A 56,644-nucleotide genomic window follows, 5' to 3' on the forward strand; every position below is an offset into this window, starting at 1 on the left:
GACGCGCGCATGTCCGGCGCCCTGTTCCGCCAGGCCTACCCCGCCTGGGAAGCCTTCTCCCGCTTCATCGACCCTCGATTCTCATCCGGCTTCTGGCGCCGGGTGATGGAGTAACCATGCAGAAGATCCTGATCATCGGCGCGACGTCGGCCATCGCCGAATCGGTTGCGCGCCTGTACGCCACACGCGCTGCGGCGCTTTACCTGGTTGGTCGCAGCCCCGCGAAACTGGACGCCATTGCCGCCGACCTGCGCGTGCGCGGTGCCAAGCATGTGGATACCGGTGTTCTGGACGTGAACGATGTCTCGGCCCATGGCGCACTGCTGGACACCGCATGGGCCGCCCTGGGCGGCATCGATACCGTCCTGATCGCCCACGGCACCCTGCCCGACCAGGCGGCCTGCGATGCCTCCGTGGACCTGTCGCTGCGCGAGTTCGCCACCAACGGCACCTCCACCATCGCCCTCGCGGCGGCGCTGGCCCAGCGCCTGCAGTCCGGTGCGAGCCTGGCGGTCATTTCCTCGGTGGCCGGTGATCGTGGCCGCGCCAGCAACTATCTGTACGGCAGCGCCAAGGCTGCGGTCACAGCCTATCTCAGCGGCCTGGGCCAGCGGCTCCGCCCGGCCGGCGTCAACGTCCTGGTGATCAAGCCGGGTTTCGTCGATACGCCAATGACCGCCGCCTTCAAGAAGGGCGCCCTGTGGGCGACGCCGGACAAGGTGGCCGCCGGCATCCTCAAGGCGATCGGCAAGCGCAAGGCAGTGGCCTACCTGCCCGGCTTCTGGTGGGCAATCATGATGATCATCAAGAACATTCCCGAATTCGTCTTCCGCAGGATCAAGCTCTGACATGACCGACAAGCACGCCAAGATCGTCATCACCGGTGCTGCCGGCCTGGTCGGGCAGAACCTGATCGTCGAGCTCAAGCAGCAGGGTTACACCCAGCTGGTGGCCATCGACAAGCATGCCCATAACCTGGATATCCTGCAGGGCCTGCATCCGGATGTCCGCGTGGTGAAAGCCGACCTGGCTGAACCTGGCGCGTGGGCGACCGAGTTCAACGGCGCCGCCTGCGTGGTGCAGCTGCACGCGCAGATCACCGGCAAGACCACCGACCTGTTCGTCCGCAACAACATCACGGCCACCGGCCATGTGTTGAAGGCCACCCGGGACGCCGCCGTGCCCTACATGGTGCACATCAGCTCGTCGGTGGTGAATTCGGTCGCCAAGGACGATTACACCAATACCAAGCGCGAGCAGGAGGAGATGGTGGTCGCCAGCGGCCAGCGCCACTGCGTGCTGCGCCCGACGCTGATGTTCGGCTGGTTCGACCCCAAGCACCTGGGCTGGTTGTCGCGCTTCATGGCTCGCACGCCGGTATTCCCGATCCCGGGCGATGGCCGATTCATGCGCCAGCCTCTGTATGAACGCGACTTCTGCCGCTGCATAGCCAAGTGCATCGAAACCGAACCGGACGGCGAGGTCTTCGACATCGTCGGCGATACCCGTGTGGATTACGTGGACATCATCCGCACCATCAAGCGGGTAAAGAAGCTGCATACGGTGATCGTGCACATCCCGATCGGCTTCTTCGGCTTCCTGCTGAAGGTCTACAGCCTGTTCAGCAGCAAACCGCCTTTTACTGCGGACCAGCTCAAGGCCCTCAGTGCCGGCGATGACTTCAAGGGCATCGACACGGAAGCGGTTTTCGGCGTGAAGCAGACGCCGTTTGAAGAAGCCATCCGCGAGAGCTACACCGACCCGCGCTACAGCCACATCGTGCTGCAGCGCTGATCCACAAGAACAGAAGAAGACTCCTCATATGCGCAATTTCGCCATCATCGGCAGTGGCCCCATGGGTCTCATGGCAGCCCTGGAGCTGCTCAAGCAGGGCCACAAGGTCGACATCTACGAGCGCGACGATCGTATCGGCGGCATGTCGGCCGACTTCGATTTCGACGGCCTGCGTATCGAGCGCTACTACCACTTCATCTGCAAGACCGACTATCCCCTGTTCAAGCTGCTCGACGAGCTGAAGATGTCTGACCGCCTGCACTGGACAGACACCAAGATGGGCTATTACTACCAGGGCAAGCTGCACAAGTGGGGCACGCCGTTCGCACTGCTCGGCTTCCCGCACCTGGGGCTGGTGGACAAGGTGCGCTATGCCCTGCATGTGATGCATACCAAGGGCATCCAGGACTGGACCGCGCTGGACAAGGAGAATGCACGCGACTGGATTACCCGCTGGATCGGCCCCAAGGCCTACAAGGTGATGTGGGAAAAGGCGTTCGCGTTGAAGTTCTTCGAATACCAGAACGACCTCTCCGCGTCCTGGATCGGCACCCGCATCAAGCGCGTGGCCCTGTCCCGCCGCAATCTGTTCAATGAAAGCATGGGCTACCTGGAAGGCGGTTCGGCCGTGCTGCTGGACCGGCTGGCCAACGAAGTGACCCGTCTTGGCGGACGCATCCTGCTTTCCCAGCCGATCGAGGAAGTCACGTCCCTGGACGGCAAGGTTACCGGCATCCGTACGCCGGACGGCCACCACGCCTATGAAGCGGTGGTTTCCACCGCGCCCATCCAGTACGTGCCCCAGATGGTTCCAGGCCTGCCGAAGGCATTTGCAGACAAGGTTGCGGCCATCGAGAACATCCCGGTGGCGTGCGTGATCCTGAAGCTGTCGCAGCCGGTCAGCGAGAACTTCTGGATGAACATCAGCGATGACCGCATCACCATTCCCGGCCTGATTGAATACAGCAACCTCAACCCGGGCAAGGGACCTGGCGAACACATCGTGTACGCACCGTACTACATGCCCAAGACCCACCCGAAGTGGCAATGGAGCAACCAGCAGCTGATCGACGAGGTCATCAGCTACCTGCCCATGATCAATCCGGCATTCAAGCCGGAATGGATCAAGGCGACCCATTGCCACCGCTACGAGTACGCGCAGACCATCTGCCCGCCGGGCTTCCAGGACATGCTGCCGCCGATGAAGACGCCCGTCGAAGGCTTCTACATGGCCGACACCGCTTACTACTATCCGGAGGATCGCTCGATCAACGAGAGCATCGCGGTGGGTAGTTCGCTTGCGCGCCTCGCCAGCACCGGAGCAGCTGAAGCGTGAACCAGCCAGCAGTTTCGCGCCAGTTCCTGTTGTTCCTGATCGCCGGCGGCACCGCCGCGGCGATCAACTTCGGGTCGCGCATCCTCTTCAGCCAGTACATGCACTATGTGCCTGCGATCGTGCTGGCCTACTGCCTGGGAATGATCACCGCTTTCACGCTCAACAAGCTCTTCGTTTTTGAGAAGGCCGGCAACCGTCTGCACCACCAGATCCTGTGGTTTGTCCTGATCAACCTGGCGGCCGTCGTACAGACCATCCTGATCAGCCTGCTGTTTGCCCGGTACGTCTTCCCGTGGTCGGGCATCGATTTCCACAACGAGACACTCGCTCACGGCATCGGCGTTGCCGTACCCGTAGTGACGAGCTATGTCGGCCATAAATACCTGTCGTTCGCCAAGGCAAAAGACTCACCCGCTCGATGAAAACCCTCACTTCTGGCAACGCCCCCTCCCTGTCCATGCCGGGAGGGCGCCAACGCCGTAGCATTGCCAGCCTCCTGCTGACCGTCCTGTCGATCGCGGTGCTTCTGGCACTGCATGTGGAGCTGCTGACCACCACGATCAACAAAAGCTTGTGCTGCTTCGACGACTCCTCGTTCGCCGTGGTATCCAAGAACCTTGCCAGCGGCGATGGCTATCTGCTGACACTTGATTATGGCAATGTCGATCACAGTGGGCGCCTGTTCCATCCGGCGCTGGGCACGGGGCCCAGCGCGATCCTGGTCGGTGCGGCTGCCATCAAGGTCTTTGGAGCCAAGCCCTGGGCACCCGGCTTGATGCTGGTGCTGTTCAATGCACTTGTCCTGTCCTTCTGCATTGCCGTCATATCCCGACGGCTCGGCATTGCGCGCGCATCGAGCTACATCTGCCTTGTGGCGCTGGCCAGCATCGCAGTAACAACGCAGCATCATGAGCAGTGGTTCGCGTTCTTCGGCGAGGTCCAGTCACTGGCGCTGGTGTTGGCCAGCTTCGTGTTGATTGCCTACGGAAACCGTTCACGCCTGAACCTGTTGGGTGCGGGCTTGCTGCTGGGCATGTCATTCCTGACCAAGGAGCTGTCCGCACTGTTCACTCTGCCGGTAGCCTTGCTGGCATTGGCCATGTTCCTCCGCGGCCCCGCGCGCCCCTGGCGCGTCCGCCTGGCAGAGTCGCTTGCGCCGCTGTTGCTGGTTGCTGCAGGCACCCTGCTGCCGATCGTGCTGTTTGAAGCCTATCGATTCCACGCCATGGGGGGTCTTGACGGCTGGCTTCAGAACTGGACGCAGCACATCGACTTCGTGAAGTCCCAAGGCATGGATGAGCGGGGTTTGGGCTTGTCTGCTCTTGTGGCAGAACGCCTGGCACTGTTCTCTTCCCGTTTCAGCATCGGCTTCATCGCGCTTTCCGTGTTGGCCCTGCTTGGCATCACCGCAACGTTGCTGACGGCGCGCGATCGCCGGCCGAAAGAGCTTGCCCTGCTGGTCGGCAGTGCCTGGTTGATCATGTCCTGCTACTGGTTGCTGCTCTCGCTCGGGTGGGCGCGGTACGCCTTCAACGTGATTCCGCTGGCATTTGCGTGCGCCGCGCTTCCCGTGCTGTCCATCTCCGGCCGCGAATCACGCCACGCCATTCTTCCAGGCGGCGTATTGGCGCTCCTGCTGGCCCTGCTGGTTCAGCCCACCTACCTCTATGCGCGGGAAACCTGGCTTCCGGCGGTACATCCCGCAACGCCCAGTGGATTGACCGACGCGCAGCAGCAGAACCGGCTTGAGGCTTACCTGCGCGGTTACCACGGAACGCTGTACATCCCGTGGTGGGCCCATGGCGCAAGCATGGAGTATCGCCTTCCCGGCCACGCCCGGATGGCGGCCATTACCGCCTCTTCGGACAGTGAGGGATTGCTGCTGATCGATACGACCTTGCCGTTGCCAGAAGGCAGCGACTGGGCGGCCTTCTATCCTCGTTGCACGCTCAAGGTCGAATTCGGCGAACGCTATCGCGTAGAGCACTGCACCGCGAAGCCTTGATCCTCCCGCTACCCGCCACGTCCTTCCGGACGTGGTGGGCAGCGGGCCGCAGCGCATCCGTTCCGATGCCCTGCCGCCGCCAGCCAATCACCCCTCACCGGGGTAACCGTCCCACATCAACGTGGGACGATGATCCTGCAATCAGCGGCAGGCAGTTCCCGCCCGCCCTCGGCGTATTCACCCAGGATCTGCCGGTAGTAGCCCTCGCGCTCACCCGACCCAGCCAGCTGGTTGGGACAGTCCACCACGGCCCCCATGCGCCCACCACCGAGCAGGACGCTGTCGGGCTTGGCGATGGATGCATAGTGCTCCAGGGGCGCCCAGTCGGGCACCATCACCGCGCGACGGCTGGCCAGATAGGGCATCTCCGACGACCAGTCCATACCGAAGACGATGATCACATCGTCGGTGTTCGTGTTTTCCTTGACCACGCGGGCCACTTCGGAAAAGCGCGACGGCTGGAAGGCACCCTGCATCATGGGCAGGAAATGACCATGCATGTACCAGATGCTGAGAGCAGACAGACCAAGTGCCGCAGCACTGCCCAGCATGACACCCCTGTGACCGGCGACTGACACCCCAAGCCACCACAGCAGCAGACCGACGATGGAAGTCGCAAAGACCTGGTTCGCCGTCTGGTAGTAATCGTGGACGAAGTGGAGGTTGGTGAAGGACATGAACGGGATGACGTAGGCTGCCAGAAGCAGTCCCACCGCCACCCGCGTGCGCGGCACCACCAGGCCAAGCAGTACCACGAGCAGGAACAGGTAGGTGGAACCGAACAGGTCGGCGAAACGCTTGTCCACGAAGACCTTCTTCCATACCGCCGGGTCCAGGCGTTGGGCCAACGTCCCGTAGTTCCAGTTGCCGAGGGCGGCCGATGTGAGCGATGCACCCAGCGGTGTCTGGGACTTCATCGCATCGGCATGACCCAGCCATGCAACCAGCACAACCAGCGCCGCAACCGCCGAGGCAGCTCCCCAGCCAATCAGCCTCGCATGCGCGGAAATCCACGCGTAGCGCCAGCCCTGCTCCCGCAGTACCACCCACGCGAACGCCAGCGCAACGAACACCGCGAATCCATAGAAGGTGGTCACCTTGACCAGCGCAGCGAGGATGGCAGCGATGACGGCAAGCAACCCGTAGTGGTGTCCGCCACCACGCCAGACGCGGCAGATGGCCCACACGAACAGCAGTCCGAAGAATACCGCCGTGGACTCGATCATCACCGACCGAGCCCAGAACAACGCGAGCGGTGAAACAGCAAATGCGCCCGCAATGCAGGTCGCCATCGCCCGTTCGGCACGGACCTCAAGCACGATCCGGTAGACCATCCAGACCGAGGCAATCTGGAACAACACAGACACCAATCGACCACTGCGATCAGTACCCAGGCCAGTCACCGCCGAAATCAATGCCGAAAGCCCCTGGAACAATGGAAACTCGAAGGGGATCGACCACGGAGCACCAGCGACAGGCGTGATGTAGTCGAAGAACGAGCCGCCGCGCGCGAGCCATTCGGTGGACAGCGCTGTCTGCGCCTGACGGAATCCAAAGGCATCGACAATCGGCATCGACCAGCTGTACCAGGTCGCCCATACCAACAGAACGGTCGAACAAGCCAGAAGGATCTGGCCCGGCAGAGCGGTTCGCTTCATGAAACTCTCCTGAAATCATGCAATGCACAGCGGTGCATGCGGCCTCCCGCCGCAGCGCGACGGGAGGCGAATGGCAAGGTCAGAACTTCAGCCTGCGCCCATTGTCGCAATTGAACTGAATCCCATCCCCCAGCAGGACGTGATACACGCCCTGCGGCAATGCCGACAGGTCCATGAGCACTCGGAACCCACCCCGCTTCAATGCAGGAACACCCCTGTCTTCGGCAACGTCAGGCCGTGGAGTGTTGTAGGTGATCGGAACCGTCCATGTCCGCGTGCCGCCTTCCTGCTTGAGAACCACCATCGGCGACTGCGACAGATCGCCTGCTGCCGCGCCCCCCATCCAGCCCCCGAGCATCACGTTCCCCGGGTTGGCCGGAACGTAGTACGGCTCGGCACCGAAGGGGTGGTTGTCGAGTGACTCGAGGTTGCACAGGCTGAACGGCTGACTGGGCTGCGCAGCCTGCGCGGTGTCGAGTTCCGTTGCGTTCTGCAGGACGGGAATACTCGGCAGAATGCTCTCGGCTGCATTCGGATCAGGAACCTGGGGACCCTCCGGGACCTTGCACGAAGTAACCAGCAAGGCGACCGAAGCGACTCCCATGTACCGGAGGCAGAGCGATTGCATTCTGTTCATGTCGGCACCTGATCAGACGCGGCTCGGAAGCTGCTTGAGATCGTGCTGCCACGAGTATTCGAAGACGTACCCGCCGTGCGCATCGGAAATGTATCCGGACTTCGGCGCACCCGGCTTCAGGTGATGCGGAGGATAGGCCTGCAACGAGGTGTAATGCGTCACGTAGGACTTGCGGGTCAGCATGTCATCGGTGATGCGGGTACCTTCATGCGACAGATTGCCATGCCATACCAGCACGTCTCCCTTCTTCGGGCAGTACACGATCGGCTCGATCGCCTTTTCCTTCATCTGCGCGGCAAGGTAGACACTGAGTTCATCCGGCTGGCGGACGCTGTCCGGCTCGAACAATACCGACCCGTTGCCCCAGTCGAAGAAACCGGACTTGTCCACGCGGTGCGAGCCGGGGTAGTAGGCCAGGGGGCCTGAAGCCGGATCGATGTCCTCAAGCGGGATCCAGCTTGCAGCAAGGTGTGCAACCGGGTCCTGGCAACGGACATAGGGATAATCGATATGCACCGGCTGCTGGCTGCCCTTGTAGAAGGTCAGCGACTGCATCGCGCAGGCCGGCCCGCCGAAGACATGACGGAGGAAGACCGCGACGTGACGGGTCAGGCTCAATTCTGCCGCGACACGGGAAATGGTATGGATGCTGTTGAACTTCAGACCGGAAAAATCGAGCTCTTCCGCTGTGAGATCGCGAATGTGCTTCTGGACACCGCGAACCTCGACGTTCAGGTCGAAGTCGAGGAAATTCCTGCGCAGGTGCTCGATGTCATTCTCCAACGCATCGATCAGGCTGCGATTGACCACGTCCTTGAACAACACGACGCCGTTCTCATGCCAGTTCTTCAACGACTCGCGAAGGTCAAAGTCCAGCTGCTCGCTGACCTTGGCCACGTAAGCATCAATCGCAGGATTGTCCAGATCCAGCCAAGGACGGCCAGCCAGCCATTTGTTCGCGTCGTACAACATTACTGCTCCAGGGAAATTCGGGGTGACTCCTGCTCATGCCCCCAATCTGATGGTGCCGGGCAGGTCCTTGTTGCTTCCGGTCCGGCATCCTCCGCCGGGCCACTATCGTCTCACAACCGCAGCCTGACCGGCCGGTTGCTTCCACCAACGCTCCTCCAGCGCCCTGCCCAGGCGGATGCCCGGCAACTCGATGAACCGATAACCCAGCCAGGCCAGGGGCAACATAATGCTGAAAGTCAGCAGGGTGCAGGCCAGGAAGGAAAGGGTCACCGGATGCTGGCCGGCGTAGATCCACCGGTAAACCGGCATCAGCAGGACCACCACCGGAGGGTGCATCAGATAGAGGGAGTAGCTGATCTTGCCCAGGAATGCAGTGAACCGGTTCACCAGCAGCTGCCAGGGGGCCTGCGCCAGGCCCGCGAAGATCAACCCATAGGCCACGCCCTGCAGGTAATACGGCATTCCCAGCAGATTGGGCAGCCACCCACGAATCAGTGCAAGGAAAGTAAAAACGCCGGCAACGAGCATCATCGTGCCCTTCGACCGCCGCTCCGGATCGGCCGGATCCAGCCTGACATACCAGAAATAGAGCAGGCCACCTACCGCGAAGATCGGCAGATGCCGTAATACGCTCCACTGCTCGATCGACTCACGCCACCCCGCCGGCAACACCACAAGGTCCAGTGCCGCCAGAGTCAGGTACCAGAGCAGCAGCATGGCAAACACCATCGCGACTGCCGAATACAGATTCCGCACGCGGGCATATATCAGCGGAAACACGGCGTAGAAGATCATCTCCACGCCGATGGTCCAACCCGCCCAGACGATACCTTCCTGACGGAGCGGGAAGAAGTTGAACACGAACAGGACCGACGCCATCACTCCTTGCAGGGAATGGTGGTTGTCGAACATCCATGCATCGCGAAGAACGGTCACGGCGATCATGAAGTAGAACAGCGGGGCGATACGCAGGAAGCGATGTAGATAGAACGCCTTCAACGGAGCCCCGCCCGCCTGGCGCAGCGGCATGGTGTAGTAGAGCGAGAACGCGCTGACGATGAAGAACAGGGTGACGCCGGTCCCTCCCATCAACGTGAACGTCTCGGCCCAGCGCGGCAGCAGCAGCTGGGGCTGCGGGATAAGCGCCATGTGGTAGATGACGACATAGGCCGCAGCCAGTCCCCGCAGGCTGTCCAGAAACACCAGCCGCTGCTTTCCGCTCACGTCGGCAGAGTTGAATCCCTTCATTGTTACTCCCTGATCAGTCTGTCAGCGGACTGCTTTGATGACCACCGGCAGCATAAGAAAATCGTCGCCGTACCGGTAGTTGTTGGTGACCATTCCCGCATACGGCGCGTAGGAAAGGCCAAACTGGACGCTACGGAAACCAGCATCCAGAAGCAGTTCCGGGAGATCGGCACCAAAGCTGTTGAAGGTGTAGACGCCTTCCGGCCGCAACCCGTCACCGTGCATTTCGGTCGGCAGGAATTCGTGCAGGACACCGTCCGCGTCGAGCCGTCCGCGTACCAGGGTCTGCGGCAGCCAGGGGAACCAGGGGACATTGAACAGCAGGATGCCATCCTCTTTCAGTACGCGACCGCATTGACGCAGTGCTTTCGAAGCATCCGGCACGTGCTCGAGAACGTCGTTGTGCAGGATCCCGTCCAGCTCTCCATCGGCAAACGACAATGCCTGCATGTCCTGATGGATCGCATGTCGGGGCTGTTCCTCCTGCCCCTCCCTGCCCGGGAACTCGTAGATCATGCCGCTCAGCGCGGCCGGATCATGGAACTCCGAAAGACGGCAGTCCCGCCAGGTCGCCGCGCAGTAACGCCCCAGTGGGCTGAATGCCTCCAGCAGCGCCAGCTTCGCGTCATCGGCAAACAGGCGCCTGGCCGCGATGAACAACTGCCTGGAGCGTGCGTTCAATCCGCAGCGTTGGCAAACCAGTCCCTCGCGAAGATTGACATCGTCGCCGAACATCGCGCCGCCATTGACCGCCATGTCCACGACATGGCGGCAATGCACGCAGTAGCCTTCGAACACCGGCCTGGCCGCAATCGCCGCATCGATTTCGCGCATGTCGTCCAGTTGATCCTGGACCGCAGTGGTCAGCGATGCTACCGAGTCGTACCACATCCAGCTGGGATACATTCCGTCTCCTTGCGCTGCAGGGCCGGAGAGGTACGCTCAGGGAAGGGACGAGGAAGCACCCTCGATAGCCTGCCACGTGCGTCGGACGCCAGCCTCAAGATCGATTCGCGGATACCAGCCCAGCTGTTCGCGGGCCTGCGTAACATCCAACACGACAGCCTTGACGTCAAATGACCGCCCGGGCAGGTAGTCCACCTGCACAGGGATTCCGGTCACCCTGCGAATAGTATCGCAGAGGGCATTCAAGCTGCTGCCTGCGCCCGATCCGACATTGAAAACACTGTTCTTCCCCGAGTCAACGGCCATCATCGCCAGGTCGACCACGTCATCAATATAGACGTAGTCGCGGATGATCTCGCCGTCCCCCCATATCTGCACCCGCTGGCCAGCCAGCGCCTTGCCCAGGAAAACCGCGACGGCGCCCTGGATTCCTCCCAGTGCCTGCCCGGGACCATACGGGTTGGACGGCCGGATGATGACCGGATCAAGCCAGCCCTGCCGCTGGAACATGGCCAGGTACTGCTCGATGGCCACCTTGACGATGCCATAGGAAGAGATCGGCCGCAGCGCATGGCTCTCCGGCACGGGTACCCGCTCCGGGTTGCCATACACGGTGCCACCGGACGAGAAATAGCAGATGCGCCGGATGCCCTGCTCGCGCATCGATGCGAGCAGGGCGAGCGTGCCGAGCAGGTTGCCCTGGACGTCGGACTCCGGGTCGGCATCGGCGGTGCTGGGCACGGTACAGCTGGCAAGGTGGTAGACCGCGTCGACCCCTGAAAGCACACGCCGCAGCAACACCGGATCGTGGAAATCACCCATGTGATAGTCCACACCGGTCAAGTTCCTGTCCGCGCGTGGTGCGAAGCGGTCAAGGACCACGACGGTATCGCCGCGCCTGCTCAACGCCCGCACGAGGTGGGTGCCGATGAACCCGTTACCGCCGATGACCAGTGCCTTCATGCGATCACTCCGTCACTGCTGGACCGTCGTGCAGACCGAATTGCGCCCTGAGCTTGCCTTCATAACCCGCAGCCGCGGCGCGTGTCGCAGCGCTGAGCGGGAACAACCGCTCGGCATGGGCGTGCAGGCGGCGGATCTCGTCCAGATGCCCCTGCGCCTTGGAGCCCAGCGTTACGCTGTTCCCATGGCGACGGTGCTTGTTCAGCGCCTCGGCATTGAAACTCAGGCCACCTTCGCGCAACAGCAGCAGGTAGACCAGCCAATCTCCCGCGATGCGGAACTGGGTGACCTCCTCGATATGGGCCTGCATCACCCTCAACAACGGCTCGCGACGGAACAGCACGGCGCTGACATTGGGCAGGGTGTTCTTCACGGCAAGGCCAGCCTCGACTTCCTCTGCCCCCTGGGCAGAGTAACTGCTGCACCAGCGTTCACGCGAAAGGTCGTTCGTGTAGTCCAGGTAATCGGCAGCCATGACATCGCCGAACTCATCAATCTGCTCGGACTGCGAATAGGCAAGCACCGAGCGCGGATTGGCCTCCAGCAGATCAACCAGTGAGCCCAGGAAGCCCGGCTTTGACAGGTCATCGGCTTCAGCGATCCACACATACTCGCCCCGCGCCAGGCTGATCCCCTTCATCCACTGGCGGAACACCGAGCCGCTGTTGGCCGCAGAAGCTTCCAGCCGTGGCTCAGGGTCCAGTTTCGGCCACAGCCGCTCCAGTTCGCCCAGGCTGCCATCGGAAGATGCGTCGTCAAGGATGATCACCTCGTAAAGCGGGAACTCCTGTCCATAGATCGAGGCAAGACGCTGCTCAAGGTAATGAGCGTAGTTGTAGTTCGGCACGATGACCGACACGCGCGGAATGCGATGTCCCGCCATTTCGAGCAGATCGAGCAGATAGGCGCGGAATGAGAAGTCGGCATTGACCAGGCGGCGTCCTGCACGGCCCGTGGTCACCTGCAGCTCCTGATCGTCGATCAGTTGCGCCAGCGCGGCGCCATAGGCCGTGGCATCCAGGGCCGGCACCACCACTCCACTGTGATGCTCTGCAACCAGGTCCGCACCACCACCCGTGCCGGCAAAAGCCACCACCGGAAGCTCTACGGACAAGGCTTCCAGCACCACTGACGGGAAGGGATCCTCCCGCGAAGCCAGCGCATAGACGTCGGAACCGGCGTAGTAATCATCCGTATCGAAATCCAGGCCCACAAAGTGGAAGCGCTCGGTCATGCCATGCCGCGCCAGGGTCTTTGCCGCTGATTCACAGGCGGCTTCGTCACGATGGCCGACCCAGACGACGTGCACATCGGCACGCTGCGCAAACGCGCTGGTGAATGCCTCGGCCAGCAGATCGACACCCTTGCGCGCATCGGCATAGCCGACAGACAGCACGATCCTGGTGGCCGGTTCCAGGCCGAGCCGCTTGCGCAGGGCCAGGCGCGCTGCGCTGCGATCCTGGCGACCACGGTGACGATTGGCTGCGAAAAGCCCCTGCGGCAACTTGGTCACCTTGCCGCGCCCTGCGTCGTCCAGATACGGCTGCAATCCATCGCGGACAGCATCGGACGCAACGACGATACGGCGGGCAACACGCGAGATATCCGCCAATGCCGGCTGCAGTCCGTAGCTCTCGATCACTCCGGGCAGCTCGTGGATCATGGAAACCACGGTCAGGCCCGCCTGGTCCAGGGCCTCGACGATGCGACCACTGACCGCAGTGTTGGCCAGCACCGAGCGGATACCCAGCTGCCGCAGCTCGAGAGCCAGGGCGGCAGCGTCCCGATCACCCAGGAGGTGGACGGTGGCGCACTCTTCGAACTGGGAACGCAGCCTTCCGTCTTCAAGCAGGACCACATGCACGTCCAGGTCCAGCCCGGCAGCCATCTTCCTGGCCATGTTCAGCGCAAGATACTGTGCGCCATGAGGATGCGCGTCATGTGATACCAGCGCGATGCGCGCACGGCCTGTGCCGGCCGTTGCGTTGCGCGTGGCCTGCAGGAAGGCATAGCCGTAGTGGCGATCAGGCTCAAGGTGCGCACCTTCGGCCCATTCGTTCCACGCATTGATGAATACAACACTCTCGCCACGGACCGGATGGGCGAGAGCGAATTCACCGGCCGATTCAAGCCAGCGCTGGTACTCGTCTGGCGAGGAGTGGGCGAAGGTGTAGCCCCGGCCTGGCTTGCGCGCTTCATTGTCCCAACGCGGCGTAACCCCCTTGAATAGCGGGTAGTCCTCGGCGGGCCACTCACGGGAGCGCTTGGCCATCTCGCGGTAGTCGACCACGTAGCCTTCGTAGCGCGGATTGGCGATGTCCAGGGTGTGGTTGATGCTGGGCAGGTTGCGGGCAACCTTGTGCGGCGGGAACTCCAGTGCAGCATCAAAGCCGTAGGTCCGCGGGTCATCCACGTCGAACTGCACCATGGCGATGAACAGCTCACCCAGGCCGTGCTCGCGCGCATACGCGCGCCAGGTCTCGAGCGAACTGCGCGCGTCAGGGAGCAGCGAAGGCCGGTAGATGATCAGCAGCGGCCGTCCATCAATGCGGATGTAGCGGGCATCGGACAGGTAGGGCATGGCGTCGCGGATGAACGCCAGATCATTGTCAGCCGTGTAGTTCTGTCCAATCAGAACGTCATTCTCATGACCATCCCAACGTCGGGTCCAGTTTTCATTGGCCCAGCAGATGCAGAACGGCAGGTCGATTTCCGGGTGCTCCAGCAGCTGATCGACCGGCCGTTCCATCAAGCGATGGCCAGAGAACCAGTAATGGTGGAAGCAGAAACCATGCAGACCGTAAAGCTTGGCCAGTTCGGCCTGGCGCTTGAGCACATCGATCAGGCGCAGATCGTAGAAACCCAGCTCGCCCGGCAGATGGGGCTGGCGATGTCCGGCAAACTGGGGCACGGCCTTGCTGACGTTGGTCCACTCGGTGAACCCACGTCCCCACCAAGCGTCGTTCTCCGCAAACGGATGGAACTGCGGAAGATAGAACGCAATGGACTTGAAGCGCAGGGTTGCCGGCGGTTGCAGCGCCGGCGACAACTCGACGTACTCCGGGCCGCGGACGCCCGCCGCAGCATCCACTGCGCCAGCGTAAAGACGCGCTACGGCCGGCACCTTGACGCCCTCGGCGACCAGGGTTGCGGTTGCCGGCGGCGGCGATTTGGCGAAGGTTTCAGCGGACAACCGCTGCCCAGCGCCCAGTGCCCGCCAGCGGCGGTACGCGTTGGTATTGGCGAATGCGAAACTGAAATTGCGGAACAGGAAGTCCTTCAGTGCCAGTCGGGCATTCCAGCCGGGCACAGCCATGTAGATGCGCCTGGCGAACGCTCCGAGCTTGCCGCCGTTGTGATTCTGATGCATCTGTTACAGGTGCCTCCGTGCGCTACCGGTCAATCGGCGTAGCCAGCCAGTGTACCGCCAACTGCGAGACTCCTTCAGCAGTTGGACCTCATGTTCCCGCTGCTCGCCAATCAAGCGCTGCTCGGTGACAGCCAGCTGCAGCTGCTGGACCTGCTCGCGATCTTCATTGTGCTGCGCCACCAGGCGCGCCAGTTCATCGCGAAGCGCCCCTTCGCCGGCGAACTGGGTAAGCAGGGTCTGCTGCGATGTCGCCAGCAGGCCTTCCAGATGCCGCACCTGCTCGCCGACTTCCCGCAACGCCTCGTGCTGCCGCGACAGCTGGCGCAGAAACTCATCGTGCGACTGGTCGTCGGTCTTTGCCTGCAGCACAGCCACCTGGTGATCGGCGCTGCTGACCCGCTCGAGCAGGTGGACGCCGTAGAACGTCGCAGCATCCAGCCCATGAACCTTCATCTCATAGAAGCTGGATTCTGCTTCCGGCAGCTCTCCATCACTGGCCAAGATGAGGTCGTAGAGGGGGCGGCTCAGTCCCCGCTCGCTCTCGCTGCTGTCCGGACCCGTCCCAAGGATTGAATCAAAGGCAGCCTTGCCCTCCGCAATGAGCAGGGAGCCATGCACCACGCGCTGCGAGTAGATCTGGACGGCGCTGAAATGGCGGCCAGCCAGAGCGAGCAGCTCCTCACGGAAGAGCTCCTTTACATGGTACGGATTGGAGTATCCCGGCTCGATGGAGTAGTACTGCTTGTTCGGGCTCGACAGCACCAGCAGGCCGCCTGGACGCAGGACGCGACGAATCTCGGACAGCATTTCCTCATGCTGGTCGTGATGCTCGATGGTTTCGAAGCTGACAACTACATCGAACGAGTCATCCGGCAACGGCAACGAGGCAGCGGACGCTTCCACGAACTCCAGCGAACCACGTGCGTACTTGCCCTGCGCATGGGCAACGGCCTCAGCCGAGATGTCCACACCCACCACTGACGACGCAGCGTTGGACAGAATGCGGCTGCCATAGCCTTCGCCACAGGCGACATCGAGCACCCGCTTGCCTTGACAGAAGCGCGAGGCAAAGTGATACCGATGCAGGTGCTCGAAGGCGATCTGGCCAGCCACTTCGGGCATGAAGCGCTCGCCGGTGAACTCCAGATCGTTGGTTTGTACGTCAGTCTGCGATGTCATTGGGCATCTCGCTCATCGGTGGAGTGCAGGATGCCGCTCGGCACCCACACCAAGATCATTCGGCAACGGCATCTTCCGCTTCCACGGCAAGATGTACGCGCTGCATGGGGGCGCCGAACATGCCCAGGCAGATGCCCTTTGCGTGTACATGGAAGGCCAGGGCGTCGTGCAGCCAATGGTGCTGCACGTGGCGTTCCTGGTTGCCATCGGCGATTGCAGCACTAAGTGTGTAGTCACCTTCGCGCAGCACGGGCATGCGGAAATCAAACGCAGCGGTCAGGACCTCGCCCGGTGCAACCAGCGGAGGGGGTTCCGCCGAAGCAACGTACGTGTTGTCGGCGAACAAGGTCTGCCCCAGGCGATCATAGACCTCGAAGCCGATGATGGGCGATGCCAACGCCACCTGGGTCCGGCATCGGATCTGCAGCCGCACCGCTTCACCGCCGATCACCCATGCCAGCGGCCGATTGCTGGCGTCAACGAAACTGACCGATTCAATCTGCGCTCCTCCCAGTCCGAATCCGTTCTCACGATTGAATTCGAACAGCCGGACATCAACCCGCTGTGCGCTGGCGTTGATCAGGTCCTGGCGGAAATCACGCGGCGCCATGGCCATCGGACCCGGCTCATTGGCGGGTGCCGGCCTCACGCCTTCGGCGGTTTCCGCAGCGATCGCTGCCGGCGCTGGGCCAGCAGCCGCCATCTCCACCGCATACAGGTCTTCCAGGTACTTGGCCGTGACCTCTTTCGGGGAACCGTCGGCAACGACCTTGCCCTGCGAAAGCCAGATCACCCGGTCACACAGATTGATGACGGCAGCGGTGTCATGGGAGACAAACACCACCGTGCCATTCTTCATGAATTCGCGCAGGAACCGCATGCACTTCTGCACGAAGAAGGCATCACCGACGCTCAGGGCCTCGTCGATGACCAGGATGTCGGCCTCGACATGGGCAATCACAGCGAACGCCAGGCGAACGAACATGCCGCTGGAATAGGTTTTGACCGGCTGATCGATGAACTCGCCGATGTCGGCGAATTCGACGATCGAGTCGTACTTCTCGCGCAGCCGATCTTCAGACAGCCCCAGCAGCGAACCATTGAAAAACACGTTTTCGCGGCCGGTGAATTCAGGGTTGAAGCCCGCGCCCAACTCCAGCAGAGGGGCGACCCGGCCATCGACCAGGATCTGCCCGGCACTCGGTGACAGCGTGCCGCTGAGCAACTGCAGCAACGTGGACTTGCCCGAGCCATTACGGCCGATGATTCCGACGGTTTCACCCTTGCGGATGCTGAAGGAGACGTCATCGAGCGCACTGAACCGGCGCCCTGAAGACTCACGCCGACGCCCCAGCATGCTGGCTGCCTGATTGAACAGGGCTGCCTTCAGCCGCTGCTGCGGAGAAGCGTAGATCTCATAGTGCTTGGACACACCATCGACCTTCAATGCGATCGGGTCAGATGACATCGGCGAATCCATCCCGCGACTTCTGGAAGAAGAAATAGCCGACATAGGCGACGGCCAAGCCAATGAGGGAACCGATCAGCAGGTTCGAGATGGACGGAAGCTCGCCGAACATCAGGACCTTGCGCGCCGACTCAAGCACGCCGGTAAGCGGATTCATCTCGATCAGCGGCCTGTATTTCGGCGGAATTGAATCCAGCGCATAGAACACCGGCGACAGGAACAGCAGCAGCGTGGACAGCGTGCCCGTGATCTGGACGATGTCCCTGAAATAGACCCCCAGCGCCGACAGGAACCAGGACACACCCAGGCAGCCCAACAGCAAGGGAATCATCACGACCGGGAACAGCACCGCCGTCCAGGGCAGCGGAACACCCATGCAGATTTGGGCGATGGTCAGGACCAACCAGCTGATGCCTGCGTGGAAGACGGCAGAACCGACGGTCACCCAGGCGTAGATTTCCAGTGGGAAGACCATCTTCTTGACGTAGTTGGCGTTGCCGGTGATCAGACCCGGGGAGCGGTTGATGCACTCGGCCAGCAGGCCGTGCACGATGAGGCCGGAAAACAGGATCAGCGCGAAGCCGCCGCTCGTATCGAAGTCCTTCCACTTCGCCTTGAACACGACCGAGAAGACGAACGTGTACAGGACCAGCATGATCAACGGCGTGATGAATGACCACGCCAGGCCAGCGAATGAGCCACGATATCGGCCGACGATCTCCCGCTGGATGAGCCGGAAAATGAGGTGGCGATGGCGGATGGGCGTGGACACGAAGCCCACCAGAGGGTTCCGCCTTGAAGAAGCGTACGGTCGCAATCCTCCCGTTGTGCTCACCGGGTCGGTCATTGAAGCGCCCTCTCCAGATCCACCTGCAGATCCCCCAGTTCTTCCACACCCACGCTCAGCCGCACCAGCGCATCGCTGATGCCCAGCTGCTCGCGGCGCGCGACCGGGATCGACGCGTGCGTCATCACCGCCGGATGGTTCACCAGGCTTTCCACGCCGCCCAGCGACTCGGCCAGGGTGAACAGCTCGGTCTTCTCGCAGAAGCGCTTGGCCGCCTCGAACCCACCCTTGAGCACGATCGAGACGATGCCGCCGTAGCCGGCCATCTGCCGGCCGGCCAGTTCATGCTGCGGGTGCGAGGGCAGGCCCGGGTAGATCACCTTCTCCACCGCCGGGTGCTTGTCCAGCCATTGGGCCAGCGCCAGCGCGTTGGCGCAGTGCGCCTTCATGCGCAGCGGCAGGGTCTTCAGGCCACGCAGGGCCAGGAAGCTGTCGAACGGGCCCTGCACGCCACCCACCGAGTTCTGCAGGAAGGCCATCTGCTCGGCCAGTTCGGCGTCGTCGCCGACCACGACCATGCCACCGACCATGTCCGAGTGGCCATTGAGGTACTTGGTGGCCGAATGCAGGACCAGGTCCGCGCCCAGTTCCAGCGGACGCTGCAGCATCGGCGAGGCGAAGGTGTTGTCGACCACCACGATCAGGCCATGGCGCTTGGCAATGGCGGCGACCGCAGCGATGTCGACGATCTTCAGCATCGGGTTGGTCGGGGTCTCGATCCACACCATCTTCGTCTTCGACGTGATGGAGGCTTCGAATGCAGCCAGATCGGTCAGGTCGACGAAGCTGAAATCCAGCCCGGCGGTACGGCGGCGCACGCGCTCGAACAGGCGGAAGCTGCCGCCGTAGATGTCGTCCATCGCCACCACGTGGCTGCCGGCGTCCAACAGCTCGATCACGGTCGAGCTGGCTGCCATGCCCGAGGCGAAGGCGAAGCCGCGGGTACCACCTTCCAGCGAGGCCACGCAGCGCTCATAGGCAAAGCGGGTCGGATTGTGGGTACGCGAGTACTCGAAGCCCTGATGCTCGCCCGGGCTGGACTGGGCATAGGTCGAGGTGGCGTAGATCGGCGGCATCACCGCGCCGGTGCTGGGGTCGGGCGACTGGCCGCCATGAATGGCCAGCGTGGCCAGGGCCAGCGCGCGGTCAGGCGAAGAGGAGTTGGACATGTCGTTTCCTGAATGGCGCCGACGCGCGGCGCCGTCAAAGGATCGGGAGTCTATCAGCGCCGCCTTAACAGGCTTTGACGCAAATAAACCGGAATTCAGCGGCTATCTGCAGCGATCAGCGGCTTACTGCACGCGACGGCGCAGATAGTTCAGCAGGTCGATGCGGGTGATCAGGCCGAGGAAGGCGTCGCCGTCCATCACGATCGCCACCTGGCCACGATCGAACACTGGCAGCAACGCCTCGATCGGCGACTTCACGTCCAGCCGGTCCAGCTTGCTGACCATGGCGGTGGCGACGGTGTCGCGGAACCGCGCTTCATCGCCGTAGACATGCAGCAGCACGTCGCTTTCGTCGACGATGCCGACCAGCTGCTCGCCGTCCATCACCGGCAGCTGCGACACGTCGTACAGCTTCATGCGCTGGTAGGCGGTGGTCAGCAGATCGTTCGGACCGATCACCACGGTGTCGCGCTGGCCGTACGGGCGCAGGATCAGATCGCGCAGGTCGCCGTGCTGCGGGCGCTGCAGGAAGCCGTTGTCCAGCATCCAGTAGTCGTTGTACATCTTCGACAGGTACTTGTTGCCGGTGTCCGGCACCAGCACCAGCACCTTCTTCGGCGTGGTCTGTTCGCGGCAGTACTTCAGCCCGGCGGCCAGCAGGGTGCCGGTGGACGAACCACCCAGGATGCCTTCCTTGCCCAGCAGCTCGCGTGCGGTGTGGAAGCTCTCGGCATCGCTGATCGCATAGGCCTTGGTGACTCGGCTGAAGTCGGAGATCGACGGCAGGAAGTCCTCGCCGATGCCCTCCACCAGCCAGCTGCCCGACTTGTCGTTGAGCACGCCGTCGTTGATGTATTCGGCCAGGATCGAGCCGACCGGATCGGCCAGTACCAGCTCGGTCTTCGGCGACAGCTTGGCGAACGCGCGCGACAGGCCGGTCATGGTGCCGGAGCTGCCGCAGCCGAACACGATGGCGTCGAGGTCACCGCCCATCTGCTCGAGGATTTCCGGGCCGGTACCGAATTCATGCGCGGCCGGGTTGTCCGGGTTGCCGAACTGGTTGATGAAGTAGGCGCCCGGGGTCTGCTCGGCGATGGTCTTGGCCAGGTCCTGGTAGTACTCGGGGTGGCCCTTGGCGACGTCCGAACGGGTCAGGCGCACTTCGGCCCCCATCGCCTTCAGGTTGAAGATCTTTTCCCGGCTCATCTTGTCGGGAACGACCAGGATCAGCTTGTAGCCCTTCTGCTGTGCCACCAGCGCCAGACCCAGGCCGGTGTTGCCGGCCGTGCCCTCGACCAGGGTCGCGCCCGGCTTCAGATCACCGCGCTGCTCCGCCGCCTCGATCATCGACAGGCCGATGCGATCCTTGATCGATCCGCCCGGGTTGGCGCTCTCGAGCTTCAGGTAGAGCTCGCAGACGCCGGTGTCCAGGCGCTGGGCCTTGACGATCGGGGTCTGGCCGATGAGTTCGAGGACGGAAGAATGGATGGGCATTCGGAGGACTTTCGATTCGCGCCACGCAGGGCCGGACCGATGATTATCCGACGGATGGCGCTGAATGTCAGGTCGGTGCGGGCATGCCGCCCGCCTGCCTCATAAAGGGATGCGGGCGGCCCCGGATCGACGAGGAGACCGGTACCGCCCGCATCGGTGAGTTGTGCCTGCAGGCCAAGGCACCACTGCCTGTGGTGCCCTGGCGCGGCCGCCTCATCGGCGGTGCCGCGATGCCGGGGCAGGAGCGCCCGGCGGGGCCATCGTTGGCCAGGTCACGCCGTTCCGGGCGCGACGGGGTGCGTCAAAGCGTGGGGGACGTCGTTGGGAGCGGTGTTTCGTACATTCGCAGAAGTCGTTGCTTGGCCAGCAGCTTCTCACGCTTCATGCGACCCAGGGTGACATCATCGATCGGGAGTACACCCAACTCCGCGTCCATGCACTTCTTGTTCAACTTGCGGTGCTGGTCATGGAGTGCCCTGAACTCCGGATCACGCGCGCGACGGGCGTCGATCTCGCTCTGGGGCTGATCTTCAAACATGATGGACCTCCTTCGACAGATACACGAACGCCCCGGCCGCAAGGCACGGGGCGTTGTTCATGGAGGAGCGCCGGTCGATGGCCACCTGGACGCCTGCAACGACCTGCGGCACTGGCCCGCGCACGTCGATCTGCTGCGGTTCGCGCCCTGTTTGCATCGGCCCGGCCCTCCCATCGTCCGGTCCGCGGCATTGCGTCCCGGACGATTGACCCTACGCCTGCTCAAGGCGGGGTACAAGACCCCTGCGTCAAAAAGACCGAACCCCGCCGGGGCGGGGTTCAGGCTGAATGCTCATCACAACGAAAAACAAACAATATCAAGCAATTACGGGGCGATGATGACCTCGGCCGAGCGCGCCCGGGTGGAGGCCGCCTTCTTGCCGCTGACCTGGATCCGGCTGCTGGCGACACCGGCCGCGACCAGCGCATCACGCAGCGCTTCAGCGCGCTTCTGACCCACGCCATTCGCGTTGTCGTAGGCCTCGATGCGCAGGCGGCCCTTCTTGCCGATGTTCAGGTACTCGGCCAGCGCCTTGGCCTGGTTGCGGGCCCCGCCGGACAGGCTGGAGGCGCCCGCGGCGAACGCGTCACCATTGAAGGTGAAGACTTCGCCACGTCCATCGAACTTCGACCCCGGCAGCTTCTGCCCGGACACCAGCTCGGCTTCCTCGCGGGCCAGCTTGGCGGCGTTCTGCTGGGCGGCGCTGAGCCGCTGCTGCTGCTTGCCGGCTACGCTGGTCAGGGCGTTCTCGGCGTCCTGGCGGGCCAGGGTTTCGGCCTCGGCAGCCTGGCGCAGGCGCTCGGCCTCCTCGGCCTGCATCTGCGCCTGCATACGCAGCTGCTCGGCTTCCTGACGGGCACGGGCGGCATCGCGGCGGCTGGCCTCGATCAGCAGGTCGCTGCGGGTGCGCTCCAGGCGGTCGACCTCGCGCGCGGCCATCGCGGTGCGCACCGCAGTCTCGGCAATCTCCACCCGGCGCTCGGCCAGATAGGTGGCCAGCTCCTGGTCGCGGCGCTTGGCCTTGTCCAGGGTTGCGATCGCCTGCTGCGCCTGCATGCGCTCGAAGGCGCCCAGCTCAGCGGTGTCGGGGTTGGCCTGGATGGCCATCAGGCGCTGGCTCAGCTGCGCCACCATCGGATTGTCGGCGGCTGCGGCCAGGGTCGGCAGCGCCAGCAGCGCAGCCAGGGTTGCGGCGGTCATCGGCTTCACCGGCGATCCTCCCCGGTCGACAGCTGGCGTTGCAGCTGGTTGACCTCGTTGCGGCGCAGCTGCAGCTGCGCGGTGACGGTGGCTTCCTCGCTGCGGACGCGGGCCAGGTCGGCATCGGCGGCGGCACGCAGGGCCATCGCCGGGGCGTTCTTGCGCTCGCGGCGGTCGCCGGCGGCGCGCTGGGCCTGCTCCAGCCCCTGCCGGGCCAGCCCGATCAGGTCCGGGGCGTACTGGTCGGCATCGGCCTGGGTGGCCTTGTCGACCGCCTGCCGGGCCTGCGCCAGTTCCAGGGCGGCGTCCTGCGCCCAGGCGGGGGCAGACAGTGCGAATGCAAACGCCATCACATACAGGCCATGGCGCATTCGTGCGAAGCTAAGTCGTTTCATTGGGGAGGCCGTACCGGTTGTCGGTTCACGGCCATTGTCGTCAAGCCGACACCGTGCTGGCAACGGGCGTCGGCCGTTTCGTTGGGGAAAATTCGCAATGGATATCGGCTACTTCCTGAAGCTGATGACCGAAAAGAACGCTTCGGACATGTTTCTGACCACCGGGGCACCGGTCTACATCAAGATCGAGGGGAAGCTTTATCCGCTGGGCAACACCGGCCTGCCCCCAGGCATGGTCAAGAAAATCGCCTACTCGCTGATGGACGAAGGCCAGGTGCCGCAGTTCGAGCGCGAGCTCGAGCTCAACATGGCCATCGCCCTGCCCGATGCCGGGCGCTTCCGCGTCAACGTGTTCAAGCAGCGGGGCGAGGTCGGCATGGTCATCCGCGCAATCCGCAGCCGCATCCCGAGCATCGAGGAGCTGAACCTGCCGCAGGTGCTGAAGGACGTCATCATGACCCCGCGCGGGCTGGTGCTGGTGGTAGGGTCCACCGGTTCCGGCAAGTCCACCTCGCTGGCGTCGATGATCGACCACCGCAACAGCACCACCACCGGCCACATCCTCACCATCGAGGACCCGATCGAGTACCTGCACAAGCACAAGATGTCGATCGTCAACCAGCGCGAGGTCGGGCTGGACACCCATGCTTTCCACAACGCGCTGAAGAACGCGATGCGTGAAGCACCGGACGTGATCCTGATCGGCGAAATCCTGGATGCGGAAACGATGGAGGCCGCGATCGCCTTCGCCGAAACCGGCCACCTGTGCCTGGCTACCCTGCACTCCAACAATGCCGACCAGACCATCGAGCGCATCCTCAACTTCTTCCCGGAAAGCGCGCACAAGAACGTGCTGATGAACCTGGCGCTGAACCTGCGCGCGGTGATCAGCCAGCGCCTGGTGAAGAACAAGGAGGGCCGTCGCCTGCCGGCCACCGAGGTGCTGATCAACACGCCGATGATCCGTGACCTGTTGCGTCGCGGCCAGGTGCACGAGATCAAGGCGGCGATGGAAGGTTCACTGGAAGAAGGCATGGAGAGCTTCGACCAGTGCCTGTTCCGGCTGGCCAAGGCCGGCATCATCGAGCAGGAGGAAGCGCTGCGCGCCGCCGACTCGCGCGATGGCCTGGCCCTGAAGTTCCGCCTGTCCGAGGGCAGCAGCGGCGAGCACGACCCGTACGCCGATTTCTCGGCGGGCGCGCCCAGCATCACCCACGGCTTCTAGCCGCACAAAAAAGGGGACGGAGGGGATTAAGTCGTATATGCACTTACGACTTAATCCCCTCCGTCCCCTTTTTCTTTCAAGCGGCGTCGGGCTGGTTTTCCGGGCGTGCGCGGTCGAAGGCATCCAGTGCCTGGCAGGCCGCTTCGATGCGGCGCAGGGTCGGGTACGGCGTCAGGTCCAGGCCGAAGCGGTGTGCGTTGTACAGCTGCGGCAGCAGGCAAATGTCGGCCAGTCCGGGGCGGTCGCCGTGGCAGAACGTGCCGGTGTCGCCACTGTTGGCCAGCAGCGCTTCCATCGCCACGAAGCCCTCGGCGATCCAGTGCAGGGTCCACTGCGTGCGGGCGTCGGCCGGCAGCTGCAGGCTGCGCTCCAGGTACTGCATCACCCGCAGGTTGTTGACCGGATGGATGTCGCAGGCCACCAGCTGGGCCAGTGCACGCACCCGCGCACGGCCGGCGGCGTCGGCCGGCAGCAGCGGTACCTGCGGGAAACGCTCGTCCAGGTATTCCACGATCGCCAGCGACTGGGTCAGTGCATGGCCCTCGTGCAGCAGGGTCGGCACCAGCTGCTGCGGATTGAGCGCGCGATAGGCATCCAGATGCTGCTCCCCACCTTCGCGCACCAGGTGCACCGGCCGGGCCTCCCAGGCCAGGCCCTTCAGCTCCAGGCCGATGCGCACGCGGTAGGCGGCGCTGGATCGCCAGTAGGTGTACAGCACGATGCCGTCGTCGACCGGGATGTCCATCGCCGCCTCCATGCTCAGGGCTTGGCCGCCTGTTCGATGCGCTGCTCGATCGCACCGAAGATGCTGTTGCCCGCGGCATCGAGCATCTCGATGCGGACCACATCGCCGAAGGACATGAACGGCGTGCTCGGCTTGCCGTCACGCAGGGTTTCGACCACACGCTGCTCGGCGAAGCACGATGCCCCCTTGCTGGTGTCTTCATTGGCGATGGTGCCCGAGCCGACGATGGTGCCGGCGCCCAGCGGCCGGGTCTTGGCCGCATGCGCGACCAGCTGGGCGAAGTTGAACTGCATGTCCACGCCCGCTTCCGGCGCACCGAACCACTGGCCGTTGATGTGGGTCAGCAGCGGCAGGTGCACCTTGCTGTCCTGCCACGCGGCGCCCAGCTCATCGGGGGTGACGAACACCGGCGACAGCGCCGAACGCGGCTTGGACTGCAGGAAGCCGAAACCCTTGGCCAGCTCGCCCGGGATCAGGTTGCGCAGCGAAACATCGTTGACCAGGCCGACCAGCTGGATATGGCCGGCGGCCTGTTCCGGGGTGGCCGCCATCGGCACGTCGTCGGTGATCACCACGATCTCTGCTTCCAGGTCGATGCCGTAGTCCTCGCTGACCACCTTGACCGCGTCGCGCGGGCCGTAGAAGCCCGCGCTGGTGGCCTGGTACATCAGCGGGTCGGTGTAGAAGCTTTCCGGCACCTCGGCGCCGCGGGCGCGGCGCACACGCTCGACATGCGGCAGGTAGGCGCTGCCATCGACGAATTCATAGGCGCGTGGCATCGGTGCGGCCAGTGCCTGCGGGTCGAGGTCGAACACGCCATCAGCGTCACCGGCGTTGAGCGATTCGTACAGGGCGTTCAGGCGCGGCGCGATGTGGCTCCAGTCTTCCAGGGCCTGCTGCAGGGTGGCGGCAATGCCGGTGGCGCGTACGCCGTGGCGCAGGTCACGCGAGACGACGATCAGGGTGCCGTCGCGGCCGCCTTCCTTCAAAGAACCAAGCTTCATGGGTGAGTGTCCGGAGTCGTGGGCAAACAAGTTTCAAGTGTAATCAAATATGCAGCGACGCCAAGCTGCAGCGCCGCATCGGCCCACCCTACCGTAGTGGGGGGTTCGGCAGGGTTGCACCCTGCACCCGCTTCAAGCCAAGGCAACGGCCGAAGCAACAGCAACAACGGGCATTCCGTGGGATGGCGGGCAGCTAGTAGATCCACGCCATGCGTGGATGAAATCTGTCAGATATCGAATGAGATTCTGGGGTCAGATCCGTTTTCCTGCGGAAAACGGATCTGACCCCAAGAGCATTTCCGACAGATCGCGGAGGACTGTCGAAGGCGGGGTGGGTCCGGTGGCGGGAGTGTCCGCGGCATGAATGCCGCGGCCAAGCCCCCAGGGGTGAGGGCGCTTTTACCTGAACAGGTCGTTTTGCGCGGGTCTCAACCATAAGGTAGACTATGCGGGTCTGCAGCGGCCGTCCGTTTCCCTCCGGGATCGCCGGCGATCAGGGTCCGCCCTCTTCGCCCGCCCCCACTCCGACGCCGTTCGTCACGCATTCCAGCCTGCGCTTCGTGCCGGCTGCACCCAATTCTCGCAGCGCGGTTCACGGGAACGCTCCGAGTCAGCCGATCAGTTTGATCTGCCCCCGTCTGTCCGTTCGGACAGGCGTTTCTTGTACTTGGAGCAATCTCAATGTCTTTTGAATCGCTGGGCCTGGCGCCCTTCCTGCTGCGCGCGCTCGCCGAGCAGGGCTACGAAAACCCGACCCCGATCCAGCAGCAGGCGATCCCGCTGGCGCTGGCCGGTCGCGACCTGCTGGCCGGCGCACAGACCGGTACCGGCAAGACCGCCGCGTTCGGCCTGCCGCTGCTGCAGCACCTGGGCACCGCCTCGCAGGAAGTGCGCGCCGGTCCGCGCAAGCCGCGTGCGCTGATCCTGGCCCCGACCCGCGAGCTGGCCACCCAGGTGCATGACAGCCTGCGTGGCTACAGCAAGTACCTGCGCATCCCCAGCGCCTGCATCTACGGCGGCGTCGGCATGGGCAACCAGCTGGACATCCTGCGCCGTGGCGTGGACCTGCTGGTGGCCTGCCCGGGCCGCCTGATCGACCACCTCGAGCGTCGCAGCGTCGACCTGTCCGGCATCGAAGTGCTGATCCTGGACGAAGCCGACCGCATGCTCGACATGGGCTTCCTGCCGTCGATCAAGCGCATCCTGGCCAAGCTGCCGAAGCAGAACCGCCAGACCCTGCTGTTCTCGGCCACCTTCGAGGACAACATCCGCCAGCTGGCGCTGGAGTTCATGCGCAACCCGGAACAGATCCAGGTGACGCCGAAGAACACCGTGGCCGAGACCATCACCCACCGTGTGCACCCGGTCGATGGCAGCCGCAAGCGTGACCTGCTGCTGCACCTGCTGGCGCAGGACAGCCGCGAGCAGACCCTGGTCTTCGCCCGCACCAAGCACGGCAGTGACAAGCTGGCCACATTCCTGGAAAAGTCCGGCATCAAGACTGCGGCGATCCACGGCAACAAGAGCCAGGGCCAGCGCCTGCGTGCACTGGGTGACTTCAAGGCCGGCCGCGTGACCGTGCTGGTGGCCACCGACATCGCCGCGCGCGGCATCGACATCAACGAGCTGCCGAAGGTGATCAACTTCGACCTGCCGATGGTGGCCGAGGACTACGTGCACCGCATCGGCCGTACCGGCCGTAACGGTGCGACCGGCCAGGCGATTTCGCTGGTGGCGCAGGACGAAGTGAAGCTGCTGCGTGCGATCACCCGCCTGCTGGGCCGCGACATGGATATCCGCGACGTGCCGGGCTTCGAGCTGCAGACGCCGATCCGCTGGGGCAACAGTGCACCGGGCAAGGCCGAGCACGATACCGGCGAGCGCGCACCACGCAAGAGCCACGCACGCCGTCCGCACGGTGATGCGCCGCGCCATGCGCATGCCGGCCCGAAGAAGGCCGGTGGTGGCCGTCGCGAAGGCGCTGGCAATGGCCAGCAGCGTGCCGGTGCAGGCGCCGGTCAGGGCCAGCGTCGTGGCGGTGGCGGCAATGGTGGCGGCCGTGGCCGCGGCCAGGGTGGCAACGGCGGCGGTCGCGCCGGCTGATCACCCGACCTGCAATGCACGAAGGGGCGCAGCGAAAGCTGCGCCCTTTTTTTTGCGCGCAAGGCGTCCGGCACTTCCTGAATGGCTCGATACCCGTCGTCACCGCGGCTGGGGGCAGGGTCTACAACGCGTGAAATTTGGCTAGACTCGGCCCGCGACATGACGTCGCAGCCGGGCCACGTCACGGCACGCCCCGGCCTGGATCGCTACATGAAAAGGACACGCATGATGCGCAAGATTCTCCTGGCCTCCACGATGCTGCTCAGCGCTCCACTGACTGCCATGGCCAGCGACGGCATGAGCTACACCTACGTGGAAGGGGGCTGGAACCAGCTGCAGATCAGTTCCAATGCCCTCAACGATCCCAAGGCCGATGGCGGCTATGTACGTGGCTCCTTCGCCATCGCTGAACAGGTCAACGTGTTCGGCGGCTGGTCGCGTGTGACCGATACCACCCGCTACGCATACTCCAGCGTCAAGACCACGTTCGACCAACCCCACCTGGGCATTGGCTACCACATGCCGATCAGCGATCGGCTGGACTTCACCGCCGATCTCGCATGGAACCGCCGCAGCGGCAAGGACAAAGTCCACTCCGATGGAATGACCTACACGAGCAGGACGTCCGTCAATACCGCCGTCGGCAATGTCGGCCTTCGCGGCAAGCCCTCGGCAAACACCGAAGCGTGGATCAAGGCAGGCTACATCGACGGCAACAACAACTTCGACGGCACCTGGACAGGTACCGTTGGCGGCCAGATCAGCTTCAACCGTACCTGGGGTGTGGTTGCCGAAGGCCAGTTCTACGACGACTTCGCCGAGTACCGCGTGGGCGTTCGCGCAAGCTTCTGATCGAAGCCTGCGTTCATCCGCTGACTGCACGGCCCGGCGCTGCGGCACGGACCGGCAGCCCGCCGCGCTCCCGCCTCATACAAGGACTTGAACGATGCGCAAGATGCTCCTGGCAACCTGCCTGTTGCTGGCAATGCCGCTGCAGGCGTTGGCCAGCGACGAGCTCAGCTACACCTATGTGGAAGGTGGCTGGAACCGGCTGAAGCTTGATGCCGGCGGTACCGCTGACTTCACCGCAGATGGCGGCTATGTACGCGGTTCGCTCGCAATTGCTCCGCAGTTCCATGTGATCGCAGGCGCATCGCGCGTCAGCGCAAGCGACCATGGGGGCGCTGCGCGGGTAAAGACCACTCTCGACGTTCCGTACCTGGGCCTGGGATACCACGCACCGATCAGCGACCGTCTGGACTTCACCAGCGAGTTCGCCTGGAACCACCGTTCGGCCAAGTCGGACCGCCAACTCGGCGATGCACGCTTCCGCCAGACCTCTCGATTCAACGAGGTGGTGGGCATGGTGGGTGTGCGCGGCAGGTTCACCGAGCACGCCGAAGGCTGGCTGAAAGGCGGCTACGCCAATGGCGGCGACGGACAGGATGCCCGCTGGTACGGCGTGGTGGGCGGACAGCTGAACATCACCGATACCTGGGGGGTTGTAGTGGAAGGCCAACTCGACAAGGACACGACCGAATACAGAGCGGGCGTACGCGCAAGCTTCTGATCGCTGTTCCCGCTGCGCGGGGGCTATCGAGGGACGGCGCTGACGCGCCGTCCCTTTTTGTTGCCGGCCAGCGGCCGGCACTACCGTACTCGTGCATCAGCCGATACGTACAGCCTCAACCCCGCGCTTTCGCCGGATTCACCAGATTCCCGAAGAAGATCGCATTGATCAGCAGTCGATCGGTCCCGTGCCAGTACTTGCGGTGCGCCGGATCATCGGCGAACAGCACCACGTTGCCCTGCCCCTGCGCCGACACCAGCAACCAGGCACTGCCTGCCACCCGCGCGCGGTTGCGCTCGGACAGGTAACCATTCACCCGTGGTGGCGTGTCGATGCGTACCACTGTCGAGAACGGGTTCGTGCTCGGCTGCAGCGTCACCGTGTTTTCCTTGTTGATCGCCAGCTGCCGGCGCGGCACGCCGAACGCCAGCGGGTGGCTGGTATCCACGTCGGCGCTGAGGATGTTGCCGCTGACCCGTTCGATTGCGGCGATGTCGCGCTGGTCGCCGAACGCGCGGCGGCTTTCGTCAGCGGCGTCCTCTTCCTTGCCGAGCTTCTCGCCGTCGGCCAGCTTCTGTTCGATCGCCCACTTCGAGGCACTGCCATAGGTCACCAGCGAACCACCGGCCTGTACCCAGCGCTTCAGTGCGGCCACCGCCGTGGTATCGATGCCGGTGTAGCTACCACCGGACAGCACGATCGTGGTGTAGCGGTCCAGCGGCACCTTGCCCAGCTGCTGTGGGTCCAGCTTGCTGGCAGGCAAGTGCAGCTGCTGGTCGAGCAGGAACCAGGCCGAACCGATCTCGGTGGCAGCCACGCCCTCGCCCATCACCAGTGCAACCACCGGCTTTCGTAGTGCTTTGACACCATCACTACCGAGGTCGATGCCTTCGCGGCTGCGGCCGCTGGACAGTACGTGCACCTGCACGCCTGCCTCGCGCGCGGCGGATGCCACTGTCTCAAGCAGCGCCGCGCCCTGCAGCGGCTGCCCGGCGACCGGAATGACCAGGCTGCCGGCGGCGAAGCTGACGTCGCCCTGCGCGGTGGCGGTGGTGAACGGCTGGAATGCCGCACGTGCACTCACGCCCTTGCCCTGCAGCGCGGCCAGCGCGCGCCCGGCGTTGTAGTCGCGCCAGTCGATCGCGTACGCGAATCCGGCCTGGCCGCCCAGTACCGCGCCCTGCCCTGCCGGCGGCGCGGTCACGCGTGCGCCACCTTCGATGCGGCTGCGGCTGCCTGCGAAGGCCACGCCATAGGCCGGCGCGATCGCATAGCTGGTGCTGCCATAGAACACGTCGCCCTTGATCGGCGGCGTCTCGGCAAAGATCGAATGCACTAGGCGGAACTGTGCCTGCTGCACCGGCACCACATAGGCGCTACCGGCATCGAAATGCTGCCCATCGACAGTGACTGCACGATCCAGCACACGCACCTCGATGCGATGCAGCAGCAACAGTTCCAGCAGGCGACGAGTCAGTGCCGGGTCATGCGCATCACCGAACACGAAGCTCTTCACCGGCTGCTGTGCGGCCTGCTTCAGCGCGCTCTGGAAGAACTGCTTCTGCAGGTCGAACAGGCCACTGCGCTCGGTCACCGCACCACGCACCGTGCCCAGGCCTGTCGCGACCTGGTTGCGGATGGTGAACGGGAAGGTCAGCAGGCCATTCACCGATTCCTGCACGCGGCCACGCGAGCTGGCCTGCTCGACGGTAACGCCGACAGCACCATGGAAGTCCGGATAGGTAGAGCCGTACACCGGCGAGAAGTTGTCGAAGTTTTCGCCGGTGTAGTACAGCGAGCCCAGCGCATCCAATGCCTGCGCGTGGTACTTGGCCAGGGTCTTGTTGAACTCGTACGACGCCGCCGGAATCAGCGGACTATGCATGCTCTTCGGCGAAGGCTCGAAGTAGTAGGTGCTGTCCTTGCCCATTTCGTGGAAGTCGATCTGCACGTTCGGGTACCACTGGTGAAACACCTCCACCTTCGGCCGCGAGTCCTGCTGGGTCAGGGCAAGCCAGTCGCGGTTGAGATCGGTGAAGTAGTGGTTGGTGCGGCCCTGCGGGAACGGTTCGACATGCTCCTTGTCGGCCGGGTCCGCCGAGGCTGGGTCGGAGGCCCAGGCGTTGTGCCAGTTGGCCGCGCGATCACGGCCGTCCGGATTCTGTGCCGGGTCGAACAGCACCACCGCCTGCTGCAGCCACTGCTGGGTTTCAGCGCTGCGGCTGGCCACCAGGTAGTAGGCCGTCAGCATCGCCGCTTCAGCACTGGAGGTCTCGTTGCCATGCACGCTGTAGCCCAGCCACACCACCACCGGGCTGTCGCCCGCTGCACTGCGTGGCTGGGCCGGATCGACCAGGGTCGCGTGCTGCTGGCGGATCTGCTCCAGCCGCGCGTGATTGCTGGCGGCAGTGACGGTGGCGATCAGCAGCGGGCGTCCTTCATAGCTGCGGCCAATCTGCTGTACCCGGATCTTGTCCGAGTGCTTCGCCAGTTCCTGGAAGTACGCCACCAGCTGGTCATGCCGGGTGTAACGGCTGCCGATCGGATAGCCGAGGAACTGCTCCGGCGTCGGCACGGCCGCATCGAATGCGGTTGCATCGGTAGCCTGCGGGAAGAAGTACGCGCTCTGCGCCTGCGCCGGCTGCGGCGAGGACAGTGCGGTGGCGGCGGCAAGCAGCAACGGAAGAACAGCACGACGATGCAAGGACACGGTGACTCCCCTGGAACACAACGGCAGGCGGTCGCGCGGCCGGTCCCTTCAGGTGACCGGCCGCGGCGGATGGATCAGAAGCGGTAATCGAAACCCAGCGTGAAGTAGCGACCGCGCAGGTCGTACTGGCTGAAGTCGTACGGCGCACGGATGCCCGGGAACGAGGCGTCATACGGCGGTGTCTTGTCGGCCAGGTTCTGCACCTTGGCGTACACGGTCAGCTTGTCGATGCCGGTGTAGGCCAGGTACAGGTCGTACTGGCTGTAGCTGCCGACGCGCTGCTGCACGGCCTTGGCCGCGGTGCTGGCTTCCTGGCGGTAGCCACTGGTGTAGTACCAGGTCAGCGCTGCGTTGAAGTCGCCGTACTTCCAGTCCAGCGTGGTGGTGGCCTTGTCCTTGGGCAGGGTCGCGCCCAGGTTGCTGCCGGCATAGTCGACCAGTGGGCCGCCGACCACGGTCGGGCGACGATAGTCGCGTACGTGGGTGTAGGCGGAGGACACGGTGAAGTCGCCGAGTGCTGCGGTCGGGATGCGCTGGCGCAGCTCGACATCGATGCCCGAGGTCTTCAGCTCGCTCAGGTTCTGGTAGCGGTTGTAGACCGCCTGCAGCTTGCCGCGCTCGTCGCGCTGCACGGCACCGGCCACGTTGTCGTTGACCAGGGTCTGGGTGTTGTTGGTGCCGACCAGGTTGTCCAGCTGGATGCGGTAATAGTCCACGCTCAGGTTGGTGTTGGCCCACGGCGACAGCACCACGCCGAAGTTCACGCTCTTGGTGCGCTCGGGCTTCAGTTCGTTGTTGCCGACGGTGAAGAAAGTCGGGTTCTGGCGCGAGCCCGGCACGTCCGGATCACGCGGATCGACCACGCTGCCGTAGGCGATGCTGGTGCTGTTGGAGTTTTCCGACAGCGACGGCGCACGGAAGCCCTTCGAGGCGGATGCGCGCACCAGCAGGATATCCAGCGGCTGCCAGCGCAGGCCGATCTTCGGCGAGAACGCATCGCCGAAATCATCGTAGTGGTCGGCACGCGCGGCGGCGGACAGCTCCAGGGTGGAGGCCAGCGGCACGTTCACTTCGGCGTAGGCGGCACTGACCTGGCGCTGGCCATGCACTTCGGCGATGGCCGGGCGCACCTGCAGGCCGGCATCGATCTGCCACGGGTTGCTGGAATCGAGCTTCTCGCGGCGCCACTCGGCACCGGCGGCGAAGCCGATCTCGCCGGCCCAGGTGTGGCCCAGGCTGCCGGAGATCTTCGCATCGATGCCCTGCAGCTTGGATTCGGCCGGGCGCAGCGTGGCAATGTTGATCGAGTCGCGCACCGACTGCGGCGTGGCCGCCGGGTCGAGCAGGTTGTAGCTGCCCGTTGCCAGCGCGTTGGCCAGCGCCCAGCGGTTGGCGAAGCCGCCGGACACACTCTCGCGCTCGCGGCTGCGCGCGCCGAACGCGGCCACTTCCCAGTCCCAGTTGGCGGTGGTGCCACGCAGCCCGAACACGCCGCGATAGGCCGTGGAGCGGTTGGTTTTGATGGTGCCACCGAGGTCGAAGAAGGTGTATTCGATCGGGATCGCACGGCCGTAGGGGTTGTAGGGATTGTTGGCCGGCAGCAGCGATGACACCGGCTCGGCCAGGCCGCTGTTCGCGTTCAGCGCGAAGCGGCCACTCTCCAGGGTGAAGAACGGGCTGCTGCCGAACCACGCGGCGCTCTTGATCTGGCTGTACAGCACTTCGCCGAACGCCTCGACGTTGTCGTTCAGGCGGAAGGTGCCGTTGGCATAGGCCTGGTAACGCCTGGTCGAGGGAATCAGGGTGGTGAACGGTGCCTGGTTGAAGCCGCAGGTATCACCGGCCAGGCCGTCGATCGGCGCGCTGGCAACACGGGTGGTGCCGGCCGGGCAGTTGCCGTTGGCATCGAGCATCGGTACCGACACACCGTTTACCAGATAGCGCGCGCCCTTGGCCGACCAGCCATTCCAGCGGCCACCCGGCTGGTCGGTGTAGATGCCGCTCTTGGTCAGGTTGCGTTCGTCCTGGTCCAGGCGCTCACGGTTGTAACCCTGCAGGCTGAAGAGGATGTTGTAGCCGTCGGTGTCGAGATCACCGAGGCCGCCGACGAACTTCAGGTTCTGCTCGTGCAGGCCGCCCTGGTCGGCACCGCCGAAGCTGCCGCCGATCTCGGCGCCTTCGAAGTTCTGCCGGGTGATGATGTTGACCACGCCGGCCACCGCGTCGGAGCCGTACACCGCCGAGGCGCCGTCCTTGAGCACTTCGATGCGCTCGACCGCGACCAGCGGCAGCGCGTTGAGATCAACGAACGTGTCGGACAGGCCACCGGCCGGGAAGCCGTAATTGGCCAGGCGACGGCCGTTGAGCAGCACCAGCGTGTTCTTCGGCGAGAGGCCACGCAGGCCGATGCTGGCCGAACCGGAAGCCCAGCCGTTGTTGGTGGTTTCGTTGTTGGCGTTGCCGGTGTTGGCCGAGATCGATCGCAGCACGTCGGCCACGGTGGCCTTGCCGGTCTGCTCCAGCTGCTGGCGGCCGATCACCTGCACCGGGTTGGAAGCCTCGGTATCGGTGCGCTTGATGTTGGAACCGGTGACGCGTACGGCGGCCAGGGTGCTGGCTTCGCCACTGACGTCGGCGGAGGTTTCGGCGGCGGCGGACAAAGGCGCGGCCAGAGCGACGGCCAGGGCCGCCACGAGCAGGGTGTGCTTGGGCATGACGATGTGGGGGAGGTGGTAAGGACGACGAAGTTCCGCAGTAGTCCATGCCTGGCCGGGGTCCGGCCAATAACATCTCTTCATACGGATATAAGAGAAATTATCATCTCTTCATCCGGATGAAAAGACTTTCTTCACGAAAGGCCAACATCCACTCAGGCTGCCCGGCTGCCTGCGGCGTACAATCGCGCCATGGAAATCTTCAAAGTCTTCATGCTCGAGGCGGCACACCGCCTCCCCAACGTGCCGCCGGGGCACAAGTGCGCGCGCCTGCACGGCCACTCGTTCCGGGTGGAACTGAAGGTCGAGGGCGAGCCGGGTGCGCAGACCGGCTGGATCATGGACTTCGGCGACGTGAAAGCGGCTTTCCAGCCGATCTACGACCGCCTGGACCATCACTACCTCAATGACATCCCCGGCCTGGAGAACCCGACCAGCGAGAACCTGGCGGTGTGGATCTGGAACGAACTCAAGCCCAGCCTGCCGGCGCTGAGCGAGATCACCGTGCACGAAACCTGCACTTCGGGTTGCCGTTACCGCGGCCCCACTGCCTGATCAACCCATTGATCCGGAAGGTATTTCAAAGGCGCCTTGGGCGCCTTTGTTATTTTTGTTGCATTGCCGCATCAAGGGCGTATGCTGCATTGCATCAAGCCACTCCCTGACGCCCCATGGCCGCCGCCTTCAGCGATCGCTTCAGTGATGCCACCCGCCAGCTCGCCGCCGCGGCAACGCGCGCCAACCGGTTGGCGTTGGAGAACGCGGAAAGCATGTTCGGTGTGCAGCTGAAGGTGATGGAGCGCAACCTGACCGCGACTGGCGGCTGGCTGGGTGAACTGGCCCGCAGCGACGACACGGCCGGGATGCTCAACAAGGGCGCACAGCTGTGGCAGGACAACCTGCAGCGGCTGGGCCAGGCCCAGCAGGACGTGGTCGGGCTTGGCCTGCAGGCCAGCAAGGCGTGGTCCGAGCTGGTGCAGGGTTACAACGAATCAACAGCGGACGCGAACGGCCACAGCCACTGACGCGACGCAACGCTCATTGCATGGGTCCCTCCCCCCATGCAATCCGGACCCGGCAGATCCCTCCCTCTGCCGGGTCTTTTTTTGCCTGACGTTCGGAATCCAGAGCACTTCTTCGTCTCGACCCTCTGCGAACTGATGGGCCTCCGCACGACGCCACGCAGAATGAATCCGCCACGTGCGTGTCTTCGTCCTGATTCGCCGCGAGCTGATGGGCCCCGCCGGGGCAGGCAGGGGCCTGGGCCAATGTCCCCCGGCGCCGGCCATTGGCCGTCACCTCCTCCTTTACTTTGCCCAAACCCCTGCCCGCCCCGACGAGGCTCGGCTTGCGGTGTGCAGCGCGGCGCGCGGTCAGCCTTCAATGAGGCGCCGACGAACTCCGAACGCCGGGCGGAGGCCCTTGCGTACGAAGTAAAGGGGGGAGGTGACGGCCAACGGCCGGCGCCGGAGGACATTCGTACGCAAGGGCCTCCGCACGGCGCCACGCAGAATGAATCCGCCACGAGCGTGTCTTCGTCCTGATTCGCCGCGAGCTGATGGGCCCCGCCGGGGCAGGCAGGGGCCTGGGCCAATGTCCCCCGGCGCCGGCCGTTGGCCGTCACCTCCTCCTTTACTTTGCCCAAACCCCTGCCCGCCCCAGCGAGGCTCGGCTTGCGGTGTGCAGCGCGGCGCGCGCTCAGCCTTCAATGAGGCGCCGACGAACTCCGAACGCCGGGCGGAGGCCCTTGCGTACGAAGTAAAGGGGGAGGTGACGGCCACAGGCCGGCGCCGGAGGACATTCGTACGCAAGGGCCTCCGCACGGCGCCACGCAGAATGAATCCGCCACGAGCGTGTCTTCGTCCTGATTCGCCGCGAACTGATGGGCCCCGCCGGGGCAGGCAGGGGCCTGGGCCAATGTCCCCCGGCGCCGGCCATTGGCCGTCACCTCCTCCTTTACTTTGCCCAACCCCCTGCCCGCCCCGACGAGGCTCGGCTTGCGTTGAGCAAAGACGCTGCACTTCCGGCAGCCTTTCGCGGACTTTCAGTTGAGGCGCCGATAGATTTCGAACGCCGGGCGGAGGCCCTTGCGTACGAAGTAAAGGGGGAGGTGACGGCCACAGGCCGGCGCCGGAGGACATTCGTACGCAAGGGCCTCCGCCCGGCGCCACGCAGAATGGATCCGCCGCACGCCATGCTGAAACGGCTCAACGCCCGCGATTACCGTGCCAGTGCTGGTGCCACGCCTGGAACATCAGCACGTTCCACAGATGCGTGTGCCATTTGCGCTCACCGCGCAGGAACGCCTCCCAGATGCCGCGCACCCGTGCCGCGTCGAAGCAGCCCTGGTTGCGCAGCAGCTGCGGGTCCAGCAGCGCCTCGGCCCAGTCGCGCAGCGGGCCCGCCAGCCAACGTGCCATCGGCGGGCCGAAGCCGCGCTTGGGGCGATACACCAGCGGCTCCGGCAGATAACGTGCCAGCAGGTGCTTGAGGATCCGCTTGTGCTCGCCGTCGTGGTACTTCAAGTGCTGCGGCAGGCGCCAGGCCAGGCGCACCACCTCCATGTCCAGCAGCGGCGCACGGGTTTCAACGCCCGCCGCCATGCCCGCACGATCAACCTTGGCGAGGATGCCCTCGGCCAGGTCCATGCGGAAATCCAACAGCTGGATGCGCGCCTCGGCCGGCAGCGCCGTGTCCTGCTGCTGGAAGATCGTCACCGGCTCGCGCGCGCCCAGCACCACCTGTGCCGGCTGCCGCCAGCGTGTCACGCGCTGCAGGTAATGACCTTCCACATCGTTGGCAGCAACCTCGGCCACCAAGGCGCGCCAGCCACCAAGGCGGCCACGCTCAGCGTTCATGCGGTTGCCACTGCGCCGCGCCAGGTCGCGTACCCAGTCCGGCAGGCCACCGCACAGGCGGGCATTGCGCAGCGCGCGGCCATAGCTGGGGTGGCCGAAGAACAGCTCATCGCCACCGTCACCGGTCAGCGCCACCGGCTTGCGCGCCCCCAGCAGTTCACTGGCCAGCAACGTCGGCAGCTGCGAGGCGTCGGCGAAGGGCTCGCACCAGACCTGCGGCAGGCGCTGCAGCAGGTCCAGGCCCTGACGCGCGTCCATGCGATGCAGGTGGTGTTGCACACCCAGATGGCGCGCGACCTGCGAAGCCCAGTCGCTCTCGTCATGCCCGGGATCGTCGAAGCCGACCGTCCATGCTTCGATCGGCAGGGTGGATTGCGCCTGCATCATCGCCGTCACCAGTGAGGAATCGGTGCCGCCGGACAGGAACGCACCACAGGCCAATGGCGAGTGCATGCGTGAAGCGATGGCCTTCTGGAGTACCGCTTCGAGCTGGTCGGTGGCCTGTTCCAGGCTCGGCGCCGGCTGCAGCGGCTCCTGCAATGCACTCTGCATCGCATCGCGTGCGCACCAGTAGCGTGTGCCCCCCTGGGCAGCCTGGCTGGAGTAACCCGCGGCATGGTCGCTGAGATCGATGCGCAGCATCGCACCCGCCACCAGTTTGTGGACGCCGCGGTAAATGGTGTGCGGCGCCGGCACATAGTCGTGACGCAGCAGCAGGCTCAGGGCATCCTGGTCGATGCTCGGCGCGAAACCGGCGAAGGCCTGCAGCGCCTTCAACTCGGAGGCGAACAGGAACTGGCCCTGGTACCAGCCGTAATACAGCGGCCGCTCGCCAACCGGATCACGGGCCAGCCACAACACGCGCGACTCCCGGTCCCATACGCTGAAACCGAAGGCGCCCTCGATACGCGACAACGCCCGCTGCACGCCCCATTCGACGATCGCATGCAGCAGCAGCCGCGCATCGCTGCAGCTGCGTGGCAGATCGCGCAACTGCGCCTGCAGGTCAGCGCGGTTGTACAGGCGGCCGTCCAGGCACAGCACGTAGCGACCGCAGTCCGAGCTCAGCGGCTGCAACGGCGTATCGGTCGGCGCCCGGCAGTGGCCCAGCGCGAGGCCGGCCTCTGCGTCGGTCCAGTAGCCGATACGGCCACGCCCACGCTGCTGCAGGGCGCGCAGCATCGGTGCCAGCTGCTGCAGCAGCTGCTCGTCCTCGGCGGGCGGCAGCCAGGCCCCGACCACGCCGCTCATCGGGAGCCTCCGCAATGGCAGCGGCAGGACAGGTTCGGCAAGCGGGGGGCGGCGGGCGACATGAGGACGGCACGCGGAGCGGAGGAGACTCCATGCTCGGCGCCGGGCCGCGCGGCGTCAGTCGCTTTGCTGTCAGCGATCGTCACCAGCCGTATCACAAAGGTAACGTTTTGTAACGGCAACAGGCTATGCTGGACGCCAAGTAGTTGCCGGGACTGAGACCCGGCCCGTGCGCCAGCAACCCCGGCTGAATGGCGCCCGCCCCCGGGACCCGGGCGGCCCGAAGGCTGGGATAGCATCGCCGCGCTCGTGCCGTGGCGGTACGTTTGCGCCCACGGAGGCCTTGGAAATGCTGGATATCGTACTGGTCGAAGACGATGCCCGCCTGGGAACGATGGTCAGCGACTACCTGCAACGGCATGGCTACCAGGTGGCCCATGAACGCAGCGGCGAGCGCGCAGTGGCCCGGATCCTGGCTGAAAAACCAGCCCTGGTGCTGCTCGATGTCGGCCTGCCCGACCAGGATGGTTTCGAAGTGTGTCGGCAGATCCGGCCCCACTATGACGGCATCATCTGCGTGCTGACCGCCCGCACCGACAACATCGACCAGGTGCTGGGACTGGAGCTGGGGGCCGACGATTACATCGGCAAACCCATCGAACCGCGGGTGCTGCTGGCCCGGCTGCGCGCCCACCTGCGCCGCCACCGCCGGGTCGAGCCGCGTGACGGCAGCCTGCGCTTCGGCGAGCTGAACATCGACCCGTCCACCCGCAACGTGCACCTGCAGGGTGGCCTGCTGGAACTGACCACGGCCGAGTTCGACCTGCTGTTCCTGCTGGCCAGCAACGCCGGCCAGATCCTGGACCGCGACGCGCTGCTGCGCGGCCTGCGTGGCATCGCCTTCGACGGCCTGGACCGTTCGATCGATGCCCGCATCTCGCGCCTGCGCCGCAAGCTGGGCGACAACCCCGAGCAGCCGGAACGGATCAAGACCGTCCGTGGCCGCGGCTACCTGTTCAGCCGCTCGGCATGGGGATGAAGCGCACGCCCTCGGCGATGCGCGGCCACGCCTTCCACTTCCTGCGCTACGGCATCGGCTTCCTGGTCGCCCACCTGTTGTTGATCGTGCTGGGCCTGTGGGCCTGGGATGCCCTGCTGGAAGACCGCACCGAAGCCGGACTGCAGGCCGAGATGCGCGGCACGCATGCGCTGCTGCAGCATCGCTTCGCCGAAACCCCGCGCGACCAGTGGCCGGTGCTGGCACGCGAACTCGACGCCGATTTCGCCTATGCGCTGCGCATGGTGCCGCTGGCCGAGGCAGTGAAGGAGCTGCCGGCCAGCCAACGCCCGCCGTTCAACAACGGCCGCGTGCAGATCGACCTGGAGCACATGCGCAGCATGCAGCGGATCGGCGACAGCGACTACGCGGTGATGCTGGGGCCGCTGGACGAAGCGCTGCCGGACGAGGGCTGGCAGGACAGCGAAGTATCCGGCGTGGCGATCCTGCTGCTGATCCTGATGGTGGCGGTGGCACTGCCGATGTACGTGATGGTCTATCGGCTGTGGCGCGACGTCTCGCAGCTGGCCCAGGCGGCGCGGCAGATGCGCGATGGCCAGCTGGATACCCGAGCGCCGCGTGCGGGTACCGCGCTGGTGCGGCCGCTGGCCAATGCCTTCAACCATATGGCCGAGCAGCTGCAGCAGCTGCTGGAAAGCCAGCGCGTACTGGCGCAGGCGGTGGCGCACGAAGTACGCACGCCGTTGGCGCGGATGCGTTTCGGCCTGGCCGACCTGGAGGACACCGCGCTCGATGATGTGCAACGCGATGCACTGGGGGGACTGCGCACCGATGTGGATCGGTTGCAGCACCTGACCGATGCCGGCGTCGAGTACGCCGCGCTGGGGCGCTGCCATCAACTGACCCGCCAGCGCCTGCAGCTGGCGGCGCTGGTGCGCGGCGTGGTGGCCCAGTTCGCGCCGCTGCCGATGCCGGTGCAGCAGGCGCTGTCACCGGTGGGCCTGGTCAACGTCAACCGGCACATGCTGGAACTGGCGCTGCGCAACCTGCTCGGCAACGCACTGCGGTACGCACGCCGGCAGATCCGTATTGCCAGCACGGTCAATGACGGCTGGCTGTGCGTGCAGGTGGAGGACGACGGCCCCGGCATTGCGCCCGAACTGCGCGGCCAAGTGCTGCAGCCCTACGTCCGGCTGGACCCGGGCAGCCCCGGTTTCGGCCTCGGCCTGGCGCTGGTGCAGGTGGTGGCCGACAAGCATGGCGGCCACGTCGAGGTGACCGATTCGGAATTGGGCGGTGCCTGTATCCGCCTGCACCTGCCGCTGGAAACCGGCGGCATCGTCGAGTGCGAAGCGGCCTGCTAGGCCGCCGGTTCCGCACGCGGCAAGGCAAACACGAACAACGCGCCACGCTCGCTGTCGCGCAGTTCGATGCGGCGGCCGTGCAGCTGCACGATGCGCTGCACGATCAACAGGCCCAATCCGCCGTTCTCGCCGCGCCGTGCTCCCAGCGCGGCCGGTGCCTGGAACAGCTGGGTACGCAGCGCCGGCGCCACCCCGGGGCCGTCATCGGCCACGCTGACCTCCACGCTGTCCGGGGTCGCACGCAGGCGCACCTCGATCTGGCCACCGTCGGGTGCATGCCGCAGCGCGTTGTCGAGCAGGTTGGTCAGCACCCGCTCGACCAGGCCCAGGTCGGCGCGCACCAGCGGCAGGCCGGGTGGAAACGCCGCGTGCAGCTGCTGGCCACGCGCCTGCGCCGCCAGCTCGAATTTCTGCAGCACGTCCTGCAGCAGCTCCGGCAGGGCGAACACTTCCCACTCCAGCCGCACTTCGCCGTGCTCCAGCCGCGCCAGCTCGAACAGCGCGCGCGCCAACCGGCCGACCTTGGCACTCTGCGCCAGCGCGATGCCGAGATAGCGGCGGCGCTCGTCCGCCGACAACGTGGCGTCCTTCAACGCCAGCGTTTCCAGGTAGCCGTGCAGTGACGACAGCGGCGTGCGCAGGTCGTGCGAGATGTTGGCGACCAGCTCGCGGCGCTGCAGGTCCTGCTGGCGCAGCTGCTGCCACTGCTCACCCAGCCGCTGGGCCATCTGCGCGTGCGCGTGTTCGAGGATCACCAGCTCGTCGCGTTCGCCAGGGCGCAGCGGCTCCGGCGGCGGCAAGGGCGCGGGCGCGTCGATGTCGAAGGCCTGGATGCGCCGGGTCAGCCGCCGCAGCGGACGGGTCACCCAGTAGAACGCCACCAGCCCGGCCAGCAGGCCGAGGCTACCGACCAGCACCACCGACCACCATGTGGTGTTCCACTGGCTGCCGGCGGCAAGATCGTCGGCCAGCATCTGCCGGTGCTCGCCGACCAGCACCACGTACACATAGCCCGCCTGCCGGCCCTGCACGATCAACGGTGCGGCACTGAACACCTTGCGGCCATCGGCGCTGCGCGGGTCATCGCCCAGGATCGGCAACGGCGCTCCCGCCAGCAGGCGGCGCAGCGGCGCCACGTCCACCCGGGTGCGCACCAGATGCCCGCTGGGCGCATCGTGGCCGAGGATGCGGCCCTGGTCGTCCAGCAGGTAGACCTCGACGCTGGGGTTGACTGCCATCAGCTGGCCGAACAGCGCGCGCACCGCGGCATCGCGCATGCCGCTGGTGTCCATCAGCTCGCTGCGCTGGGCGATGTGCTCGGCCAGGCCCAGCGACAGCCGCTGTACCACTTCCTGCTCGTGGCGGGTGTTGGCGCGCATCTGCAGCGCCAGCAGCGCCATGCAGCACATCAGCATCAGCGCGGCGATCACCGCTGCCAGCTTCTGCCACAGGTTCGGCTTGATCATGCCGCCGCCCCGGCCGGGTCGACCAGCTTGTAGCCGCGGCCCCACACCGTCAGCAGCCGCCGCGGATTGGCCGGATCAGGCTCGATCTTGCTGCGCAGGCGGTTGATGTGGGTGTTGACCGTGTGCTCGTAGCCATCGTGCTGGTAGCCCCAGACCTGGTTGAGCAGTTCCATGCGCGCGAACACCTGGTCGGGATGACGGGCGAAGAACAGCAGCAGGTCGAACTCGCGCGGGGTCAGTTCCAGCACATTGCCGTCCACCGAGGCGGTACGCGCGACCGGGTCCAGCTGCAGCCCGCCCAGCTCGATCGCACCGGCATCGATGCGTGCGCTCTGCGCCATCGCCTCGGCGCGGCGCAGCAATGCGCGCACGCGTGCCACCAGTTCCGGCATCGAGAAGGGCTTTGCCAGGTAGTCATCCGCACCCAGTTCCAGGCCGACGATGCGCTGCGTTTCGCTGCCGCGCGCGCTGATGATGATGATCGGTACATAGCGCGCCATCGCGCGTGCCCGCTGGCACACCTGCAGGCCATCCACGCCCGGCAGCATCACGTCCAGCACCAGCGCATCCCACGGGCCTTCCTGCTCGAGCAGGCGCAGGCCGGCATCGCCACTGGCGGCATGGGCGACGTCGTAGCCTTCATCGCCCAGATGCATGCGCAGCAGGTCGGCGATGTGGGCATCGTCTTCAACGATCAGCACGCGTTTGGTGGACATCGGCAGCTCGGGGCCAGTGGGGGAGGCTGCCCGCATTGTGGCGCGGGACGGGCGCCGATACCTCACGAAAAATTGAAACCTGCGTGAGGATTCGTTGACCCGGGCGGGCGCAGCATGGCCCCGTCGCCCCTTCCCGGAGTCCGCCATGTCCCTGTCCCGCCGCCATCTGCTGGGCCTGGGCGGTGTTGCCACCGCCGCCGGCCTGCTCGGCCTGGGGGCCTGCAGCCGCGCCGCGCCGGCGGCCGCTGAAGCGCGCCCGCCGCGACAGTTCGAGGTCATGCACAGCGATGCGCAGTGGCGCCAGCAGCTGACCCCGGCGCAGTACGCGGTGCTGCGCCAGCAGGCCACCGAACGGCCGTGGAGCAGCCCGCTCAACAAGGAACACCGGCAGGGCACCTTCGCCTGCGCTGGTTGTGCGCTGCCGTTGTTCTCCTCCTCCACCAAGTTCGAGAGCGGCACCGGCTGGCCCAGCTTCTGGGCACCGCTGCACAACGCCATCGGCGAAGACCGCGACGTCACCTTCGGGATGCTGCGGGTGGAGGTGCACTGCCGCCGCTGTGGCGGCCACCTCGGCCATGTGTTCAACGATGGTCCGCGCCCGACCGGCCTGCGCTACTGCATGAACGGTGCGGCGATGGTGTTCGTTCCCGGCGCCACGGATGGCACCGCCGACGGCTGGCGGGTGCCGGTCGGTTCTTCCCCTGCTACCGGAGCCTGACGATGCTGCTGTTGCTGCTTGCCTACCTGGGGGGCGCGCTGACCCTGCTCAGCCCCTGCATCCTGCCGGTGTTGCCGTTCGTATTCGCGCGTGCCGACCGTCCGTTCCTGCGCAGCACGCTGCCGCTGCTGCTGGGCATGGCACTCACCTTCACCGTGGTCGCCAGCCTGGCCGCGGTGGGCAGCCAATGGGTGGCACAGGCCAATCAGGTGGGACGCTGGATCGCCCTGCTGCTGATGGCGCTGTTCGCGGTCGCCCTGTTGTGGCCACGACTGGCCGACCATCTGCTGGCACCGTTCCAGCGGGTGGGTGCCCGCCTGAGCGCGCGTGCCGATGCCGCTGATGCCGCTGGCCAGGGCGGCGCCTGGACCTCGCTGCTGATCGGCATCGCCACCGGCCTGCTGTGGGCGCCGTGCGCCGGGCCGATCCTCGGCCTGGTGCTGACCGGTGCCGCCCTGCATGGCGCCAGTGCCGGTACCAGCGGGCTGCTGCTGGCGTATGCGCTGGGCGCGATCACCGCGCTGGCACTGGCGGTATGGGTAGGCGGTCGCGTGTTCCGTGCACTGCAGGCGCGGCTTGGGCTCGGCGACGCACTGCGCAGGGTGTTGGGTGTGGCTGCCCTGCTGGCGGTGGTAGCGATCGGCATGGGCTGGGACACCGGCCTGCTCACCCGCCTTTCCACGGTGAGCACCGCGCGCATCGAGCAGGGCCTGCTGGATGCAGTACCCGGCGCGCAGCCGTCAGCACCACCGATGATGATGATGGCCGGTGCCAACGCCGCTGCCGATGCACCGCTGCCGGTGGAAGGCACCCTGCCTGCGCTGGACGGCGCCACCGGCTGGCTCAACAGCCCACCGCTGACGGCCCAGCAGCTGCGCGGCAAGGTGGTACTGGTCGATTTCTGGACGTACTCCTGCATCAACTGCCTGCGTGCGATGCCGTTCGTGCACGAATGGGAGCGCCGCTACCGCGACCACGGCCTGGTGGTGATCGGCGTGCACACGCCCGAGTTCGCCTTCGAACGCGACCCACGCAATGTGATGAAGGCCGTGCAGCAGCTGAAGGTCGAGTACCCGGTGGCACTCGACAACCAGTACACGATCTGGCGCGCGTTCAACAACCGCTACTGGCCGGCGCAGTACTTCGTCGACGCGCAGGGCAACATCCGCGGCCACCAGTTCGGCGAGGGCAACTACGCGCGCTCGGAACAGATGATCCGTCGCCTGCTGACCGAAGCCGGCCAGACGAATCTGCCGCCGCCGGCCGATCCCGCTGCCGCCGACCTGAAGGGCGTCGCCGTGCAGGCCGACATGGGCAACCTGCGTTCGCCGGAAACCTATCTGGGCCACGCCCGCGCCGAGCAGTTCGCCTCGCCCGGCGGGCAGCGCAGCGACACTGCGTTCGACTACACGCTGCCGGCCACTCTGGCGTTGAACCAGTGGGGACTGTCCGGGCGCTGGACCGTCACCGATGAAGCCGCACAGCTGCAGCAGGCCGGTGGCCGCATCGCCTTCCAGTTCCATGCACGAGACCTGCACCTGGTGCTGGCACCGACCCGCGACGGCACGCCGGTGCGCTTCCGCGTCTGGCTGGACGGCAAGCCGCTGCCCGCCGCCGATGCCGGCAGCGATGTCGATGCCGATGGCAGCGGCGTGGTCGACGAGCACCGCCTGTACCAGCTGGTACGCCAGCGCGGCACGGTCGGCCCGCATCGCTTCGAGATCGAGTTCCTCGATGCGGGCGTGCAGGCCTATGCCTTCACCTTCGGTTGAAACGGGAGGACATGATGAAACTCTCCTTTGAACAGGGCGTCGCCGCCGGTGTCGCCGGGCTGGTGGCCACGGCATTGATCGCCGGCGTGCTGCTGGTCGATCACGGCGCGATCGCGGCGCCGGTCGAGGCCAGCGCGCAGGCCCGGGCCCTGCCGGCACCCAGCGGCGATGCCGCGTTTCGCGATGACGCCACCCACGCCAGCGTGGTGTTCGCCGGCGGTTGCTTCTGGGGCGTGCAGGGCGTGTTCCAGCACGTCAAAGGCGTGAGCAATGCGGTGTCCGGCTACATCGGTGGCAGCGGCGCCGATGCGCGCTACGAGCGCGTCAGCAGCGGACGCACCGGCCACGCCGAGGCGGTGAAGATCGACTACGACCCGCGCCAGGTCAGCTATGGGCAGCTGATGCAGGTGTTCTTCTCGGTGGTGCACGACCCGACCCAACTCAATCGGCAGGGACCGGACCAGGGCAGCCAGTACCGTTCGGCGATCTTCTCGGACGACCCACGCCAGCAGGCTGCCAGCCGCGCCTACATCGCCCAGCTCGGCCAGGCCGGCAGCTACCGCGCGCCGATCGTCACCCAGCTGGTCAGCGGCCAGCGCTTCTACCCCGCCGAAAGCTACCACCAGAACTACATGACCCATTACCCGCAGGCGGCCTACATCCGCTACTACGACGCACCGAAGCTGGCGGCGCTGGGCAAGCAGTTCCCGGTGCTGTACCGGCGCGAGGCGGCGCTGGTGCCGATGCGCTGACGGCATTTCCGCTGGGGCTGGCCGGCGCTCGGCGCTGCTCTTCTGTAGCGCCGGGCCCACGCTCGGCTGCTGTTGGCGGAAAGGCCGCCGAGCATGGGCTCGGCTCTACACACAACAGAAAAAAGACGCACGGCCATCCAGCCGTGCGCTTGGAAAATACCGGCCACGCCCCGATCAGGCCTGGCCGGCGACGACATGCTAGGCTCGCCATCATCACGGGTACAGCACCAGATGGCGGGATATTCGATGGATACAGATGACCAGACCACGATGATCCCTCCCCGCTACCAGCGGCTGTCCGACGAACTGGCCGAGGCCATCCACGGCGGTCGCCTTCCGGTCGGCAGCCGCCTGCCCTCGCTGCGGCAGATGGCCTCGCAGCGCAGGCTCAGCCTGAACACGGTGATTGCCGCCTATCGCCAGCTGGAAGATGCCGGCCTGGTCATTCCGCGGCCGAAAGCCGGCTTCGAGGTGGCGCCCCGGTTGTCGGTACCGGAGCGTTCGCTGCGCGATGTGCCCTCGGCTCCGACCGCACCGCTGCAGCAGGTGCTGATGGCCCGGGTACTGGAGGCACAGCGCCGCCCGGGCGTGATCGATCTGGCCTTCGCCGGCCCGCGCGGCCGCCAGTTCTATCCGGGCGCGCAGCTGGCGCGTCACACCGCGCAGGTACTGCGCCACGGCCAGCAGACGGTGGAGACCTATGCCCGCCCCAACGGCTCGCCACGGCTGCTGGCGCAGATCGTGCGGCGTGGCCCGCGCATGGGGCTGCACACCCACAGCGAACGCCTGCTGCTGACCCATGGTGCGATGGAAGCCCTGCAGCTGGCGTTGCGTGCGGTCACCCAGCCCGGCGATGCGGTAGGCATCGAGGCGCCGTCCTACTTCAATCTGTATCCCTTGCTGGCCAACCTCGGCCTGCAGGCCATCGAGCTGCCCACCCATCCGCAGCAGGGCCTGGATGTGGATGCGCTGGATGCGATGCTGGAGCACACGCCGCTGGCCGCACTGGTGGTGATGCCGACCGTGCACAACCCGCTCGGCTGCACCATGCCGACCGCCGCCAAACAGCGCCTGGCCGAGCTGGTCAACGCACGGCAACTGCCCCTGATCGAGGATGCGGTGTATGCCGAGCTGCAGTTCTGCGAACCGCCGGCCCCCTTGCTGAAGGCCTTCGATCGCGACGGCTGGGTGATGGTGGTCGGTGGTTTCTCCAAGACCCTGGCGCCGGATTACCGCATCGGCTGGCTCGATGGCGGCCGCTTCGCCGAGCGTATCGCGCTGCTGAAATTCCAGTCCACCGGCGGCGAGCCGCAGCTGCTCGGCGATGCGGTGGCCGCGTATCTGGAAGCCGGCAGCTACGAGCACCACCTGCATCGCATGCGCCGGCTGTACCGCGAACAGGTGGGACGGCTGCGCCAGCTGGTGGCCGAACACTTCCCGGCCGGCACCCGCGCCACCGAACCACAGGGCGGATTCCTGCTGTGGCTGGAACTGCCAGGCGTGGACACGCGCGAGCTGTTCGAGCGTGCCCTGCAGGAGGACATCGTGTTCATGCCCGGCCAGGTCTATTCACGTGGCGCGCGCTATCGCCACTGCCTGCGGCTGTCGTGCTGCCAGACCCTGGACGCGCGTTTCATCGGTGCGGTGGAGCGGTTGGGTGCGATCGCGCGCGAGCTGGCAGCGCGCCAGCCTCTGTAGAGCCGAGCCTGCGCTCGGCTGCTTTTCTCGCCACCGTCCCACGCTGAGCCGAGCATGGGCTCGGCTACAGAAGGCAGGTCAACCGAACAGATGCGCGCCGAGCGCTTCACCACTGGCCCCCGGCAGATGTGGCAGCCGTCCCCAGCATGGCATCGGCAAGCGATGCCGCAGCGTGGCGAAGTTCTCATCCTGGCGCTGCATCGCCGGGTCGATGTGGTTGCCGATCCAGCCCAGGCACTCCACCCCACTGGCCTGCAGTGACTGCGCGGTCAGCCGTGCATGGTTGACGCAGCCCAGCCGCATGCCCACCACCAGCAGCACCGGCAGCTGCAGTGCACGCACCAGGTCCAGCTGGTCCAGCGTGGCCGAGACCGGCGCCAACCAGCCGCCAACGCCCTCCACCACCACGATATCGGCCTGTGCGCGCAGGCGCGCGAACGCCGCCGCGATCGGCGCCAGCTGCACCTCCACGCCATCCTCGGCCGCCGCCAGCTCCGGTGCCAGCGGCTGCCGCAGCGCATAAGGGTTCAGATCGGCATAGTCCGGCACCGGCCAGCTGGCTGCCTGCAGCGCCAGCGCGTCCTCGTTGCGCAGGCCCTGCCCCAGATCCTCGCTGCCGCTGGCCACCGGCTTCATGCCGACCGCACGCAGGCCGCGCCGGCGCAGCGCATGCAGCAGCGCGGTGCTGGCCGCAGTCTTGCCGATCTCGGTATCGGTGCCGGTGACGAACAGGGCGGGCGGCAGCGTGGCGGGCAACGGCATCAAGGGGCTCCAACGGGGCGGCAGAGCGTGCATTATCGCCGGCCCGGCGCGCTTGCTAGACTGCGGGCATGTTCGCCAATGCCTCGCTCACCGGCAGCAAGCCGGAACAATACGCCCAGCTGCTGGAACAGGCCCGTGGCCTGGTCTACGCCGAGTCCGACCGCATCGCCAACGCGGCCAACCTCTCTGCACTGGTCTACCACGCCCTGCCCGACCTGAACTGGGTGGGCTTCTACCTGTACGACGGCAAGGAGCTGGTGGTCGGCCCGTTCCAGGGCCTGCCGGCCTGCGTGCGCATCCCGCTGGACAAGGGCGTGTGCGGTGCCGCCGCCAGCCAGCGTGTGACCCAGCGCGTGGAGGACGTCGATGCCTTCCCCGGCCACATCGCCTGCGATTCGGCCTCGCGTTCGGAGCTGGTGGTGCCGCTGCTGCGCGGTGATGAACTGATCGGCGTGTTCGACATCGACAGCCCCAGGGTTGGCCGCTTCGACGCCGACGACCAGGCCGGCCTGGAAGCCATCGCCCGCGTGTTCGTCGAGGCGCTGGGATGAGCTCGCCGAAGCTGCGCAACATCGGCCCCAAGAGTGCAGCATGGCTGCGCCAGGTCGGCCTGCGCAGCCGCGAAGACCTGGTTGCGATCGGCGCAGTCGGCGCCTTCGTCAAGGTCAGGCGGGCCGGCTTCAAGCCCAGCCTGAACCTGCTGTACTCGCTGGAAGGCGCATTGCTGGACTGCCACTGGCAGGAGCTGAGCGAGCCGCAGCGTGAAGCGCTGGTGCAGGATTACGAAGCACGCATCGCCGCGCATCCGCTGAAGGCCGCCGGCCCGGCCTCGGGCCCCGTGCATGAGCAGCGCTTCGACACCGGCGATGACGCTGAAGACAGCGTGGCCGAGCACGCAGACGAGGATTGAGCCGCGCCCTCCTGTAGAGCCGAGCCCACGCTCGGCTGGCCTTTCTGATCGAAGTGCAGCCGAGCATGGCTCGGCTCTACAAGAGCAGATCAGGGCTGCTGCAGCTCCAGCAGCTCGCCCACCAGCCCGGCCTCGCCGCGTTCCAGCCATACCCGCAGGCGCGTGCCGTGGTCGATGCGCAATGCCCAGCACAACGACATCGGCAGGCCGCAGACCTGCGACAGCACCATGCGCAGTGGGCCACCATGGCTGACCACCAGCGTCGGCACCGGATCATCATCATCGAGCAGGCGATCAAGCGCGCGCGCGATACGCCGCTCGAAGTGGCCCCAGCTTTCGCCATTCGGCGGCGGGAACGCATGCGGATCGGCGTGGAAGGCAGCCAGAGCATCCTCCGGCAGATCGAACAGCGACTGCCCGTCCCAATCGCCGAAATCCAGCTCTTCCCATTCCTCGTCCGCGTCCACGTCCAGCCCACGCGGGGTGGCCAGGGCCATCGCCGTGTGCAGCGCGCGCAGCCGCGGCGAACTGATCACCCGCTCCCACGGCTGCGCGGCATAAGCGTCGACCAGTTCCTGTGGCAGGCGGGCCAGCTGCGGTGGATCGCTGCGGCCATCGAGGAACTCATCGCGACCGTTGCCGGCATGGCGGACCAGGTCAAGGATCATGCGCGCGTCCTGTGCAGGCAACGCGGGAACAGCGGAAAACGGGCGGACATCGGCAACGGCACCACGGGATCGAGGGACCATTCTAAAGGCAGTCGAGCGGGCTCGACCCAACCGGTGCCCGCGATGCCGTAGACTGCGCGCACTTCCAGGTGACCTGCGGCCACGGCCGGCAGGTTGAAACGGGAAGCCGGTGACGCGTGATTCCACGCCATGCCGGCGCTGCCCCCGCAACGGTAAGCGCGTCAGTTCCAGGCAACAACGCCACTGTGCCACGCGCATGGGAAGGCGCCTGGACGGTGGCCTCACGCCACCCGGCGGCAAGCCCGGAGACCGGCCCGGAAGCCTCAGGTCGCGATGCGGTGGGCATGGCGCTGGATGACCGCAGCCTGCGCTGCGGCGTCGGCGTATGCCTGCCTTTGCGGCTCCTCCCCTTCGCCACGCGGGCGTGCGTGGCACCTGGAGTCCCCCATGAAGCTGCAGTCCCGAATGCTGTCCCTGGCCGTGCTGGCCGCCCTGCCCGCGCTGGCGCAGGCCGCCGATGACACCACTGCCCTCGACCAGATCCTGGTCACCGCCACCCGTACCCCGATCGCCCTGCAGGACAGCATCGCGCCGGCGCAGGTGATCGACCGCGCGCAGATCGAATCCAGCCAGGCCACCTCGCTGCAGGAACTGCTGCGCGGCCGCGCCGGCATCAACCTGACCAATGCCGGCGGGCTCGGCAAGCAGAGCTCGCTGTTCCTGCGCGGCACCAACTCCGGCCACACCGTGGTGCTGGTCGATGGCGTGCGCATCAACAGCGCCGACCTCGGCCTGGCCATGTACCAGGACCTGCCGCTGGCGCAGATCGAGCGCGTGGAAATCGTGCGTGGCCCGCAGTCGAGCCTGTACGGCGCCGACGCCATCGGCGGCGTGATCCAGATCTTCACCCGCCGCAACCAGGGTGATTTCGCCCCGCACTTCCAGCTCGGTGGCGGCAGCAACGGCCTGCGCGAGGCCAGCGGCGGTATCGGCGGCGGTACCGAACGCGGCTGGTTCGGCGCCGACATCGCCTACCAGCATTCCGACGGCATCGACGCATGCCGCGGCTCGGCAACGCTGTTCACCGGCTGCTTTGCCGACGAGCATGATCGCGACGGCTACCGCAACCTGTCCAAGAGCCTGCGCGGCGGCTACACCTTCAACGACCAGTGGAACGTGGAAGGCAGCGCACTGCGTGCCGACGGCAAGAACCATTACGACGGCTACTACAACTACTCGGAAACCCGCCAGCAGGTGCTGGCCGGCAAGGTGCGCTACACCCCGTCCGAACGCCTGGCATTCACCGCCAATGTCGGCCGCAGCGACAACGAGTCGGACAACTTCGGCGACTTCGGTGCCCGTGGCAGCGCACAGACCCACCGCGACAGCGCCTCGCTGCAGGGTGACTTCGGCCTGGCCGAAGGCCAGCTGCTGAGCACCGGCGTGGACTGGAGCGAAGACAACCTGGATGGCAGCAGCGCCGGATATCTCGTCGACAGCCGCCGCAACACCGGCGTGTTCGTGCAGTACCAGGGCCGTTTTGGCCGCCACCAGCTGCAGGCCAGCGCGCGCAACGACGACAACCAGCAGTTCGGCAACCATGCCACCGGCAGTCTCGGCTGGGCGATGGAGCTGGGCCACGGCCTGCGTGTCAATGCCAGCTACGGCACCGCGTTCAAGGCGCCGACCTTCAGTGACCTGTACGACCCGTGGAGCGGCGTGCCAACGTTGAAGCCGGAGAAGTCCAAGAGTGCCAACCTGGGGGTTTCACAGCAGGGCCAGGGCTGGCATTGGGGCCTGGACGTGTACGAAACCCGCATCGATGACCTGATCACCTACGATGCAGCGACCTTCAGGATGCAGCAGGTGGAGAAGGCACGCATCCGCGGCGCCGAACTGACCGGTGGCGTGCTGCTGGCCGGCTTCGACATCAACGCGCAACTGAGCTACACCGACCCGCGCAACCGCACCCGTGGCAGCAGCCAGTTCGACAACGGGCTGCCACGCCGCGCGCAGCAGACCGCGCGCCTGGACATCGACCGCCGCTTCGGCGACTTCCGTGCCGGCCTGACCGTGCAGGGTGCGGGCAAGCGGTATGACGACGCCGCCAACCGGGTGAAGGTCGGCGGCTACGGCACGCTGGACCTGCGCGCCGAGTACGCACTGACGCCGTCGTGGTCGCTGCTGGCGCGTGCCGCCAACGTGTTCGACCGCCGCTACGAGACGGTGGCGTGGTTCAACCAGCCCGGCCGCGAATACCAGCTGAGCGTGCGTTACCAGCCGAAGTGAAGGAACGCGCCGGGCATTGCCTGGCGCCTCCTGATGCCATCGACGCATGGCGTCGATCTACGTAGAGCCGAGCCCATGCTCGGCTCACGCAACGAAGCAGCCGAGCGTGGGCTCGGCTCTACACCGGAATGCCCGCAGCCAACCCCGGCAACTCACGCAGGTCGTCGATCACCGCCACCGCATGCGCGGTGGCCAGGTCCAGGCCGCGCGGATAGCCGTAGCGCACCAGCGCGATCGGCATGCCGGCCTCTTCGGCGGCACGGTAGTCGGTCAATGAATCACCCACCATCAGGCAGGCGTCCACCGGCAGCCCGAAGTGCGCAGCGATGTGCCGCAGCGGCTCACCGCTGGGCTTGCGCTGCGGCAGCGAATCGCCGCCCAGTATCAGCGCGAACGCATCACCGATGCCCAGATGTTGCAGCAGCGGCGGCACCAGCGCTTCGGGCTTGTTGGTGCAGATGGCCAGCGGCACATTGCGTGCACGCAGCTGCGCCAGTGCTTCGGCCACGCCATCGAACAGGCGCGGGCTGCGCAGCAGGCACTCACGGTAGTGCACCATGAATACCGGCATGACCTCGGCCAGGTCGACCTCGCGACCAGCGGCATGCACGGCCTGTTCAACCAGGCGGCGCACACCGTCGCCGATCCAGCCCAGCACCGTGGCTTCCGGCACGCGTGCCACACCGATGTCCTCCAGCGTGCGGTTCAGGGCTTCGGCGATATCAGCCGCGCTGTCGACCAGCGTGCCATCGAGGTCGAACACGACCAGCGGATAGGGATACGACAAGGGACGGCACCTGCAGGACGTGGGGCCGTCCATTGTACGCCGCGCGTTTCCTGCAGCCCCGCCTCAGCCGATCCTGCGTGCGCGGGTGGCGAGGAACGTGGGCAGGTAACGGTCGATCAGGAAGCGCGGCTGCGGTTGCCAGTCTTCCATGAAACGATCGATGACGAAGCCGGCATCCAGCTGCCCGCCGATCAGTTCAGTCAGGCTGTGGCCGAAGGTCAGCGCGTCGCCGCGGGCCAGTTTCGCCTCGCGCTCGGCCGGTGCCAGGTCTTCCAGATCCGAATAGGGAATGGCGTACTGCGGCCGGATCAGGCCCTGCGCATCCAGCTGCGGATCACGCGCGCCGACGAACAGCACCGGGTTGTAGAAGCTGGCCATCAGCATCCCATCGCGCGCCAGCACGCGGCGGCATTCGGTCCACACCGGGCGCACGTCGGGAACGTACAGGTTGGAGATCGGATGGAACACCACGTCGAAGCTGTCGTTGGCGAACACGTGCAGGTCGCGCATGTCGCCCTGCACGGTGCGCAGCGACAGACCGTCGCGCGAGGCCACCTTGCGATCCTGTTCCAGCTGCCCGTCGGACAGGTCGAACACGGTGACGTCGGCGCCGGCCGCCGCCAGCACCGGCGCCTGCTGGCCACCGCCCGAGGCCAGGCACAGGATGCGGCGGCCGCGTACATCGCCCAGCCAGTCCAGCGGCAGCGCGCGTGGGGTCAGGTGCACCTGCCAGCGGCCTTCGCGCGCGGCGGCAATGGTTGAACTCTCCACCGGGCGCGACCATTCGCGCACTTCGCTGGCCTGGCGGTCCCAGGCAGCACGGTTGTGGTCGATCAAGGCCTGTCCATGGTTCATGTGTTCTCCTTGCCCGGTGGGCGCCAATCCAGATCCTGGAAGGCCGGGCTGGCGAAACACTCGGCCAGGTAGTCCAGGAATCGCCGCATGATAGCGGGCTGCTGGCGCCGTGACGCGTACACGGCATGAATGCCGAGTTCGTCCAGGCTGAACCGGGGCAGCAGTTCGATCAGCTCGCCACTGCGCAGCAGCGGCGCCACCTGGTAGGTCGGCAGCATGGCGATACCGGCACCGGCCCGCACCGCCTCCAGCAGCAGCGAGGCCTCGTTGGCACTGATGTTGCCGCCCACCGCCACCGACAACGAACGGCCGTCGCGGTGCAGCTGCCACAGGCTCTTGCCGACGTAGTGGTGGGTCAGGCAATTGTGCGCGGCCAGATGCTCGGGGGCGGTCGGCGTGCCGCGCGCCTGCAGGTACGACGGCGTTGCGCACAGCACCGAACGGCAGGTGGCCAGCCGCCGCGCGATCAGGCTGGGGTCGATCTGGCGCGCGATGCGCACGGCCAGGTCCACCCGCTCCTCCACCAGGTTCACCATGCGGTCGACCAGCAACAGCTCGATGCGCGCCGCCGGATGGCGCGCAACGAAGCCGGCCACCGCCCGCGCCAGGTGGCTCTGCCCGAACGACACGCTGGCGGTCACCCGCAACGTGCCATGCGGCTCGGGATCATTGCTGGCCAGCTCGCCCTGCAGTTCTTCGCCGATCGCCAGCATCTGCCGGAAGCGCGCCAGCGCCGCCTCGCCCGGGCCGGTCAGGCTGACCCGGCGCGTGGTCCGGTGCAGCAGGCGCGCCCCCAGCCAGCCCTCGACCTCGGCCAGGTAGCGGCTGACCATCGCCCGCGACATGTCCAGCACCTCGGCGGCTGCGGTCAGGCTGCCGCGCTCGGCTACCTCGACGAACACGGTCATGGCGGTCAATCGGTCCATATGCTCGATCCATGCAACAAACAAGCGCGTTATACGCTGTTTTTCGAGCGACTGCAGCGGCCTAGAGTGGCCCCATTCCCACCCCACACCGCCCCACGGAGTCCTGCCATGAAGATCGCCCTCGTTGGTTCCACCGGCAACATCGGCCGCCAGATCGCCCGCCACGCACTGGCCCACGGCCACCAACTCACCGTCATCGTGCGCAACGCGCAGGACCTTCCGGCCGAGCTGGCCGGTGCCCATCCGGTGATCGCCTCGCTGGATGACCAGGACGCACTGGTCGCCGCCATCGCCGGCCACGACGTGCTGGCCAGCGCCTACGGCCCGCGCCCGGGCGATGACATCGGCCGTGTGGGCGACGTCGCCGCGCAGCTGGCCGCCGCCGCACGCAAGGCCGGTGTCCCGCGCCTGGTGGTGGTCGGTGGCGCCGGCAGCCTGGAAGTCGCGCCCGGCGTGCAGCTGGTGGATACCCCCAACTTCCCGGAGGCCTACAAGCCGTACGCGCTGGCCCACCGTGAGGCGTTCAACCGCCTGCAGGCGGTGGATGACCTGGACTGGACCTT

General features: G+C 65.8%; 49 protein-coding genes, 1 pseudogene and 1 riboswitch (2 of these 51 only partly in view). Of the genes and pseudogenes, 22 read left to right on the forward strand and 28 right to left on the reverse strand.

Features of this window, described 5'->3' with window-relative positions:
- The 6 genes in view from B9Y64_RS04990 to B9Y64_RS05015 are tightly spaced (at most 28 nt apart) and all read left to right on the forward strand, a layout consistent with a single transcriptional unit that may run on beyond the window.
- On the forward strand, positions 1–114 hold the 3' portion of the coding sequence (locus B9Y64_RS04990; protein ID WP_100439714.1) for an FAD-binding oxidoreductase. 1,200 nt of this gene lie to the left of the window's left edge; 114 of the gene's 1,314 nt are visible here — the last part of the coding sequence; its start codon lies beyond the left edge, outside the window; its stop codon occupies positions 112–114.
- 2 nt (positions 115–116) lie between these two features.
- Entirely contained in the window at positions 117–848 is a 732-nt protein-coding gene (locus B9Y64_RS04995) for an SDR family oxidoreductase (protein ID WP_100439715.1), read from the forward strand.
- Between the two features lies 1 nt (position 849).
- On the forward strand, positions 850–1,794 hold the full coding sequence (locus B9Y64_RS05000; protein WP_100439716.1) for an NAD-dependent epimerase/dehydratase family protein: 945 nt from the start codon (positions 850–852) through the stop codon (positions 1,792–1,794).
- A 28-nt stretch (positions 1,795–1,822) separates the two neighbouring features.
- The gene (locus B9Y64_RS05005; RefSeq protein WP_100439717.1) at positions 1,823–3,130 is read left to right on the forward strand and encodes an NAD(P)/FAD-dependent oxidoreductase; all 1,308 of its coding nucleotides are present in this window, start codon (positions 1,823–1,825) and stop codon (positions 3,128–3,130) included.
- Positions 3,127–3,552 carry a GtrA family protein gene (locus B9Y64_RS05010; protein WP_100439718.1) on the forward strand — a complete coding sequence of 142 codons (426 nt, stop codon included), beginning with the start codon at positions 3,127–3,129 and terminating at the stop codon, positions 3,550–3,552. The genes B9Y64_RS05005 and B9Y64_RS05010 overlap by 4 nt, the downstream gene beginning before the upstream one ends.
- Entirely contained in the window at positions 3,549–5,135 is a 1,587-nt protein-coding gene (locus B9Y64_RS05015) for a hypothetical protein (RefSeq protein WP_157804482.1), read from the forward strand. Before B9Y64_RS05010 ends, B9Y64_RS05015 begins: the two co-directional genes overlap by 4 nt.
- 116 nt (positions 5,136–5,251) lie before the next feature.
- Here the strand turns inward: B9Y64_RS05015 and B9Y64_RS05020 are convergent, their stop codons facing one another.
- The 16 genes and pseudogenes from B9Y64_RS05020 to B9Y64_RS05090 form a co-directional block, all read right to left on the reverse strand.
- A complete protein-coding gene (locus B9Y64_RS05020) occupies positions 5,252–6,793 on the reverse strand; it encodes a glycosyltransferase family 39 protein (RefSeq protein WP_100439720.1) in 1,542 nt (513 codons plus the stop codon).
- Between the two features lie 79 nt (positions 6,794–6,872).
- Positions 6,873–7,430 carry a hypothetical protein gene (locus B9Y64_RS05025; protein ID WP_157804483.1) on the reverse strand — a complete coding sequence of 186 codons (558 nt, stop codon included), beginning with the start codon at positions 7,428–7,430 and terminating at the stop codon, positions 6,873–6,875.
- A 12-nt stretch (positions 7,431–7,442) separates the two neighbouring features.
- On the reverse strand, positions 7,443–8,402 hold the full coding sequence (locus B9Y64_RS05030; RefSeq protein ID WP_095378699.1) for a phytanoyl-CoA dioxygenase family protein: 960 nt from the start codon (positions 8,400–8,402) through the stop codon (positions 7,443–7,445).
- 102 nt (positions 8,403–8,504) lie between these two features.
- Positions 8,505–9,650, reverse strand: coding sequence for an acyltransferase family protein (locus B9Y64_RS05035; protein ID WP_100439722.1), 1,146 nt, complete (start codon positions 9,648–9,650; stop codon positions 8,505–8,507).
- A gap of 21 nt (positions 9,651–9,671) precedes the next feature.
- Positions 9,672–10,556, reverse strand: coding sequence for a methyltransferase domain-containing protein (locus tag B9Y64_RS05040; RefSeq protein ID WP_100439723.1), 885 nt, complete (start codon positions 10,554–10,556; stop codon positions 9,672–9,674).
- Between the two features lie 36 nt (positions 10,557–10,592).
- Positions 10,593–11,519 (reverse strand): NAD-dependent epimerase/dehydratase family protein, encoded by a 927-nt coding sequence (locus B9Y64_RS05045; protein ID WP_100439724.1) that lies wholly within the window; start codon positions 11,517–11,519, stop codon positions 10,593–10,595.
- Between the two features lie 4 nt (positions 11,520–11,523).
- A complete protein-coding gene (locus tag B9Y64_RS05050) occupies positions 11,524–14,889 on the reverse strand; it encodes a glycoside hydrolase family 99-like domain-containing protein (protein WP_238379836.1) in 3,366 nt (1,121 codons plus the stop codon).
- A 3-nt stretch (positions 14,890–14,892) separates the two neighbouring features.
- On the reverse strand, positions 14,893–16,068 hold the full coding sequence (locus B9Y64_RS05055; RefSeq protein WP_100439725.1) for a class I SAM-dependent methyltransferase: 1,176 nt from the start codon (positions 16,066–16,068) through the stop codon (positions 14,893–14,895).
- A 55-nt stretch (positions 16,069–16,123) separates the two neighbouring features.
- Positions 16,124–17,053, reverse strand: coding sequence for a Wzt carbohydrate-binding domain-containing protein (locus tag B9Y64_RS22510; RefSeq protein WP_428993242.1), 930 nt, complete (start codon positions 17,051–17,053; stop codon positions 16,124–16,126).
- Positions 17,042–17,371 (reverse strand): annotated as a pseudogene (locus tag B9Y64_RS22515) (ABC transporter ATP-binding protein); the annotation flags it as partial. The pseudogene B9Y64_RS22515 and the gene B9Y64_RS22510, both read right to left, overlap by 12 nt.
- A 154-nt stretch (positions 17,372–17,525) precedes the next feature.
- Positions 17,526–18,308: an ABC transporter permease gene (locus tag B9Y64_RS05065; RefSeq protein WP_238379838.1), complete on the reverse strand. Its 783-nt coding sequence runs from the start codon at positions 18,306–18,308 to the stop codon at positions 17,526–17,528.
- A gap of 71 nt (positions 18,309–18,379) precedes the next feature.
- Positions 18,380–19,552 carry a cystathionine gamma-synthase gene (locus tag B9Y64_RS05070; RefSeq protein WP_100439727.1) on the reverse strand — a complete coding sequence of 391 codons (1,173 nt, stop codon included), beginning with the start codon at positions 19,550–19,552 and terminating at the stop codon, positions 18,380–18,382.
- A gap of 123 nt (positions 19,553–19,675) precedes the next feature.
- Positions 19,676–21,046 carry a pyridoxal-phosphate dependent enzyme gene (locus B9Y64_RS05075; protein WP_075675449.1) on the reverse strand — a complete coding sequence of 457 codons (1,371 nt, stop codon included), beginning with the start codon at positions 21,044–21,046 and terminating at the stop codon, positions 19,676–19,678.
- 301 nt (positions 21,047–21,347) lie between these two features.
- The gene (locus B9Y64_RS05080; RefSeq protein WP_005407964.1) at positions 21,348–21,584 is read right to left on the reverse strand and encodes a YdcH family protein; all 237 of its coding nucleotides are present in this window, start codon (positions 21,582–21,584) and stop codon (positions 21,348–21,350) included.
- A 324-nt stretch (positions 21,585–21,908) separates the two neighbouring features.
- Positions 21,909–22,793, reverse strand: coding sequence for an OmpA family protein (locus tag B9Y64_RS05085; protein ID WP_100439728.1), 885 nt, complete (start codon positions 22,791–22,793; stop codon positions 21,909–21,911).
- Entirely contained in the window at positions 22,790–23,155 is a 366-nt protein-coding gene (locus B9Y64_RS05090; protein ID WP_005415160.1) for a DUF4398 domain-containing protein, read from the reverse strand. The genes B9Y64_RS05085 and B9Y64_RS05090 overlap by 4 nt, the downstream gene beginning before the upstream one ends.
- A 121-nt stretch (positions 23,156–23,276) precedes the next feature.
- Between B9Y64_RS05090 and B9Y64_RS05095 the strand changes: the two genes are divergently transcribed.
- On the forward strand, positions 23,277–24,404 hold the full coding sequence (locus B9Y64_RS05095) for a PilT/PilU family type 4a pilus ATPase (RefSeq protein WP_014645840.1): 1,128 nt from the start codon (positions 23,277–23,279) through the stop codon (positions 24,402–24,404).
- Positions 24,405–24,480: 76 nt separating this feature from the next.
- Here the strand turns inward: B9Y64_RS05095 and maiA are convergent, their stop codons facing one another.
- Positions 24,481–25,149, reverse strand: a complete 669-nt coding sequence (gene maiA / locus B9Y64_RS05100) for a maleylacetoacetate isomerase (protein ID WP_100439905.1) — start codon at positions 25,147–25,149, stop codon at positions 24,481–24,483.
- A 14-nt stretch (positions 25,150–25,163) separates the two neighbouring features.
- Positions 25,164–26,153 (reverse strand): fumarylacetoacetate hydrolase family protein, encoded by a 990-nt coding sequence (locus B9Y64_RS05105; protein ID WP_065179110.1) that lies wholly within the window; start codon positions 26,151–26,153, stop codon positions 25,164–25,166.
- 681 nt (positions 26,154–26,834) lie between these two features.
- On the opposite strand from B9Y64_RS05105, the gene B9Y64_RS05110 reads away from it, so the two are divergent.
- The 3 genes from B9Y64_RS05110 (at position 26,835) to B9Y64_RS05120 (ending at position 29,826) form a co-directional block, all read left to right on the forward strand.
- On the forward strand, positions 26,835–28,256 hold the full coding sequence (locus tag B9Y64_RS05110; RefSeq protein WP_100439729.1) for a DEAD/DEAH box helicase: 1,422 nt from the start codon (positions 26,835–26,837) through the stop codon (positions 28,254–28,256).
- A gap of 228 nt (positions 28,257–28,484) precedes the next feature.
- Positions 28,485–29,108, forward strand: a complete 624-nt coding sequence (locus tag B9Y64_RS05115) for a hypothetical protein (protein ID WP_100439906.1) — start codon at positions 28,485–28,487, stop codon at positions 29,106–29,108.
- Positions 29,109–29,202: 94 nt separating this feature from the next.
- Entirely contained in the window at positions 29,203–29,826 is a 624-nt protein-coding gene (locus B9Y64_RS05120; protein WP_100439730.1) for an outer membrane beta-barrel protein, read from the forward strand.
- Between the two features lie 115 nt (positions 29,827–29,941).
- Here the strand turns inward: B9Y64_RS05120 and B9Y64_RS05125 are convergent, their stop codons facing one another.
- Both B9Y64_RS05125 and B9Y64_RS05130 read right to left on the reverse strand, forming a co-directional pair.
- Positions 29,942–32,536 carry a M14 family zinc carboxypeptidase gene (locus B9Y64_RS05125; RefSeq protein WP_100439731.1) on the reverse strand — a complete coding sequence of 865 codons (2,595 nt, stop codon included), beginning with the start codon at positions 32,534–32,536 and terminating at the stop codon, positions 29,942–29,944.
- Between the two features lie 74 nt (positions 32,537–32,610).
- The gene (locus B9Y64_RS05130; RefSeq protein ID WP_100439732.1) at positions 32,611–35,250 is read right to left on the reverse strand and encodes a TonB-dependent receptor plug domain-containing protein; all 2,640 of its coding nucleotides are present in this window, start codon (positions 35,248–35,250) and stop codon (positions 32,611–32,613) included.
- A 192-nt stretch (positions 35,251–35,442) separates the two neighbouring features.
- On the opposite strand from B9Y64_RS05130, the gene queD reads away from it, so the two are divergent.
- Positions 35,443–35,805, forward strand: coding sequence for a 6-carboxytetrahydropterin synthase QueD (gene queD, locus B9Y64_RS05135; RefSeq protein WP_005407953.1), 363 nt, complete (start codon positions 35,443–35,445; stop codon positions 35,803–35,805).
- Between the two features lie 116 nt (positions 35,806–35,921).
- Positions 35,922–36,275, forward strand: a complete 354-nt coding sequence (locus B9Y64_RS05140) for a phasin family protein (RefSeq protein WP_100439733.1) — start codon at positions 35,922–35,924, stop codon at positions 36,273–36,275.
- A gap of 1,182 nt (positions 36,276–37,457) precedes the next feature.
- On the opposite strand, the gene asnB is transcribed toward B9Y64_RS05140, so the two are convergent.
- The gene (asnB, locus tag B9Y64_RS05145) at positions 37,458–39,359 is read right to left on the reverse strand and encodes an asparagine synthase (glutamine-hydrolyzing) (protein ID WP_100439734.1); all 1,902 of its coding nucleotides are present in this window, start codon (positions 39,357–39,359) and stop codon (positions 37,458–37,460) included.
- Positions 39,360–39,708: 349 nt separating this feature from the next.
- On the opposite strand from asnB, the gene B9Y64_RS05150 reads away from it, so the two are divergent.
- Positions 39,709–40,398, forward strand: coding sequence for a winged helix-turn-helix domain-containing protein (locus B9Y64_RS05150; protein ID WP_010484092.1), 690 nt, complete (start codon positions 39,709–39,711; stop codon positions 40,396–40,398).
- Positions 40,395–41,741, forward strand: a complete 1,347-nt coding sequence (locus B9Y64_RS05155) for an ATP-binding protein (protein ID WP_100439735.1) — start codon at positions 40,395–40,397, stop codon at positions 41,739–41,741. The genes B9Y64_RS05150 and B9Y64_RS05155 overlap by 4 nt, the downstream gene beginning before the upstream one ends.
- On the opposite strand, the gene B9Y64_RS05160 is transcribed toward B9Y64_RS05155, so the two are convergent.
- Positions 41,738–43,207 carry a sensor histidine kinase gene (locus tag B9Y64_RS05160; RefSeq protein ID WP_100439736.1) on the reverse strand — a complete coding sequence of 490 codons (1,470 nt, stop codon included), beginning with the start codon at positions 43,205–43,207 and terminating at the stop codon, positions 41,738–41,740. The genes B9Y64_RS05155 and B9Y64_RS05160 overlap by 4 nt on opposite strands.
- Positions 43,204–43,923, reverse strand: coding sequence for a response regulator transcription factor (locus tag B9Y64_RS05165; protein ID WP_100439737.1), 720 nt, complete (start codon positions 43,921–43,923; stop codon positions 43,204–43,206). The genes B9Y64_RS05160 and B9Y64_RS05165 overlap by 4 nt, the downstream gene beginning before the upstream one ends.
- Before the next feature lie 145 nt (positions 43,924–44,068).
- Here B9Y64_RS05165 and msrB point away from each other — a divergent pair, with 145 nt between their 5' ends.
- The 4 genes from msrB to B9Y64_RS05185 all read left to right on the forward strand — a co-directional run bounded on the left by msrB (position 44,069) and on the right by B9Y64_RS05185 (position 48,863).
- A complete protein-coding gene (gene msrB / locus B9Y64_RS05170) occupies positions 44,069–44,641 on the forward strand; it encodes a peptide-methionine (R)-S-oxide reductase MsrB (protein ID WP_100439738.1) in 573 nt (190 codons plus the stop codon).
- 2 nt (positions 44,642–44,643) lie between these two features.
- Positions 44,644–46,413 carry a cytochrome c biogenesis protein DipZ gene (locus B9Y64_RS05175; RefSeq protein WP_100439739.1) on the forward strand — a complete coding sequence of 590 codons (1,770 nt, stop codon included), beginning with the start codon at positions 44,644–44,646 and terminating at the stop codon, positions 46,411–46,413.
- 14 nt (positions 46,414–46,427) lie between these two features.
- Positions 46,428–47,165, forward strand: coding sequence for a peptide-methionine (S)-S-oxide reductase MsrA (gene msrA, locus B9Y64_RS05180; RefSeq protein WP_100439907.1), 738 nt, complete (start codon positions 46,428–46,430; stop codon positions 47,163–47,165).
- A 246-nt stretch (positions 47,166–47,411) separates the two neighbouring features.
- Positions 47,412–48,863 carry a PLP-dependent aminotransferase family protein gene (locus B9Y64_RS05185; RefSeq protein ID WP_100439740.1) on the forward strand — a complete coding sequence of 484 codons (1,452 nt, stop codon included), beginning with the start codon at positions 47,412–47,414 and terminating at the stop codon, positions 48,861–48,863.
- Between the two features lie 78 nt (positions 48,864–48,941).
- Here B9Y64_RS05185 and bioD read toward each other — a convergent pair whose 3' ends face one another.
- On the reverse strand, positions 48,942–49,625 hold the full coding sequence (bioD, locus tag B9Y64_RS05190) for a dethiobiotin synthase (protein ID WP_100439741.1): 684 nt from the start codon (positions 49,623–49,625) through the stop codon (positions 48,942–48,944).
- A 68-nt stretch (positions 49,626–49,693) separates the two neighbouring features.
- On the opposite strand from bioD, the gene B9Y64_RS05195 reads away from it, so the two are divergent.
- Both B9Y64_RS05195 and B9Y64_RS05200 read left to right on the forward strand, forming a co-directional pair.
- A complete protein-coding gene (locus tag B9Y64_RS05195) occupies positions 49,694–50,176 on the forward strand; it encodes a GAF domain-containing protein (RefSeq protein WP_100439742.1) in 483 nt (160 codons plus the stop codon).
- A complete protein-coding gene (locus tag B9Y64_RS05200; RefSeq protein ID WP_100439743.1) occupies positions 50,173–50,535 on the forward strand; it encodes a TfoX/Sxy family protein in 363 nt (120 codons plus the stop codon). The genes B9Y64_RS05195 and B9Y64_RS05200 overlap by 4 nt, the downstream gene beginning before the upstream one ends.
- Positions 50,536–50,624: 89 nt before the next feature.
- Here the strand turns inward: B9Y64_RS05200 and B9Y64_RS05205 are convergent, their stop codons facing one another.
- Positions 50,625–51,203, reverse strand: a complete 579-nt coding sequence (locus tag B9Y64_RS05205; protein ID WP_100439744.1) for a histidine phosphatase family protein — start codon at positions 51,201–51,203, stop codon at positions 50,625–50,627.
- A 130-nt stretch (positions 51,204–51,333) separates the two neighbouring features.
- A riboswitch (cobalamin riboswitch) is annotated at positions 51,334–51,556 on the forward strand.
- A 115-nt stretch (positions 51,557–51,671) separates the two neighbouring features.
- On the opposite strand from B9Y64_RS05205, the gene btuB reads away from it, so the two are divergent.
- Complete coding sequence (btuB, locus tag B9Y64_RS05210) at positions 51,672–53,513, forward strand: TonB-dependent vitamin B12 receptor (protein ID WP_100439745.1); 1,842 nt, start codon at positions 51,672–51,674, stop codon at positions 53,511–53,513.
- Positions 53,514–53,631: 118 nt separating this feature from the next.
- On the opposite strand, the gene gph is transcribed toward btuB, so the two are convergent.
- The 3 genes from gph to B9Y64_RS05225 all read right to left on the reverse strand — a co-directional run bounded on the left by gph (position 53,632) and on the right by B9Y64_RS05225 (position 56,081).
- On the reverse strand, positions 53,632–54,300 hold the full coding sequence (gene gph, locus B9Y64_RS05215; protein ID WP_100439746.1) for a phosphoglycolate phosphatase: 669 nt from the start codon (positions 54,298–54,300) through the stop codon (positions 53,632–53,634).
- 63 nt (positions 54,301–54,363) lie between these two features.
- Complete coding sequence (locus B9Y64_RS05220; protein ID WP_100439747.1) at positions 54,364–55,155, reverse strand: class I SAM-dependent methyltransferase; 792 nt, start codon at positions 55,153–55,155, stop codon at positions 54,364–54,366.
- A complete protein-coding gene (locus tag B9Y64_RS05225) occupies positions 55,152–56,081 on the reverse strand; it encodes a LysR family transcriptional regulator (RefSeq protein ID WP_100439748.1) in 930 nt (309 codons plus the stop codon). Before B9Y64_RS05225 ends, B9Y64_RS05220 begins: the two co-directional genes overlap by 4 nt.
- A 108-nt stretch (positions 56,082–56,189) precedes the next feature.
- Here B9Y64_RS05225 and B9Y64_RS05230 point away from each other — a divergent pair, with 108 nt between their 5' ends.
- Positions 56,190–56,644, forward strand: partial view of an NAD(P)-dependent oxidoreductase gene (locus B9Y64_RS05230; protein WP_100439749.1) — the 5' portion only. The gene runs 184 nt beyond the window's last position; only the first 455 of its 639 coding nucleotides appear in the window; its start codon is at positions 56,190–56,192; its stop codon lies off the right edge, out of view.

Origin of the sequence: Stenotrophomonas maltophilia (assembly GCF_002799245.1) — a bacterium.
Taxonomy (GTDB): Bacteria; Pseudomonadota; Gammaproteobacteria; order Xanthomonadales; family Xanthomonadaceae; genus Stenotrophomonas; species Stenotrophomonas maltophilia_S.

What these genes read in the sequence shown, in the direction of transcription:
- btuB (WP_100439745.1), top strand. Translation starts at nt 51,672, where the DNA reads ATGAAGCTGCAGTCCCGAATGCTGTCCCTGGCCGTGCTGGCCGCCCTG.
- B9Y64_RS05080 (WP_005407964.1), bottom strand. Translation starts at nt 21,584, where the DNA reads ATGTTTGAAGATCAGCCCCAGAGCGAGATCGACGCCCGTCGCGCGCGT.
- B9Y64_RS05050 (WP_238379836.1), bottom strand. Translation starts at nt 14,889, where the DNA reads ATGCATCAGAATCACAACGGCGGCAAGCTCGGAGCGTTCGCCAGGCGC.
- B9Y64_RS05155 (WP_100439735.1), top strand. Translation starts at nt 40,395, where the DNA reads ATGAAGCGCACGCCCTCGGCGATGCGCGGCCACGCCTTCCACTTCCTG.
- msrA (WP_100439907.1), top strand. Translation starts at nt 46,428, where the DNA reads ATGAAACTCTCCTTTGAACAGGGCGTCGCCGCCGGTGTCGCCGGGCTG.
- B9Y64_RS04995 (WP_100439715.1), top strand. Translation starts at nt 117, where the DNA reads ATGCAGAAGATCCTGATCATCGGCGCGACGTCGGCCATCGCCGAATCG.
- queD (WP_005407953.1), top strand. Translation starts at nt 35,443, where the DNA reads ATGGAAATCTTCAAAGTCTTCATGCTCGAGGCGGCACACCGCCTCCCC.
- B9Y64_RS05035 (WP_100439722.1), bottom strand. Translation starts at nt 9,650, where the DNA reads ATGAAGGGATTCAACTCTGCCGACGTGAGCGGAAAGCAGCGGCTGGTG.
- bioD (WP_100439741.1), bottom strand. Translation starts at nt 49,625, where the DNA reads ATGCCGTTGCCCGCCACGCTGCCGCCCGCCCTGTTCGTCACCGGCACC.
- B9Y64_RS05185 (WP_100439740.1), top strand. Translation starts at nt 47,412, where the DNA reads ATGGATACAGATGACCAGACCACGATGATCCCTCCCCGCTACCAGCGG.
- B9Y64_RS05105 (WP_065179110.1), bottom strand. Translation starts at nt 26,153, where the DNA reads ATGAAGCTTGGTTCTTTGAAGGAAGGCGGCCGCGACGGCACCCTGATC.
- B9Y64_RS05205 (WP_100439744.1), bottom strand. Translation starts at nt 51,203, where the DNA reads ATGATCCTTGACCTGGTCCGCCATGCCGGCAACGGTCGCGATGAGTTC.
- B9Y64_RS05015 (WP_157804482.1), top strand. Translation starts at nt 3,549, where the DNA reads ATGAAAACCCTCACTTCTGGCAACGCCCCCTCCCTGTCCATGCCGGGA.
- B9Y64_RS05030 (WP_095378699.1), bottom strand. Translation starts at nt 8,402, where the DNA reads ATGTTGTACGACGCGAACAAATGGCTGGCTGGCCGTCCTTGGCTGGAT.
- B9Y64_RS05055 (WP_100439725.1), bottom strand. Translation starts at nt 16,068, where the DNA reads ATGACATCGCAGACTGACGTACAAACCAACGATCTGGAGTTCACCGGC.
- B9Y64_RS05175 (WP_100439739.1), top strand. Translation starts at nt 44,644, where the DNA reads ATGCTGCTGTTGCTGCTTGCCTACCTGGGGGGCGCGCTGACCCTGCTC.
- B9Y64_RS05070 (WP_100439727.1), bottom strand. Translation starts at nt 19,552, where the DNA reads ATGTCCAACTCCTCTTCGCCTGACCGCGCGCTGGCCCTGGCCACGCTG.
- B9Y64_RS05090 (WP_005415160.1), bottom strand. Translation starts at nt 23,155, where the DNA reads ATGCGCCATGGCCTGTATGTGATGGCGTTTGCATTCGCACTGTCTGCC.
- B9Y64_RS05160 (WP_100439736.1), bottom strand. Translation starts at nt 43,207, where the DNA reads ATGATCAAGCCGAACCTGTGGCAGAAGCTGGCAGCGGTGATCGCCGCG.
- B9Y64_RS05075 (WP_075675449.1), bottom strand. Translation starts at nt 21,046, where the DNA reads ATGCCCATCCATTCTTCCGTCCTCGAACTCATCGGCCAGACCCCGATC.
- B9Y64_RS05165 (WP_100439737.1), bottom strand. Translation starts at nt 43,923, where the DNA reads ATGTCCACCAAACGCGTGCTGATCGTTGAAGACGATGCCCACATCGCC.
- B9Y64_RS05020 (WP_100439720.1), bottom strand. Translation starts at nt 6,793, where the DNA reads ATGAAGCGAACCGCTCTGCCGGGCCAGATCCTTCTGGCTTGTTCGACC.
- B9Y64_RS05120 (WP_100439730.1), top strand. Translation starts at nt 29,203, where the DNA reads ATGCGCAAGATGCTCCTGGCAACCTGCCTGTTGCTGGCAATGCCGCTG.
- B9Y64_RS05045 (WP_100439724.1), bottom strand. Translation starts at nt 11,519, where the DNA reads ATGAAGGCACTGGTCATCGGCGGTAACGGGTTCATCGGCACCCACCTC.
- B9Y64_RS05000 (WP_100439716.1), top strand. Translation starts at nt 850, where the DNA reads ATGACCGACAAGCACGCCAAGATCGTCATCACCGGTGCTGCCGGCCTG.
- B9Y64_RS05150 (WP_010484092.1), top strand. Translation starts at nt 39,709, where the DNA reads ATGCTGGATATCGTACTGGTCGAAGACGATGCCCGCCTGGGAACGATG.
- B9Y64_RS05110 (WP_100439729.1), top strand. Translation starts at nt 26,835, where the DNA reads ATGTCTTTTGAATCGCTGGGCCTGGCGCCCTTCCTGCTGCGCGCGCTC.
- B9Y64_RS05140 (WP_100439733.1), top strand. Translation starts at nt 35,922, where the DNA reads ATGGCCGCCGCCTTCAGCGATCGCTTCAGTGATGCCACCCGCCAGCTC.
- B9Y64_RS05095 (WP_014645840.1), top strand. Translation starts at nt 23,277, where the DNA reads ATGGATATCGGCTACTTCCTGAAGCTGATGACCGAAAAGAACGCTTCG.
- B9Y64_RS05220 (WP_100439747.1), bottom strand. Translation starts at nt 55,155, where the DNA reads ATGAACCATGGACAGGCCTTGATCGACCACAACCGTGCTGCCTGGGAC.
- B9Y64_RS05040 (WP_100439723.1), bottom strand. Translation starts at nt 10,556, where the DNA reads ATGTATCCCAGCTGGATGTGGTACGACTCGGTAGCATCGCTGACCACT.
- maiA (WP_100439905.1), bottom strand. Translation starts at nt 25,149, where the DNA reads ATGGACATCCCGGTCGACGACGGCATCGTGCTGTACACCTACTGGCGA.
- B9Y64_RS05115 (WP_100439906.1), top strand. Translation starts at nt 28,485, where the DNA reads ATGCGCAAGATTCTCCTGGCCTCCACGATGCTGCTCAGCGCTCCACTG.
- B9Y64_RS05025 (WP_157804483.1), bottom strand. Translation starts at nt 7,430, where the DNA reads ATGAACAGAATGCAATCGCTCTGCCTCCGGTACATGGGAGTCGCTTCG.
- B9Y64_RS05200 (WP_100439743.1), top strand. Translation starts at nt 50,173, where the DNA reads ATGAGCTCGCCGAAGCTGCGCAACATCGGCCCCAAGAGTGCAGCATGG.
- B9Y64_RS05195 (WP_100439742.1), top strand. Translation starts at nt 49,694, where the DNA reads ATGTTCGCCAATGCCTCGCTCACCGGCAGCAAGCCGGAACAATACGCC.
- B9Y64_RS22510 (WP_428993242.1), bottom strand. Translation starts at nt 17,053, where the DNA reads ATGTTCGTTCGCCTGGCGTTCGCTGTGATTGCCCATGTCGAGGCCGAC.
- msrB (WP_100439738.1), top strand. Translation starts at nt 44,069, where the DNA reads ATGTCCCTGTCCCGCCGCCATCTGCTGGGCCTGGGCGGTGTTGCCACC.
- B9Y64_RS05005 (WP_100439717.1), top strand. Translation starts at nt 1,823, where the DNA reads ATGCGCAATTTCGCCATCATCGGCAGTGGCCCCATGGGTCTCATGGCA.
- asnB (WP_100439734.1), bottom strand. Translation starts at nt 39,359, where the DNA reads ATGAGCGGCGTGGTCGGGGCCTGGCTGCCGCCCGCCGAGGACGAGCAG.
- B9Y64_RS05225 (WP_100439748.1), bottom strand. Translation starts at nt 56,081, where the DNA reads ATGGACCGATTGACCGCCATGACCGTGTTCGTCGAGGTAGCCGAGCGC.
- B9Y64_RS05130 (WP_100439732.1), bottom strand. Translation starts at nt 35,250, where the DNA reads ATGCCCAAGCACACCCTGCTCGTGGCGGCCCTGGCCGTCGCTCTGGCC.